Source organism: Clostridium sp. D53t1_180928_C8, assembly GCF_015667795.1.
Classification (GTDB): domain Bacteria; phylum Bacillota; class Clostridia; order Clostridiales; family Clostridiaceae; genus Clostridium.
The window spans coordinates 77,522-135,192 of record NZ_JADPEL010000003.1 but is presented as its reverse complement, the minus strand read 5'-3'; the positions used below and the strand labels follow the sequence as shown (position 1 = coordinate 135,192).

General features: G+C 28.5%; 54 protein-coding genes, 5 tRNA genes, 3 riboswitches and 1 other annotated feature (1 of these 63 cut by a window edge). Of the genes, 52 read left to right on the top strand and 7 right to left on the bottom strand.

The window, feature by feature from the left end; genetic code table 11:
* The 17 genes from glmM to I4V51_RS03270 form a co-directional block, all read left to right on the top strand.
* Positions 1 to 470, top strand: partial view of a phosphoglucosamine mutase gene (gene glmM, locus I4V51_RS03350; protein WP_195986920.1) — the 3' end only. The gene continues 874 nt to the left of window position 1, outside the view; 470 of the gene's 1,344 nt are visible here — the last part of the coding sequence; the start codon falls outside the window, past its left edge; it ends in the stop codon at positions 468 to 470.
* 594 nt (positions 471 to 1,064) lie between these two features.
* Complete coding sequence (ilvN, locus tag I4V51_RS03345) at positions 1,065 to 1,577, top strand: acetolactate synthase small subunit (protein WP_195986919.1); 513 nt, start codon at positions 1,065 to 1,067, stop codon at positions 1,575 to 1,577.
* A 64-nt stretch (positions 1,578 to 1,641) separates the two neighbouring features.
* Positions 1,642 to 3,234, top strand: coding sequence for a citramalate synthase (gene cimA / locus I4V51_RS03340; protein ID WP_195986918.1), 1,593 nt, complete (start codon positions 1,642 to 1,644; stop codon positions 3,232 to 3,234).
* A gap of 14 nt (positions 3,235 to 3,248) precedes the next feature.
* Entirely contained in the window at positions 3,249 to 4,508 is a 1,260-nt protein-coding gene (leuC, locus tag I4V51_RS03335; RefSeq protein ID WP_195986917.1) for a 3-isopropylmalate dehydratase large subunit, read from the top strand.
* 14 nt (positions 4,509 to 4,522) lie between these two features.
* Positions 4,523 to 5,011 (top strand): 3-isopropylmalate dehydratase small subunit, encoded by a 489-nt coding sequence (gene leuD, locus I4V51_RS03330; RefSeq protein WP_195986916.1) that lies wholly within the window; start codon positions 4,523 to 4,525, stop codon positions 5,009 to 5,011.
* A gap of 104 nt (positions 5,012 to 5,115) precedes the next feature.
* Positions 5,116 to 6,186, top strand: coding sequence for a 3-isopropylmalate dehydrogenase (leuB, locus tag I4V51_RS03325; RefSeq protein ID WP_195986915.1), 1,071 nt, complete (start codon positions 5,116 to 5,118; stop codon positions 6,184 to 6,186).
* Positions 6,187 to 6,248: 62 nt separating this feature from the next.
* Positions 6,249 to 7,907, top strand: coding sequence for a dihydroxy-acid dehydratase (gene ilvD, locus I4V51_RS03320; RefSeq protein WP_195986914.1), 1,659 nt, complete (start codon positions 6,249 to 6,251; stop codon positions 7,905 to 7,907).
* A 31-nt stretch (positions 7,908 to 7,938) separates the two neighbouring features.
* Positions 7,939 to 9,621: a biosynthetic-type acetolactate synthase large subunit gene (ilvB, locus tag I4V51_RS03315; RefSeq protein WP_195986913.1), complete on the top strand. Its 1,683-nt coding sequence runs from the start codon at positions 7,939 to 7,941 to the stop codon at positions 9,619 to 9,621.
* A 75-nt stretch (positions 9,622 to 9,696) separates the two neighbouring features.
* Entirely contained in the window at positions 9,697 to 10,701 is a 1,005-nt protein-coding gene (gene ilvC / locus I4V51_RS03310; RefSeq protein ID WP_195986912.1) for a ketol-acid reductoisomerase, read from the top strand.
* 164 nt (positions 10,702 to 10,865) lie between these two features.
* On the top strand, positions 10,866 to 11,789 hold the full coding sequence (locus tag I4V51_RS03305) for a type II CAAX endopeptidase family protein (RefSeq protein WP_195986911.1): 924 nt from the start codon (positions 10,866 to 10,868) through the stop codon (positions 11,787 to 11,789).
* 161 nt (positions 11,790 to 11,950) lie between these two features.
* Positions 11,951 to 12,265 carry a heavy metal-binding domain-containing protein gene (locus tag I4V51_RS03300; protein ID WP_195986910.1) on the top strand — a complete coding sequence of 105 codons (315 nt, stop codon included), beginning with the start codon at positions 11,951 to 11,953 and terminating at the stop codon, positions 12,263 to 12,265.
* Between the two features lie 11 nt (positions 12,266 to 12,276).
* Positions 12,277 to 12,426: a hypothetical protein gene (locus I4V51_RS03295; RefSeq protein ID WP_195987031.1), complete on the top strand. Its 150-nt coding sequence runs from the start codon at positions 12,277 to 12,279 to the stop codon at positions 12,424 to 12,426.
* A gap of 156 nt (positions 12,427 to 12,582) precedes the next feature.
* Positions 12,583 to 12,684, top strand: a riboswitch (purine riboswitch).
* Positions 12,685 to 12,817: 133 nt separating this feature from the next.
* The gene (locus I4V51_RS03290; protein ID WP_207745894.1) at positions 12,818 to 14,125 is read left to right on the top strand and encodes an NCS2 family permease; all 1,308 of its coding nucleotides are present in this window, start codon (positions 12,818 to 12,820) and stop codon (positions 14,123 to 14,125) included.
* A gap of 443 nt (positions 14,126 to 14,568) precedes the next feature.
* Positions 14,569 to 16,230 carry a glutamate--tRNA ligase gene (gltX, locus tag I4V51_RS03285; protein ID WP_195986909.1) on the top strand — a complete coding sequence of 554 codons (1,662 nt, stop codon included), beginning with the start codon at positions 14,569 to 14,571 and terminating at the stop codon, positions 16,228 to 16,230.
* 124 nt (positions 16,231 to 16,354) lie between these two features.
* Positions 16,355 to 16,567 carry a hypothetical protein gene (locus I4V51_RS03280; RefSeq protein WP_195986908.1) on the top strand — a complete coding sequence of 71 codons (213 nt, stop codon included), beginning with the start codon at positions 16,355 to 16,357 and terminating at the stop codon, positions 16,565 to 16,567.
* Between the two features lie 271 nt (positions 16,568 to 16,838).
* Positions 16,839 to 17,015, top strand: coding sequence for a hypothetical protein (locus I4V51_RS03275; protein ID WP_195986907.1), 177 nt, complete (start codon positions 16,839 to 16,841; stop codon positions 17,013 to 17,015).
* An 88-nt stretch (positions 17,016 to 17,103) separates the two neighbouring features.
* On the top strand, positions 17,104 to 17,289 hold the full coding sequence (locus I4V51_RS03270; protein WP_195986906.1) for a hypothetical protein: 186 nt from the start codon (positions 17,104 to 17,106) through the stop codon (positions 17,287 to 17,289).
* A 111-nt stretch (positions 17,290 to 17,400) separates the two neighbouring features.
* Here the strand turns inward: I4V51_RS03270 and I4V51_RS03265 are convergent, their stop codons facing one another.
* The gene (locus tag I4V51_RS03265; protein ID WP_195986905.1) at positions 17,401 to 19,062 is read right to left on the bottom strand and encodes a glutamine--tRNA ligase/YqeY domain fusion protein; all 1,662 of its coding nucleotides are present in this window, start codon (positions 19,060 to 19,062) and stop codon (positions 17,401 to 17,403) included.
* A 306-nt stretch (positions 19,063 to 19,368) separates the two neighbouring features.
* On the opposite strand from I4V51_RS03265, the gene I4V51_RS03260 reads away from it, so the two are divergent.
* The 4 genes from I4V51_RS03260 to I4V51_RS03245 all read left to right on the top strand — a co-directional run bounded on the left by I4V51_RS03260 (position 19,369) and on the right by I4V51_RS03245 (position 23,147).
* On the top strand, positions 19,369 to 19,689 hold the full coding sequence (locus I4V51_RS03260) for a DUF1540 domain-containing protein (protein ID WP_195986904.1): 321 nt from the start codon (positions 19,369 to 19,371) through the stop codon (positions 19,687 to 19,689).
* 105 nt (positions 19,690 to 19,794) lie between these two features.
* Positions 19,795 to 20,676, top strand: a complete 882-nt coding sequence (locus tag I4V51_RS03255; protein ID WP_195986903.1) for a CPBP family intramembrane glutamic endopeptidase — start codon at positions 19,795 to 19,797, stop codon at positions 20,674 to 20,676.
* Between the two features lie 87 nt (positions 20,677 to 20,763).
* A complete protein-coding gene (locus tag I4V51_RS03250; protein ID WP_195986902.1) occupies positions 20,764 to 21,783 on the top strand; it encodes a homoserine dehydrogenase in 1,020 nt (339 codons plus the stop codon).
* Between the two features lie 170 nt (positions 21,784 to 21,953).
* Positions 21,954 to 23,147, top strand: a complete 1,194-nt coding sequence (locus I4V51_RS03245) for a PucR family transcriptional regulator (protein WP_195986901.1) — start codon at positions 21,954 to 21,956, stop codon at positions 23,145 to 23,147.
* A gap of 36 nt (positions 23,148 to 23,183) precedes the next feature.
* On the opposite strand, the gene I4V51_RS03240 is transcribed toward I4V51_RS03245, so the two are convergent.
* Together I4V51_RS03240 and I4V51_RS03235 are read right to left on the bottom strand one after the other, a co-directional pair.
* A complete protein-coding gene (locus tag I4V51_RS03240; RefSeq protein WP_195986900.1) occupies positions 23,184 to 24,101 on the bottom strand; it encodes a DMT family transporter in 918 nt (305 codons plus the stop codon).
* Positions 24,102 to 24,128: 27 nt separating this feature from the next.
* Positions 24,129 to 24,884 (bottom strand): creatininase, encoded by a 756-nt coding sequence (locus tag I4V51_RS03235; RefSeq protein ID WP_195986899.1) that lies wholly within the window; start codon positions 24,882 to 24,884, stop codon positions 24,129 to 24,131.
* Between the two features lie 278 nt (positions 24,885 to 25,162).
* Here I4V51_RS03235 and codA point away from each other — a divergent pair, with 278 nt between their 5' ends.
* The 6 genes from codA to rpsD all read left to right on the top strand — a co-directional run bounded on the left by codA (position 25,163) and on the right by rpsD (position 32,786).
* Positions 25,163 to 26,425 carry a cytosine deaminase gene (gene codA / locus I4V51_RS03230; protein ID WP_195986898.1) on the top strand — a complete coding sequence of 421 codons (1,263 nt, stop codon included), beginning with the start codon at positions 25,163 to 25,165 and terminating at the stop codon, positions 26,423 to 26,425.
* A gap of 226 nt (positions 26,426 to 26,651) precedes the next feature.
* Positions 26,652 to 28,355, top strand: coding sequence for an ABC transporter ATP-binding protein (locus I4V51_RS03225; protein WP_195986897.1), 1,704 nt, complete (start codon positions 26,652 to 26,654; stop codon positions 28,353 to 28,355).
* A gap of 44 nt (positions 28,356 to 28,399) precedes the next feature.
* Complete coding sequence (locus tag I4V51_RS03220; protein ID WP_195986896.1) at positions 28,400 to 28,972, top strand: 5-formyltetrahydrofolate cyclo-ligase; 573 nt, start codon at positions 28,400 to 28,402, stop codon at positions 28,970 to 28,972.
* Between the two features lie 64 nt (positions 28,973 to 29,036).
* Positions 29,037 to 29,257: riboswitch (SAM riboswitch) on the top strand.
* A gap of 236 nt (positions 29,258 to 29,493) precedes the next feature.
* Entirely contained in the window at positions 29,494 to 30,771 is a 1,278-nt protein-coding gene (locus I4V51_RS03215) for an O-acetylhomoserine aminocarboxypropyltransferase/cysteine synthase family protein (protein ID WP_195986895.1), read from the top strand.
* Positions 30,772 to 30,793: 22 nt separating this feature from the next.
* Positions 30,794 to 32,014 carry a homoserine dehydrogenase gene (locus tag I4V51_RS03210; RefSeq protein ID WP_195986894.1) on the top strand — a complete coding sequence of 407 codons (1,221 nt, stop codon included), beginning with the start codon at positions 30,794 to 30,796 and terminating at the stop codon, positions 32,012 to 32,014.
* A 175-nt stretch (positions 32,015 to 32,189) separates the two neighbouring features.
* Entirely contained in the window at positions 32,190 to 32,786 is a 597-nt protein-coding gene (gene rpsD, locus I4V51_RS03205) for a 30S ribosomal protein S4 (protein WP_195986893.1), read from the top strand.
* Between the two features lie 181 nt (positions 32,787 to 32,967).
* Here the strand turns inward: rpsD and I4V51_RS03200 are convergent, their stop codons facing one another.
* Positions 32,968 to 33,894, bottom strand: coding sequence for a M48 family metallopeptidase (locus tag I4V51_RS03200; RefSeq protein WP_195986892.1), 927 nt, complete (start codon positions 33,892 to 33,894; stop codon positions 32,968 to 32,970).
* A 185-nt stretch (positions 33,895 to 34,079) separates the two neighbouring features.
* Here I4V51_RS03200 and I4V51_RS03195 point away from each other — a divergent pair, with 185 nt between their 5' ends.
* The 3 genes from I4V51_RS03195 to I4V51_RS03185 are packed head-to-tail and all read left to right on the top strand — an operon-like array spanning position 34,080 to position 37,322.
* Positions 34,080 to 34,784 (top strand): response regulator transcription factor, encoded by a 705-nt coding sequence (locus I4V51_RS03195; protein WP_195986891.1) that lies wholly within the window; start codon positions 34,080 to 34,082, stop codon positions 34,782 to 34,784.
* The gene (locus I4V51_RS03190) at positions 34,768 to 36,216 is read left to right on the top strand and encodes a HAMP domain-containing sensor histidine kinase (protein WP_195986890.1); all 1,449 of its coding nucleotides are present in this window, start codon (positions 34,768 to 34,770) and stop codon (positions 36,214 to 36,216) included. Before I4V51_RS03195 ends, I4V51_RS03190 begins: the two co-directional genes overlap by 17 nt.
* Before the next feature lie 59 nt (positions 36,217 to 36,275).
* Positions 36,276 to 37,322 carry a tetratricopeptide repeat protein gene (locus I4V51_RS03185; RefSeq protein WP_195986889.1) on the top strand — a complete coding sequence of 349 codons (1,047 nt, stop codon included), beginning with the start codon at positions 36,276 to 36,278 and terminating at the stop codon, positions 37,320 to 37,322.
* A gap of 73 nt (positions 37,323 to 37,395) precedes the next feature.
* Here I4V51_RS03185 and thrS read toward each other — a convergent pair whose 3' ends face one another.
* The gene (gene thrS, locus I4V51_RS03180) at positions 37,396 to 39,327 is read right to left on the bottom strand and encodes a threonine--tRNA ligase (protein ID WP_195986888.1); all 1,932 of its coding nucleotides are present in this window, start codon (positions 39,325 to 39,327) and stop codon (positions 37,396 to 37,398) included.
* Between the two features lie 161 nt (positions 39,328 to 39,488).
* Positions 39,489 to 39,697 (bottom strand) — a binding site (T-box leader).
* A gap of 146 nt (positions 39,698 to 39,843) precedes the next feature.
* Between thrS and I4V51_RS03175 the strand changes: the two genes are divergently transcribed.
* From I4V51_RS03175 to I4V51_RS03160, 4 genes are all read left to right on the top strand, one after another.
* On the top strand, positions 39,844 to 40,080 hold the full coding sequence (locus I4V51_RS03175; protein ID WP_195986887.1) for a hypothetical protein: 237 nt from the start codon (positions 39,844 to 39,846) through the stop codon (positions 40,078 to 40,080).
* A 68-nt stretch (positions 40,081 to 40,148) separates the two neighbouring features.
* Positions 40,149 to 40,232, top strand: a tRNA-Leu gene (locus tag I4V51_RS03170).
* A 10-nt stretch (positions 40,233 to 40,242) separates the two neighbouring features.
* Positions 40,243 to 40,314 (top strand) — tRNA-Gly (locus tag I4V51_RS03165).
* Between the two features lie 64 nt (positions 40,315 to 40,378).
* Positions 40,379 to 40,452: transfer RNA gene (locus tag I4V51_RS03160), tRNA-Gly, on the top strand.
* Between the two features lie 101 nt (positions 40,453 to 40,553).
* On the opposite strand, the gene I4V51_RS03155 is transcribed toward I4V51_RS03160, so the two are convergent.
* Entirely contained in the window at positions 40,554 to 40,955 is a 402-nt protein-coding gene (locus I4V51_RS03155) for an HNH endonuclease signature motif containing protein (protein ID WP_195986886.1), read from the bottom strand.
* Between the two features lie 160 nt (positions 40,956 to 41,115).
* Here I4V51_RS03155 and I4V51_RS03150 point away from each other — a divergent pair, with 160 nt between their 5' ends.
* The 4 genes from I4V51_RS03150 to I4V51_RS03135 all read left to right on the top strand — a co-directional run bounded on the left by I4V51_RS03150 (position 41,116) and on the right by I4V51_RS03135 (position 43,808).
* A complete protein-coding gene (locus tag I4V51_RS03150; protein WP_195986885.1) occupies positions 41,116 to 41,790 on the top strand; it encodes a hypothetical protein in 675 nt (224 codons plus the stop codon).
* Positions 41,791 to 41,843: 53 nt separating this feature from the next.
* Positions 41,844 to 41,917: transfer RNA gene (locus tag I4V51_RS03145), tRNA-Gly, on the top strand.
* Positions 41,918 to 41,934: 17 nt separating this feature from the next.
* Positions 41,935 to 42,010: transfer RNA gene (locus I4V51_RS03140), tRNA-Lys, on the top strand.
* Positions 42,011 to 42,236: 226 nt separating this feature from the next.
* A riboswitch (SAM riboswitch) is annotated at positions 42,237 to 42,424 on the top strand.
* Positions 42,425 to 42,509: 85 nt separating this feature from the next.
* Positions 42,510 to 43,808 (top strand): Na+/H+ antiporter NhaC family protein, encoded by a 1,299-nt coding sequence (locus I4V51_RS03135; RefSeq protein WP_195986884.1) that lies wholly within the window; start codon positions 42,510 to 42,512, stop codon positions 43,806 to 43,808.
* Positions 43,809 to 43,909: 101 nt separating this feature from the next.
* On the opposite strand, the gene ispF is transcribed toward I4V51_RS03135, so the two are convergent.
* Entirely contained in the window at positions 43,910 to 44,380 is a 471-nt protein-coding gene (gene ispF, locus I4V51_RS03130; protein ID WP_195986883.1) for a 2-C-methyl-D-erythritol 2,4-cyclodiphosphate synthase, read from the bottom strand.
* A 395-nt stretch (positions 44,381 to 44,775) separates the two neighbouring features.
* Between ispF and I4V51_RS21475 the strand changes: the two genes are divergently transcribed.
* The 14 genes from I4V51_RS21475 to I4V51_RS03060 all read left to right on the top strand — a co-directional run bounded on the left by I4V51_RS21475 (position 44,776) and on the right by I4V51_RS03060 (position 57,657).
* On the top strand, positions 44,776 to 45,366 hold the full coding sequence (locus tag I4V51_RS21475; protein WP_195986882.1) for a class D sortase: 591 nt from the start codon (positions 44,776 to 44,778) through the stop codon (positions 45,364 to 45,366).
* A 15-nt stretch (positions 45,367 to 45,381) separates the two neighbouring features.
* Positions 45,382 to 46,374, top strand: a complete 993-nt coding sequence (locus I4V51_RS03120; protein WP_195986881.1) for an anti-sigma factor domain-containing protein — start codon at positions 45,382 to 45,384, stop codon at positions 46,372 to 46,374.
* A gap of 60 nt (positions 46,375 to 46,434) precedes the next feature.
* Positions 46,435 to 47,232 carry a 23S rRNA pseudouridine(2604) synthase RluF gene (gene rluF, locus I4V51_RS03115; RefSeq protein ID WP_195986880.1) on the top strand — a complete coding sequence of 266 codons (798 nt, stop codon included), beginning with the start codon at positions 46,435 to 46,437 and terminating at the stop codon, positions 47,230 to 47,232.
* Positions 47,233 to 47,547: 315 nt separating this feature from the next.
* Positions 47,548 to 48,276: a DUF3298 and DUF4163 domain-containing protein gene (locus tag I4V51_RS03110; RefSeq protein WP_195986879.1), complete on the top strand. Its 729-nt coding sequence runs from the start codon at positions 47,548 to 47,550 to the stop codon at positions 48,274 to 48,276.
* Between the two features lie 30 nt (positions 48,277 to 48,306).
* Positions 48,307 to 49,683, top strand: a complete 1,377-nt coding sequence (locus I4V51_RS03105) for an aldehyde dehydrogenase (RefSeq protein WP_195986878.1) — start codon at positions 48,307 to 48,309, stop codon at positions 49,681 to 49,683.
* A 69-nt stretch (positions 49,684 to 49,752) separates the two neighbouring features.
* Positions 49,753 to 50,823: a mannose-1-phosphate guanylyltransferase gene (locus I4V51_RS03100; protein WP_195986877.1), complete on the top strand. Its 1,071-nt coding sequence runs from the start codon at positions 49,753 to 49,755 to the stop codon at positions 50,821 to 50,823.
* A 207-nt stretch (positions 50,824 to 51,030) separates the two neighbouring features.
* Positions 51,031 to 51,867, top strand: a complete 837-nt coding sequence (locus I4V51_RS03095; protein WP_195986876.1) for a MurR/RpiR family transcriptional regulator — start codon at positions 51,031 to 51,033, stop codon at positions 51,865 to 51,867.
* 233 nt (positions 51,868 to 52,100) lie between these two features.
* Positions 52,101 to 53,009 carry an N-acetylmuramic acid 6-phosphate etherase gene (gene murQ / locus I4V51_RS03090; protein ID WP_195986875.1) on the top strand — a complete coding sequence of 303 codons (909 nt, stop codon included), beginning with the start codon at positions 52,101 to 52,103 and terminating at the stop codon, positions 53,007 to 53,009.
* A gap of 12 nt (positions 53,010 to 53,021) precedes the next feature.
* Positions 53,022 to 53,351: a PTS lactose/cellobiose transporter subunit IIA gene (locus tag I4V51_RS03085; protein ID WP_195986874.1), complete on the top strand. Its 330-nt coding sequence runs from the start codon at positions 53,022 to 53,024 to the stop codon at positions 53,349 to 53,351.
* A gap of 98 nt (positions 53,352 to 53,449) precedes the next feature.
* Complete coding sequence (gene anmK / locus I4V51_RS03080) at positions 53,450 to 54,601, top strand: anhydro-N-acetylmuramic acid kinase AnmK (protein WP_195986873.1); 1,152 nt, start codon at positions 53,450 to 53,452, stop codon at positions 54,599 to 54,601.
* 1 nt (position 54,602) lies between these two features.
* Entirely contained in the window at positions 54,603 to 54,986 is a 384-nt protein-coding gene (locus I4V51_RS03075) for a hypothetical protein (protein ID WP_195986872.1), read from the top strand.
* A gap of 140 nt (positions 54,987 to 55,126) precedes the next feature.
* Positions 55,127 to 56,404 carry a PTS sugar transporter subunit IIC gene (locus I4V51_RS03070; RefSeq protein ID WP_195986871.1) on the top strand — a complete coding sequence of 426 codons (1,278 nt, stop codon included), beginning with the start codon at positions 55,127 to 55,129 and terminating at the stop codon, positions 56,402 to 56,404.
* Positions 56,405 to 56,499: 95 nt separating this feature from the next.
* On the top strand, positions 56,500 to 57,201 hold the full coding sequence (locus tag I4V51_RS03065; protein ID WP_195986870.1) for an alpha/beta hydrolase-fold protein: 702 nt from the start codon (positions 56,500 to 56,502) through the stop codon (positions 57,199 to 57,201).
* A gap of 147 nt (positions 57,202 to 57,348) precedes the next feature.
* The gene (locus I4V51_RS03060; RefSeq protein WP_195986869.1) at positions 57,349 to 57,657 is read left to right on the top strand and encodes a PTS sugar transporter subunit IIB; all 309 of its coding nucleotides are present in this window, start codon (positions 57,349 to 57,351) and stop codon (positions 57,655 to 57,657) included.
* Positions 57,658 to 57,671 lie beyond the last annotated feature (14 nt).

Below are 57,671 nucleotides of genomic sequence, written 5' to 3'. Positions count from 1 at the left end.
TTGCAGCTAAAAGAGAAGGTATTAACTTAGTTAAAACTAAGGTTGGAGATAGATATGTACTTGAAGAAATGCTTAAAGACAATTATATCTTAGGCGGAGAACAATCAGGTCATATAATATTCTTAGATCATAATACTACTGGAGATGGATTAGTTACAGCACTTCAAATTGCAGCTATATTAAAAGAAAGTGGAAAAACTTTCAGTGAATTAGCCGGAGTTATGAAGGAATTACCACAAGTATTAGTTAATGCTAAGGTTCCAAATGAAAAGAAGAATATTTATTTAGAAGACCAAGAAATAATTGATGCTATAAACAAAGTTGAAGCTAAGCTTAATGGTGTTGGGAGAGTTCTTATAAGACCATCAGGAACAGAACCTTTAGTAAGAGTTATGCTTGAAGGTGAAAATCAAGAAGAAATAAATGAAATGGCAAATAGCTTAGTAGAATTAATATTAAGCAAAATATAATAAAAAAATAATGCTCTTATGGGCATTATTTTTTTATATAAATTATAAATAAATGAGTGATTTCTTAATTAATATGTTATAGGTATAAATATTATTAATAAATCATCAATTATTAAAAAGAAATATTAATATGATAATAAAAGTGGCAAAATATTAACTTAATATCAAAAACAAATAATAAAAGTTAAAAAATAAAATGAATTTATTAAAAATAAAAACACTGTATTGACAGAGTATTAAAAGAGAGAGTAATATATTAACAATAGAATATTTTGGAAGTTCTTTTGAGAAATAAAAGCTATGATAGAGATATTTATTTGGAGAAAAAGTTTCAGAGAGTCCATGGTTGCTGTGAATGGATACTTTAACTAAATAATGATCACTCTTGAGCTGTATCCTGAACACTATTTTATGGTAAGTAAGGGGGTACCGGTAAGCACCGTTAAATGCAAGGGTTTGTTTGAACCTAGTGATATTAATGATGAGGAATTTTATCCCGCCGTTATGATTTTATCATTAAGGGTGGGATTTTTTTAACCTAATTTAGAACCATTTTGTTCAATAATTACAAATTATTTCATTGGGGGTATTAAAATGGAAAGACATGTTTTATCTGTCTTAGTTAGGAATTCTTCAGGAGTACTAACAAGAGTTTCAGGGCTATTTGCAAGAAGAGGGTTTAATATTGATAGTTTAACTGTTGGGAGAACTGAAAATCCGGAAATTTCACGAATGACTATTACTTTAAATGGTAATGAAGATGTTTTAGAACAGTTTACTAAACAACTAAATAAATTAGAGGATGTTTTAAGAGTATTAAAATTAAAATCTGATAATTCAGTGTACAGAGAGCTAGTACTTATAAAGGTTAAGGCTGATGCTGAAAAAAGAGCATCAGTAAATGAAGTAGTAAAAATATTTAGAAGTAAAATAATAGATATTTCTCCAGAAACATTGACTATCGAATTAACTGGAGATGAAAGTAAAATAAGTGCTCTTATAAAGCTTTTAGAAGAGTATGAAATAAAAGAATTAGTAAGGACAGGCGTTTGTGCATTAGAAAGGGGCGCTAATGATATAACAGACTACTGTGAAATATTCAATTAGTTAGAGGTTAGAAGTTTAATCATTAACTAAAAACTACTAACTATCAAAAAGGGGGCTTTAAAATTTGGATAGAAATATAGAAATTTTTGATTCTACCTTGCGAGATGGTGCGCAAGGGCAAGGTATATCATTCTCACTAGAAGATAAGTTGAAAATAGTTAAGGCTTTAGATGAGATAGGAATTGATTATATTGAAGCTGGAAATCCAGGATCAAATCCAAAAGATATGGAATTTTTTAATGTAATTAAAGATATAAAATTAAATAATTCTAAATTAGTAGCTTTTGGTTCAACACGTAAGCCGGATATAAAGATTGAAGATGATTTAAATATAAAAAGCTTAATAAGGGCAAAAACAGAATTTGTATCAATATTTGGAAAAGCTTCAGCTTTTCAGGTTACAGATATATTAAAAACAGCTTTAGAAGAAAATCTAAAAATGATAGAGGACACTATAAAATATTTTAAAGAAAATAATAAACAAGTGATATTTGATGCAGAACATTTTTTTGATGGATATAAGGAAAATAGTAAATATGCACTTTCAACATTAAAAGTAGCAAAAGATGCTGGGGCAAGAACTTTAGTTTTATGTGATACTAACGGTGGAACTTTACCAAATGAAATAAGAGATATAACTGCTGAGGTTGAAAGTTTATTTGGAAACATGATAGGAATACACTGTCATAATGATATCGGAATGGCAGTTGCCAATTCAATAATATCAATAGAGTCGGGAGTATCACATATTCAAGGAACTTTTGTTGGAGTAGGTGAGCGTTGTGGAAATACTAATTTAAGCACAGTAATTCCAACAATAGCTTTAAAAATGAATTATGGCATAAGATCAAAAAAATATTTACAGGATTTAACGGCAAAGGCTAGATATATTTCTGAGATATCTAATATTCAGTTAGAAGATTGTACTCCATACATAGGAAAAGCGGCATTTGCTCATAAGGGTGGAATGCATATAGATGCTATTTGTAAGACACCACAATCTTATGAGCATATAAAACCAGAGGTGGTTGGAAATAAAAGGAGATTTTTGTTATCAGAGGTAAGTGGTAAAAGTACAGTTTTACAAGAAATACACAAAATTTTCCCGAATGTAAAAAAAGATGGTGAAGAAGTTAAAAATGTAACTAAGCGATTAAAAGAATTAGAATATGAGGGATATCAATTTGAAGGTGCTGAAGGTACAGTGGAATTATTAATAAGAAAAACTATAGGAAAGTACAAACCATTCTTTAAATTAAATCACTTTAAAACTATAGGAGAAAATCCTTGGAATAATGGTGAATTTAGTTCAACTGCATTAATTAATATAACTGTAGATGGAAAAACCGAAATGACAGCAGCAGAAGGTGATGGTCCAGTAAATGCTTTAGATAAGGCTCTTAGAAAAGCGTTAGAAGTATTTTATCCAGAATTAAAAGAAGTAAAATTAGTTGATTATAAAGTTAGAGTTTTAGATTCTGAAAGCACTACAGGTGCAAAGGTTAGAGTATTAATAGAAAGTACAGATAGCAATGAAAGCTGGAGTACAGTTGGGGTATCTAAAGATGTAATTCAAGCAAGTTGGATTGCATTAGTTGATTCAATAGAGTATAAGCTAATAAAAGATATTGAAAGAAAAGCAAAAGCATATTTTTAAAGGGGGAAACACTTATGGCAATGACAATGACACAAAAAATATTAGCAGCACATGCAGGATTAGAAAATGTAAAAGCAGGACAATTAATAGAAGCAAATTTAGATTTAGTATTAGGAAATGATATTACTTCACCAGTTGCAGTAAAGGAGTTTGAAAAGTTTGGAGTAAAAAAAGTATTTGATAAAGAAAAAATAGCAATAGTTCCAGATCATTTTACTCCTAATAAAGATATAAAGGCTGCAGAACAATGTAAATTTATAAGAGAATTTTCAAGAGAAAAAGGTATAACTAATTTCTTTGAAATAGGGGAAATGGGAATAGAACATTGTTTATTACCAGAAAAGGGATTAGTAGTTGCAGGAGATGTAGTTATTGGGGCAGATTCTCATACTTGTACCTATGGAGCTTTAGGAGCTTTTTCAACTGGAATTGGTTCAACTGATATGGCTGCTGGAATGGCTACAGGAAAATGTTGGTTTAAGGTTCCTTCAGCATTAAAGTTTGTTTTAAAAGGAAAACCGTCAAAATGGGTTAGTGGTAAAGATGTAATTCTTCATATCATTGGAATGATAGGTGTTGATGGAGCATTATATAAATCAATGGAGTTTTTTGGTGATGGCTTAGAGTATTTATCAATGGATGATAGATTTACAATGGCAAATATGGCTATTGAAGCAGGTGGGAAAAATGGAATATTCCCAGTAGATGAAAAGACAGTTGAATATTTAAAGGAACATGGAAAGAAAGAATGGACAGTATATGAAGCGGATGAAGATGCTGAATATGATGAAGTCTATGAAATAGATTTAACTACTTTAAGACCAACAGTTTCCTTCCCGCATTTACCTGATAATACGAGAACTATTGATGAAGTTGGTAATATAGAAATTGATCAAGCAGTAATAGGTTCTTGTACAAATGGAAGAATTTCAGATTTAAGAGTTGCAAGAGATATATTAAAAGGTAAAAAGGTAAATAAAAGAGTTAGATGTATAGTCTTTCCTGGAACTCAAAAAATTTATTTACAAGCCTTAGAAGAAGGTATAATAAAGGATTTAGTAGAAGCAGGAGCGGTGGTTTCAACACCAACATGTGGGCCATGTCTAGGAGGTCATATGGGTATACTAGCTAAAGGTGAAAGAGCGATTTCAACTACCAATAGAAACTTTGTAGGTAGAATGGGACATGTTGAATCAGAAGTTTACTTATCAAGTCCGGCAGTTGCAGCAGCTTCAGCAATAACGGGAAAAATAACTAATCCAGAAACACTTTAAGGGGGTAAATAAATATGAAAGCAACAGGAAGAGTTTTTAAATATGGGGATAATGTAGATACAGATGTAATTATACCAGCAAGGTACTTAAATACATCAGATCCAAAGGAATTAGCAGCACATTGTATGGAGGATATAGATTTAGATTTTGCTAAAAATGTACAACAAGGAGATATAATGGTTGCAAAGAAAAATTTTGGATGTGGTTCATCTAGAGAACATGCACCTATAGCAATAAAGGAAAGTGGAGTTAGCTGTGTTATAGCATCAACTTTTGCAAGAATTTTTTATAGGAATTCTATTAATATAGGATTACCGATACTAGAGTGTGATAAAGCAGTTAAAAGTATAGAAGCTGGAGATGAATTAGAAGTTAATTTTGATACTGGAGTCATTAAAAATATAACTAAAAATGAAGAATATCAAGGTGAAGCATTCCCAGAGTTTATGCAAAAAATAATAAATAGTAATGGGCTTATAGGATATATTAAAAACTCTAAGTAAATATAAGAAATACTAATTGAAATACTATATTAAGCAATAAATAAAAGTTAAGTGCAATATTATTATGTTTACTTAACTCAAAATGGAATTAAGGGGGAGCAACTATGAATTTTAATATAGCAGTTATACCAGGAGACGGAATAGGACCAGAAGTTATAGATGAGTCAATAAAGGTATTAAATAAGATTGGGGAAAAATATAATCATACTTTTGAATTTGAATTTTTACAAGCAGGTGGATGTGCAATAGATACTTTAGGAACACCATTGCCAGATAAAACTTTGGAAGTATGTAAAAAAAGTGATGCAGTACTTTTAGGAGCTGTTGGAGGACCAAAATGGGATGATCCTAATTCAAAAGTAAGACCGGAACAAGCATTGTTAGGGTTAAGAGGGGGATTAAATTTATATTGTAATTTGAGACCGGCACTTTTGTATAAAGCATTAAAAGAAGCATCTCCACTAAAAGATAGCATAATAGGTGATGGAATAGATATTTGTGTTGTAAGAGAACTTACTGGAGGAATTTACTTTGGTGAGAGAGGTAGAGAAGTTGTTGATGGTATAGTTTCAGCATATGATACTGAAAGATATAACATTGAAGAGATTGAAAGAATAGTAAGAATAGGCTTTGATACGGCAATGAAGAGAAATAAAAAATTAACAAGTGTTGATAAGGCTAATATATTAGAGAGTTCTAGATTATGGAGAGGCGTAGTAGAGCAAATGTCTAAAGATTATCCAGAAGTAGAGGTTAATCATTTATATATTGATAATGCTTCTATGCAGTTAGTTAAGGATCCTAAACAATTTGATGTTATTGTTACTTCAAATATGTTTGGAGATATATTATCAGATGAAGCATCTATGATTACAGGATCAATAGGGATGTTACCTTCAGCATCTTTAGGAGAAGGAACTTTAGGAATGTATGAGCCGATACATGGTTCTGCACCTGATATTGCAGGGAAGGGAATTGCAAATCCATTAGCAACAATTCTTTCTACAGCTATGATGTTAAGATATAGCTTTAATTTAGAGAATGAAGCAAAGGATATAGAAGATTCAGTAGTTAAGGTTTTAGAAGATGGGTATAGAACTGGAGATATTAATAGTGAAGGTACTAAGCTTATTGGAACTAAGGAAATGGGAGCGCTTGTTTTAGAGAAAATTTAATATAGTTAGTAGTTAGATAGCGACAATCTTGAAGCTTGAAACTAATTTTAGGGGTGATGTAAATGAGAAGTGATGTAGTAAAAAAGGGAGTAACAAAAGCTCCACATAGATCTTTATTTAAAGCATCAGGATTAACTGATGAAGAAATAAATAAGCCTTTAATAGGGATTGTTACATCTCAAAATGATATAATTCCGGGTCATGTGAACTTAGATAAAATAGTTGAGGGGGTAAAAAAAGGCGTATTGATGTCTGGTGGAACACCATTAGTATTTCCTACTATAGGAGTATGTGATGGTATTGCGATGGGACATGAGGGAATGAAGTATTCTTTAGCTACAAGAGAGCTTATAGCTGATTCTATTGAATGTATGGCAAAGGCTCATGCATTTGATGCACTAGTATTTATACCAAATTGCGATAAGATAGTTCCGGGAATGGTTATGGCTTCTTTAAGAGTAAATATACCATCAGTAGTTGTTAGTGGTGGACCAATGTTAGCAGGTAAATTTAAAGATAAAGAAGTTTCATTATCAACGATGTTTGAAGCAGTAGGAGCTGTGGAAAGTGGATTAATGTTAGAATCTGATTTAGAAGAATTAGAAGAAAAAGCATGTCCTACATGTGGATCATGTTCAGGTATGTTTACTGCAAATTCTATGAATTGTTTATGTGAAGTTTTAGGATTAGCGCTACCTGGTAATGGAACTATACCAGCTGTTTATTCAGAAAGAATAAGATTAGCAAAATATGCTGGTATGGCTATAATGAATCTTCTGAAAAAGGATATAAAGCCAAGAGATATAGTGAATGAAGAAGCTATAAAGAATGCATTAACAGTAGATATGGCACTTGGATGTTCAACAAACAGTGTTTTACATTTAACTGCTATTTCAAATGAAGCAAAAATACCTATAAATTTAGATATTATAAATGCAATGTCAGCTAAAGTTCCTAATCTTTGTAAATTAGCACCGGCATCTGACACTCATATAGAAGATTTATATGCATCAGGCGGGATAAGAGCTGTAATGAGTGAATTAAATAAAAAGAATTTATTAAATTTAAAATGTATTACAGCAACAGGAAAAACTGTTGGGGAAAATATAGAAAATGCTAAGGTATTAGATTACTCAGTAATAAGACATATTGAAGAACCATATAGTGAAACTGGTGGAATTGCAGTTTTAAAGGGGAATTTAGCTTTAGATGGTGCTGTAGTTAAAAGGTCAGCAGTACTTAAAGAGATGTTAAAACATCAAGGACCAGCAAAGGTTTTTAACTCTGAAGAGGAAGCAATAGAAGCTATATTAGGTAAAAAAATAGTTGAAGGTGATGTTGTAGTAATAAGATATGAGGGTCCAAAGGGTGGGCCTGGAATGAGAGAAATGTTATCACCAACATCAGCAATTTGTGGAATGGGTCTAGATAAATCAGTAGCACTTATTACAGATGGTAGATTCAGTGGGGCAACAAAAGGAGCAGCAATAGGACATGTATCACCAGAAGCAGCTGAAGGTGGAAATATTGCATTAGTTCAAGATGGGGATATTATTGCTATAGATATATTAAATGGAAATTTAGACTTACTTGTAAGTGATGAAGAGTTAACTAAGCGTAAGGAAGTGTTAAAACCAGTAGAACCAAAAGTTAAAGAAGGTTATTTATCAAGATATGCTAAGTTAGTAAGTTCAGCAAGTACAGGAGCAGTGTATAAATAGTTAGAATTAACTAAAATAAGGGGGGCTTTTAATGTTATTAACAGGGGCAGAAATTCTTGTTAAGTCTTTACTAGACGAGGGTGTTGATATTGTTTTTGGATATCCTGGAGGATCTGTATTAAATATCTACGATTATTTATATAAATATAAAGATAAAATAAAACATTATTTATCCTGTCATGAGCAAAGTGCAGCACATGCTGCAGATGGATATGCAAGATCAACTGGACGAGTTGGTGTTTGTATAGCAACATCAGGACCAGGGGCAACAAATCTTGTTACAGGAATAGCAACAGCATATATGGATTCAGTTCCTTTAGTTGCTATAACAGGTAATGTTCCAAAGGATTTACTTGGAAAGGATAGCTTTCAAGAGGTTGATATAACAGGTATAACAATGCCAATAACAAAGCATAATTTCATAGTTAAGGATATTAATAATTTACAAGAAACAATTAGAAAAGCATTTTTTATTGCAAGAGAAGGAAGACCAGGACCTGTTTTAATTGATATACCAAAAGATATAACAGTTGATAAAACTGAGTATAAGGATTTAAAACCATTAGAAGTTAATCCTAAAACTAAACATATAACAGAAGGTGCTTTAAATGAAGTTGCAAAATATATAAATGAATCATCAAAACCTCTTATTTATGCAGGGGGAGGAGTTATTAATTCGGACTCTACAGAAGAGTTAATAAATTTTGCTGAAAAATTAAATGCACCAGTGGCAACAACATTAATGTGTAGAGGAGCAATTCCTTCTGAGCATAGATTAAATACAGGGATGATAGGTATGCATGGAAGTAATGCATCTAATATTTTAGCAACGAAATGTGATTTGATAATTGCTTTAGGGGCAAGGTTTAGTGACAGAGTAATAAGTGATAGAGAGTTTATTAATAATGCTAAGGTGATACAAATAGATGTTGATCCTGCTGAAGTAAATAAAAATGTAAAAGTTGATTCATTTATTATTGGAGACATAAAAGTTGCATTACAAAATCTAATACCTTTATTAAATGAAAAGAAAAATAAAGAATGGTTAAATACTGTAGAAGAATTAAAATTGTTAGCAGTAACTAAGAGTAATAGTGATGATGGAGAAGAATTAACACCAAGATTTCTATTTGAAAAGCTTAGTGATATGGATAAAGGAGATTTTATTATAACAACAGAAGTTGGACAACATCAAATGTGGACAGCTCAGTATTTTAATTTTAAAACTCCTAGAACTTTAATATCATCAGGTGGGCTTGGAACAATGGGCTTTGGTTTAGGTGCTTCAATAGGGGTTAAAGTTGCTAATCCAGATAAAACTGTATTTAATATTGCTGGCGATGGTAGCTTTGGTATGAATTGCAATGAGTTTGCTACTGCGGTTAAATATAATATTCCTATTAAAGTTATTGTAATGAATAATAATGCGTTAGGAATGGTTAGGCAATGGCAAAGCTTATTTTATGAAGCGAGATATTCACAAACAACTTTAGATAGGGCAACTGATTTTGTAAAATTAGCAGAAGCCTTTGGTGGTGTTGGATTTAGGGTTGAAAAAAGGGAAGAATTAGATAGCGTATTAAAAGAGGCTTTAGCAGTTAATAAGCCTGTAATAATTGATTATAGAATAGATAGTGATAAAAAGGTATTTCCTATGGTTGCCCCAGGGGCTCCAATTCATCAAATAATAAATGAAGAAGACTTAGAATGTTAGTCTAAATTTCTATCATAGGAATAATGGTAGCAATTTTTAATAAATAAAAATAATAAATAAATCGGGGGTATAAAGATGGCAAAAATGTTTTATGAAAAGGACACAAATTTAGATTTATTAAAAGGAAAAAGAGTTGCAGTAATTGGTTATGGTAGCCAAGGACATGCACATGCATTAAATCTTCATGAAAGTGGAATAGATGTAGTAGTAGGATTATATGAAGGAAGCAAATCGGCTGATAGAGCGAGAGAAGCAGGACTACAAGTTTCTACTGTTGCTAAAGCGACAAAAATGTCAGATGTTGTTATGGTATTACTACCAGACGAAAAAGCAGCTAAGGTTTATAAAGAGGAAATAGCTGCAAATTTAGAGGAAGGAAATGCTTTAGCATTTGCTCATGGATTTAATATTCATTATGGACAAATAGTTCCACCTTCAAATATTGATGTATTTATGGTTGCTCCAAAGGGACCAGGACATATGGTAAGAAGGACTTATACTGAAGGATCAGGAGTTCCTTGTTTAATAGCAGTACAACAAGACTATACAGGACATGCAAAAGATTTAGCTTTAGCTTATTCAAATGGAATTGGTGGGGCAAGAGCTGGAGTATTAGAAACTACATTCAAAGATGAAACTGAAACAGACTTATTTGGAGAACAAGCAGTTCTTTGTGGTGGTTGTACAGCGCTTATTAAGGCTGGATTTGAAACTTTAGTTGAAGCAGGATATGCTCCAGAAAATGCTTACTTTGAATGTTTACATGAAATGAAGCTTATAGTTGATTTAATGTATCAAGGTGGTATGGCTGCTATGAGATATTCAATTTCTGATACTGCTGAATATGGTGATTACATGATTGGTAACAGAATTGTTACTGATGAAACTAAAAAGGAGATGAAGAAAGTATTAACTGAAATTCAGGATGGTACTTTTGCTAGAAATTGGTTAATGGAAAACCAAGTTGGTAGACCACAGTTTAATGCAGTAAGAAGAATGGAAGCAGAACATCCAATTGAAAAAGTTGGTAAAGAATTAAGAGAAATGATGTCTTGGATTGATACTAAGAAATTAGATTAATAAATTAGGGTTATATTAAAGAGGGAATTACATTTATAGTATAAAAATGTAATTCCTTTTTTGTATTAAAATACAAAGTTATCTTAAAAATGTTTATAAAATAATACATAAATGGTAAAATGAAGAATATATAATGAAAATATATATTATAAGGAGATGGGTATATGGAATTACAAACTAAGGTAAATCATAAAAAGGTATTTAGCAAAATAGGACTTGCTGTTTTTACATCAATGGTATTAGTTAATATTATACAAGGAGTATTTTTTGGAATTATTAGCGTAGTTAACCAAGAGGTATTAACAGCTCCTTGGATAAGTTATGTAGGAATTGCAGTAAGCTTTTATTTAATTGGATTCCCTGTATTTTATTTTATGGTAAAAAAATTACCGGAATCTGCTAAAAGAGAAAGTAAGACATTAGAAATTACTAAAATTATAAAATTATTTTTTATGTCGTATAGTATGGTATATATAATTAATCTTTTAACTAATCTTATTATGATGTTAATAGCAGTCATTAAAGGTAGTGAAGTAGTAAATCCCTTAGTGGGAGTTATTGAAGGAAGCAATTGGATTTGGTCATTAATTTTTGTTGGAATATTATCACCTATAATTGAAGAAATAATGTTTAGAGGGGTAATGCTTAATAAGCTAAGAGGGTATGGGGACAAAATTGCAATAATAACAACTGCGGTTTTATTCGGGTTCTTTCATGCAAACTTTTCACAATTTTTTTATGCAGTAGCATTAGGATTAATATTCGCATATGTAACATTAAAAACAGGAACAATAAAATATTCAATAATCCTTCATATAGCTGTAAATATAATGGGAAGTGTTATTTTACCAGCTTTAATTGGAGATGGATCTAACATAGCTCTTGTAGGTGGAGTTGGTACTGTATTATTAGTTATTGTAATTATAGGATTAGTATTACTAATAAAAAATAGAAAAAGTATAGTTTTATTAGATGGTGAAATTAAATTAGAAAAAGGAACTGAATTTAATATAACTTGGATAAATTTGGGAATGGTATTATATGTAGCTATTTGTCTAGTTTCTATGATAGCTATATTATTTAGGTAAATTAAAATTAAATATATAATTTAATTTAAAAAATTTATATGCAAGGATTGTCAAATAGAAAAAAGATAAAGTATAATTTATTATAAGGTAATTGATAACTTATTTTGTGATAATGAATTTAATATAATAAGAATTTAAATGTTTACAAAGGAGATATTATTATGCTAATTTTAACTATTGAAAATGTTCCAGGAAAAGAAATTAAAGAAATAAAGGGATTGGTAAAAGGAAGCACAGTTAGGTGCAAAAATATAGGTAGAGATATTACGGCTAGCTTTAAAAATTTAGTTGGTGGAGAAATGTCAGGCTATAATGAAATGTTAATTGAAGCAAGGCAAATTGCTATTGGAAGAATGGTAGATGAAGCGGAAGCTATGGGTGCTAATGCAATAATAGGAATGAAACTTATGTCTTCAGCAGTTGCAGCTGGAGCGGCAGAAATGGTTGCATATGGAACAGCTGTAGTTGTAGAATAGGTGGAAAGTAAATGGATGTTATGATAATACCAGTACTTATATTGGTGATTTATGTAATAATAATTATAGGTTCTATAGGATTAGTAATATGGGCTATAACAACAAGAATAAGAGAAAAGAAAAAAGAAAAAGATAAATTAGAAAAGTATAAAAAATATTAATATAAGTATTTTAAAAAGAATGTATTCTACTTTTGTAAAATGCATTCTTTTTTTAAAACACGAACATTATATAGAAAAATGCGAAGTAAATTATGGAATTTTGGCGAAATATATGGACAAACCACGAACTTTATATTAATATTATTCTTATAATTGTATAAAAGTAATCGTGTTTATCGTATAAAGTTGGAAATAGGGTCCAACAGTTTCTACCAAGTCACCATAAATGATTTGACTACGATATGTCTTATATAAAATGATTTTGATAAGAAATCTTAATTCTTATATTAAGCATATAAATAAAAATTAAATAATCTTACATATTAACCTTTATACTCAACATGCGATAAATATTGCGATTACCTAAATAAATGCATGGAGGAGTAAACAGATGGTAAATTTCATATCTAATTACTTTAATTTTCAAGATAAAAAAACTAATTTAAAAACAGAAACAATAGCAGGAATAACAACATTTTTAACAATGGCATATGCATTGTTTTTAATTCCTAGCGTTTTAGCTGATGCTGGAATGCCAGAAAAAAGTGTGTTTGTTGCAACAGCTGTAGCTGCAGCAATTGGAACATTAATAATGGGGATATTTGCAAAATTTCCAATGGGACTAGCTCCTGGAGTTGGATTAAATGCTTTCTTTACATATAGTGTTTGTATAGGAATGGATATTTCATGGCAAACTGCATTATCAGGTGTACTTGCATCAGGAATTATATTCTTAATAATATCAGCAACAGGTTTAAGAGAGTTAGTTATTAAAGCAATACCAACAAACTTAAAATTTGCGGTAAGCGCAGGGATTGGATTATTTATAGCGTTTATTGGATTAAAAAATGCAGGAATAGTTGTAGCAAATCAAGCAACTTTTGTAGGACTTGGAGATTTAACAAATCCAACAGTATTACTTTCAATATTTGGACTTATAGTAATGGCAATATTAATGGTTAGAGGGTCTAATATAGCGATATTCATAGGAATGGCAGCAACAGTAGTTGTTGGAATGATATTTGGATTAATTGATCTTCCAACTTCAATAATATCTATGCCACCATCAATGGCACCTACATTTGGGGTTGCACTTAAAAATATAGGAAATATATTTAATCCACAAATGATATTAGTTATATTTACGTTCTTATTTATGGATTTCTTTGATACAGCTGGTACATTAGTTGCAGTTGGTTCAAAGGTTGGATTACTTAAAAAAGATGGTTCAGTTGAAGGTGGTTCTAAGGCATTACTTGCAGATTCAATTGCAACTTGTATAGGATCAATATTTGGAACTACTAATACTACTTCGTATGTTGAATCATTATCGGGTGTAGCAGTAGGGGCTAAAACAGGATTTTCTAGTGTTGTAGTAGGAATTTTATTTTTAATTTCACTATTTTTCTCACCATTATTAACAGTAATTACTTCAGCAGTAACAGCACCAGCACTTATTATAGTTGGTTCATTAATGTGTAGTAATCTTAGAGAAATTGAATGGGATAAACCAGAAGTTTCGATTTCAGCATTTTTTACTGTAATATTGATGCCTTTAACTTATAGTATAGGTGAAGGTATAGCATGTGGATTCTTATCATATGTAGTTCTTATGATATTTAAAGGAAAAGCTAAAAAAGTTCATCCAGTTATGTATTTTTTAGCAGGATTATTTATAATATATTTTGCTGTAAGATAATTGGGTTACAGGGATCCAGTAAATTTCTAAAGACAATCAATATATGAAATTAAATATTGATTGTCTTTTTAGACTACGAATAGAAAGCTATTAAGTATTAATACTTTACAATAATAATTTCAATCTGTATAATTAATCTGTAATTTGTAAATAACAGTTATAATAATTGTGTTGAAGAGGAGCAGTAAATAGATTTTTATTTTAAAGCGATTTAGGAGTGGTGTGAGCCTAAAACTTAAAACTATTGAAGGAAACCTTGGAGCAATAAAAATGAATATATAATTTGAGTGGGCTAATTTATATTAGTCAATTTAGGTGGTAACGCGGAAATATAGTCTTTCGTCCTAATTTAATTGGATGAAAGGCTTTTTTTATTGGAGATAAATATATGCGTCCCAGCGACGAAATTATTTATTTACATTATATATAAAGGAGAGAATAGTATGGCATTTGAAAAGTTAGCTGAGATAATATTCCCTAATGTTGAACATGATAGAGAATATTATATAGCAAAATATCCAAAAAGAAACTTAAAAGAAGGTGCTAGGGTAACTAGATATGCACCATCACCAACAGGATTCCAACATATAGGTGGAGTTTTCGCTGCATTAATCAATGAAAGATTAGCAAGTCAAAGTGAAGGGATTTTCTATTTAAGAATAGAAGATACAGATCAAAAGAGAGAAGTTGAAGGGGCAATAGAAGATACAATTGCAACTATGCATAACTTCGGAATGGACTTTAGTGAAGGTATGACTGGGCAAGAAACATCAAAAGGTGAATATGGCCCATATAGACAAAGCGAAAGGGCTGAAATTTACAGAACTTTTGCTAAGGATTTATTATTAAAAGGATTAGCTTACCCAGATTTCTGTACTCCAGAAGAATTAGCGGCTTTAAGAGAAGAGCAAATAGCTAATAAAATCACTCCAGGATACTATGGAGAATATGCTAAATACAGAAATATTACTGAAGAAGAAGCTATAGCAAGAATAAACAATGGTGAAACTTATATCTTAAGATTAAAATCACCAGGAAATATAGAAAATAGAGTAGAATTCCATGATTTAATAAAGGGAGATATATCATTCCCAGAAAATAATCAAGATGTAGTTTTAATAAAGGGTGATGGACTTCCTACATATCACTTTGCACATGCAATTGATGATTACCTAATGAGAACTACAGATGTAATAAGAGGAGAGGAGTGGTTATCATCACTTCCAATACACGTTCAATTATTTGAGGTGTTAGGATTTGAAAGACCAAACTATGCTCATATCCCAACTATAATGAAACAAGAAGGAGGATCTAAGAGAAAGCTTTCTAAGAGAAAAGATGCTGAAGCAGCAGTTTCTTACTATAATGAAGTTGGATATCCAGTAGTATGTGTTATAGAATACTTATTAAATATAGTAAACTCTAGCTATGAAGAATGGAGAGCAGAAAATCCAACATCTGCTTATTATGAATTCCATGTTGCTTTAGAAAAAATGAGTAAGAGTGGAGCATTATTTGATTTAGTTAAGTTAAATGACGTTTCTAAAGATGTTATAGCTAGAATGCCAGCTGATAAAGTATATGAACAATATACAACATGGGCAAAGAAATATGATGAAGAAATGTACAACTTAGTAACTTCAAATGAAGCTATGTCTAGAGAAATATTTAATATAGATAAAGAAGGTCCAAAACCAAGAAAAGACTTTGCTAAATGGGATGAAGTTAAAGATAAAATATTCTACTTCTTTGATGAATTATTCTATAATGAAACAGCAGAAAATGTTGAGTTACCAAAAACTTTATCATTAGAAAATGCTAAAGCTGTAATTAAAGAATATGCTAAGAAGTTTACTTTCAATATAGGAAGCCAAGAAAACTGGTTTGAAGAATTAAAAGTAATTGGAGCAGAGCTTGGATATTGTGCAAATAGAAAAGAATACAAGGCTAATCCAGATGCATACAAAGGAATGATTTCTGACGTTGCTGGAGCTGTTAGAGCTGCATTATCACATAGGGCAAATACTCCTGATCTTTATACTATAATGCAAATTATGGGAGAAGAAAAAGTTAGAGAAAGATTTAATAAATTTTTAGAAATATAACATATAAGAGTTAAGGATTTTATCCTTAACTCTTATTTATTATATTTTTAAGAAATTATTGCCATGTATTATATAAAGTAAAATTCATAAAATAATACCGAAAAATATATTTGGAGGTATTATTATGAATAAACAAAATCAAACTAATTCAGCTATGAATAGTAATGCTCAACAAAGCATGAATAACAATTCACAACAACAACAACAAAATAGTATGCAAAGTAGCTATAATAACCAAAATGCTATGCAAAATGGAATGAGTAGTGCTCAAATTGATTCTAACATTGATGCATACAAAAAAGCTCAACAAAATTCAAATCAAAACTCTATGCAATAAAATATATTTTAAATTAAAAACTCTCTATAAAAATAGAGAGTTTTTAATTTTGCAAAAATATTAAGATATATACTAAAATTAATTTATATTGGATAAAAAATAAATTAATTTAGATTATAGGAAAAATTGAGATTACTCTGCTAATGAGAACAATTAATACATAGTATCAAAGAAGGAGAAATGTACAAACTATTATTGTAGTGGTGGTAGAACTAAGTTTAGACTTGGCTGTATCAGGACTAAATTTAATAGGACATTGGAGGGAAATGCAATGAATAAACATTCAGAATGTGGATGTCATAAGGACGGTAGTGAAAAATGCACTTCAAGTTGCAGTTGTGGATGTAGTGGAGCAGTAAAATCTGCCGGAAATAATCAATGGGCATCACCTGCAAGTGCGACATCAACTGTTACTGATAAATGTAAATGTGAAAATAAAGGAAAGTAGTTTTAAATTTTATTATTAGTCTAAAAAATTAAATACATTCTTACAAATAACTTCTAGTATTAATTTATTAATATAGTGCAAACTAATATTGATAAGAGTGTTAGGAGGACAGACCAATGGGATAAATGATAATAAAAAATATTCTTATACCGATAAAATTCAAAATAATTATTTAACTCCAGAATATTGGGATGTAGATTGTGATTGTAATTTATTAAATGATTTAACTGGTGATTATGGATTTCAAGAAGATAGAGGAACCATAAAAAAATAATTATATAAGTAACGACTTGTGTGTACCTGATTATAAAAATTACTGTGTATGAAACCTCAAAGACACTCACTATACCTAATTAAAATAAGAGAAAGGCAAAATGCCTTTCTCTTATTTTAATTTAAATGAAGATTTTAAAGAAACTATTCTGTTAAATACTAATTTTTCTGATGTAGTATACTTAGTATCTACATTAAAAAATCCATTTCTAACCATTTGGAATTTATCTTGAGGTTTAGCATTTTCTATAGCTGTTGGCTCAATAAATCCTTGTAAAATTTCCATAGAGTTTGGATTTATTTGTTCTAAGAAATGTTTACCTTCATTTTCAGGTGCATCATCTAAGATTAATGGTTCATATAATCTGAATTCAGCAGGAACACAGTTATTAGCATCTACCCAATGAATTGTTCCTTTAACTTTTCTTCCTGTAAATCCAGAACCACTCTTAGTTTCAGGATCGTAAGTACAGTGAATTTCAGTTACATTACCATTTTCATCTTTAATTACTTCGTTACATTTAACAAAGTAAGCTCCCATTAATCTAACTTCATTACCAGGGAATAATCTGAAATATTTCTTTACTGGAACTTCCATAAAGTCTTCTTGCTCAACATATAATTCTCTTGAGAATGGAATAAGTCTCTTACCGAAAGATTCATCTTTTGCATTATTACTGACTTCAAGCATTTCAGTTTGACCTTCTGGGTAGTTAGTGATAACTAATTTTAATGGTCTTAAAACTGCCATTGCATTAGGAGCTTTTGTTTGTAAGTCCTCTCTTATGAAGTAGTCAAGCATTTGAGAATCTACAGTAGAGTTAGCCTTAGCAACACCTATAGCTGCACAGAAATTCTTTAAACTTTCAGGAGTACATCCTCTTCTTCTTAAACCAGAGATAGTAGGCATTCTTGGGTCATCCCATCCATCAACAATACCTTCATCAACTAATTGTTTAAGTTTTCTTTTACTCATAACTGTATTGGTCATGTTTAATCTAGCAAATTCAATTTGTCTAGGTTGAGCTTCCATTTCACATTCTTTAACAACCCAATCATATAAGGGTCTATGATCTTCGAATTCTAAAGTACAAATAGAGTGAGTTACATTTTCTATAGCATCTTCTAATGGATGAGCAAAGTCATACATAGGATAAATACACCACTTATCTCCTGTGTTATGATGCGTTGCATGGGCAATTCTATAGATAATAGGATCTCTCATATTCATATTAGGAGAAGTCATATCAATTTTAGCTCTTAAGACCTTTTCTCCATCTTTAAATTCACCATTTTTCATTCTTTCAAATAGATCTAAATTTTCTTCTACAGTTCTACTTCTATAAGGACTTTCTTTACCAGGTTGAGTTAAAGTTCCTCTATATTCTTTAGCTTCTTCTGGAGTTAAATCACAAACATAAGCTAGCCCTTTTTTTATTAAAAGAATAGCTTTGTTATACATTGTATCAAAATAATCTGATGCAAAGTAAAGTTCATCCCAATTGCCTCCAAGCCATTTAACATCTTCTTTAATTGATTCAACATATTCAGTATCTTCTTTTACTGGATTAGTGTCATCAAATCTAAGGTGAGTTTTACCGCTGAATTCTTCAGCTAAACCAAAGTTTAAAAGAATTGATTTTGCATGACCTATATGAAGGTATCCGTTTGGTTCTGGTGGGAAACGTGTTATTATTTCTTTGTGTTTTCCGTTTTCTAAATCATCTACTATTATATTTCTTATAAAATTAGAAGAATTAATTTCAGTTGACATATCTTACCTCTCCTATTAACGCTTAATTTAAGTTAAAAATATTTACATAAGAATTTAAAATTATTCTATAAAAAATAATTATCTCCTAAACATAGAACATTTATAACATATATTTTGACTATTACTAATAATTTTAATCTAATATAAGTAAAAAATAAAGTGGGTTAGAGAAAAAGTTAACTAATTACTAAATATAAAGCACTAAATATATCATTTATAAATTAGTTTAGCTTTATGCAAAGTATAAAAAATGAGTATTAATAAAATAATATTATCTGAAATATTATTTTATTGGAGGATTAGAAAATGAATAATTTAATGTGTAGCGTTAATACATGTACTCATAATCAAAATAACTTATGTTGTAGAGAAGCTATTAGGGTTGCAGGTAAAAATACTATTACTGCAAACTTTACAAGCTGTGAAAACTTTAGAAGAAAAGAAGGTGGACTTACTAACAATACACAAACACCTAAAAATTCATTAAATATAGTATGTGAAGCTGAAAATTGTATATACAATAATAATCAAAAATGTGAGGCTAATAACATAAGTATAGAAGGTGCATATGCTTTGTCAGAAATACAAACTGAATGTGCTACTTTTGAATCAAGGATAGATAAGTAAAATTAAAAAGCTAGTTAATCTAGCTTTTTAATTTTTATAATAATGTTTACATTAAATGGAGAATAAAATAAAATAAAGATATTAATGTAAAAGGAAAAGGATTTTATGAGTATAAATTATTTTAAGTATCTGAATAAAGAAAGAATCGAAATAAAAGCAATTAATTTTTGGCAGGCATTAGGTTTATCATTTTTATTTGATATAGTAGTTATGTTTTTAAATACTCCAACAGACGCATTTTATATGGTATTAAGCAACTTTGGAATTAATACTTATAGTGATTTTTGGTATACTATATCAACCTTATTATCTTGTATTTATCAATTTGGAGCTATTTTGGTAATTATTGTATTTATAAATAACAAATTTGTTTTACAAAATGAAATTACTAATAACTTTAAAGTAAGAAAATTAGATTATTTAATTGGATCATTATTAATTATTTCATATATATTAATAACCTATGGATGGTTTGATTATATATTGTTTTCAATTCCTACTGGGGAAATGTTTGAGTCAGCGATGGAATATTTTGATTCATTACCAATGGTAATTCTTTTAATAGAAAGTTGTATAATAGCACCTATTTTTGAGGAGATATTATATAGAGGAATATTATTAAAAGGATTAATAAATAAATATAATAGTAAAAAAGCTATTGTTTATTCAGCTTTAATCTTTGGAATAGCACATTTAAATATACCACAAGGTATTAATGCGTTTTTATTAGGTTTAATAATAGGAACTGTATTTTATTATACTAGATCAATTTATTTATGTATGATAATGCATTTTACTAATAATCTTTTAGTTAATTTTGTTTATTATCCAACAACTGAAATGTGGACAAATATATTGTTTATTGCACTTCCATTGATAGGAATAATAATGATGATTACTTGTTTTAAGATTTTTAATCTTAAGGAAAGGCGAAAACAAGCTAAGAGATATATTTTAAATAGTGATACAAATGGATATAATCAATAGAAATTGGTATAATTAATATATAATGTTAAGTAACGAGCATTTACCTTAAGGGGTAAGTGCTTTTATTATAAAATTTTGGGGTGAATTATGAATATAGGGTTAATAGGATTTGGTGGAGTAGGACAAGCACTAATAAAACTACTTACAGATAAAAAGGATTATATTTTAGAAAAGTATGAGTTAGATATAAAAATAAAATACATAATAAAAAGTGATGGTGGATTATACGATCAAAAAGGAATTAATTTAGATGAAGTTGTTGAGTTTATTGAAGATAATAGAAATATTAAAGAGCATTTATTATGGAAGTCTAATTTAAATATTAAAGATATTATTAACAATAATGATATAGATACTTTAATAGAATTAACATCAACCAATATAGAGACAGGAGAACCAGGATTAACTCATATAAAAAAAGCTTTAGAAAATAAAATAAATGTAGTTACAGGAAATAAAGGACCTATAATATTAAAGTATAATGAGTTAAAAGAAATTGCTCATAAAAATTCAGTAGAGCTTAAAGTTGGTTGTACAACAGGTGGAGCATTACCTTCAATTAATGGAGGAATATATGATATCGCAGGAAGTGAAATTAAGTCTATCGAAGGTATATTAAATGGAACAACAAATTATATATTAAGTAAAATGATGAACAATGATATTACTTATGAAGAAGCTTTAAAAGATGCACAGGAGTGTGGTATTGCAGAGGCAAATCCATGTTTAGATGTATTAGGATATGATACTGCTTGTAAAATAATAATATTATCTAATGTGATTAAGGAAACTAATATAAGCTTAAAGGATATAGAAGTTGAAGGAATTACAGAAGTAAAACTAGAGGACTTAAGAATACTTAAAAAGAAAAATAAAAAAATAAAATTAGTTGGTAAAGTGGAGAGTTTAAATGATGAAATAACCGCTTATGTAAAATTAATTGAAATTGATGAAAATCATCCTCTTTATTTTGTTGATTATAAAAATAAAGGAATTTATTTCAAAACAGATACATTAGGCGATATAAGTATAATTGGAGGGGCTTCTGGTACAAAAAATGCAGCTGCATCAATATTAAGAGACATAATATTAATTAAAATTTTATAATTATATGTAATAAACCATATCACTTATTTGTGATATGGTTTATTACATATAATTTGAAAAAAATTAGGGCGTTAGTATTAAATAGTAAAATATAATAAATTGTACCAATTTGAAATTTGTAATATAATTAGAAAATAATTATTTTTTATGAAGAAAGAAGGAATGCTTTTATGGCTCTTTGTTGCAGAGATTTACTTCAGCTTAAAAATTTTTCAAGAGCAAAAGTGCTGGCTGGTGAAAATGGATTAAATCGTGAAATTTCTTGGCCTTATGTAAGAATGACAGAATCAATTTCACAGTGGCTTTATGGGGGAGAATTAATATTTGTTATTTACACAGATATAAGAAAAGATGATAATAGTTTTTTATTATTGATAGAAGAATGTATTCATAAAAAGCTTTCTGGAATTGTAATTTTGATTGAGGACAAGCATATAAATAGTATACCTAAAAATGTAATAGATAAGGCAAATGAAGAGAATTTTCCTATTTTCATAATGCCTTGGGATGTTAAATTAATAGATATTACACAAGAAATTCTGTTTAAATCAGAACAAAATCAAGAAGAAAATAAGAATGGAAAGCGTTTTTTAGAATCAATTATTTTTTCTCAAGATAATTCGCAAGAAAATATACAAGCTCTAGCAGAATTTTATAATATAAAATTAAGGCCTTTCCACTATGTATGTATATTTAAAATACAAAATTTATCTAATACTTCATATGACTTAGAAGAAATAAGTAAGTATATAATGCATTCATTAGAAGAAGCATTAAATATAGAAAATGAAACGTTAATTCCTATGGAATATGCAAATAGTTTAATGTTTTTAATATTTTCTAATAATTATAATGAAGCGGAAAAGTCATTAGATACTGTTGAGGCTGTATTTAATCTTGTAAGTCCTAGATATTCAGAAGCAAAAATTAGTTTGAGTTTTAGTCGTATAAGAGAGTCAAAATCTGATATAAAAATAAGTTATAAAGAGGCTTTTAAAGCTTTATCTATGATTGATATATGTCATAGGGATTCAAAAATTATTAAATATAAAGAGCTAGGAATTATTAGATGGTTAGTAGAGGTTGCTGATATTAAGGAAATTAAACAATATTGTTATGAAAACTTGGGTCCTATTTTAGAACATGATAAAAATCATGGGATGGATTTGATGGGAACTTTAAAATGTTATTTTCAAAATAATAGACATTTATTAAAAACATCACAAGAACTTTTTATTCATAGAAATACATTGATTTATAGACTATCAACAATTAAGGATCTTTTGAAAATAGATTTAGACGATGCGATGATAGATTTAGAACTTTTTAATAGCATATTAATTTATGAATTTATTAATTTATAAATTAGAAGCCCCTATGATAATACATAGGGGCTTATTTTAAACTTCTAATTCCTGTTTAATCTCTGATTTCTTATCTTTGGCAAAAGATAATATTAAGACTCCTGCAAAAATTAATATACAGGCAACAATTTTTAGTGGTGTTATACTTTCATTTAATAATAATATTCCAAATATTACGCTTGTTATAGGTTCAAAAGTACTTATAACGGCTGCTTCACTTGCTCCAATATATTTTATACCAACTTGTAGCAAGGATAGGGCAACAACTGTACATAGAAATGCAAATATTGCAGATATAATCCATGATTTAGTTGTTAAAGAATATAAAACAAGTTGTTTGGTAGAAATACCATATAAAAACATACCTATACTTGAAGCTATTGCTACATAGAATGTTATTTTAAATGGAGATTCGCTTTTTAAACCACTTTTGTCCATAAATATAATATAGAATGCATAGAATGCTCCTGAAGCTACTGCTAAGATTAATCCAAGTAATGTAGATGAACTAAAAGAAGCAGAATTTAATGATTCAATAAAGAAACATCCTATACCACACATAGCTATAATTAAAGCTATAATTTTTTGTTTGCTTAGTTTTTCGTGGAAGAATAGTACACATCCAAGTGTTACAAATATAGGATAAGTAAAGTGAATTGGAGTTACTATTCCAACATCTATATGAGCAAAAGCTATATTAAGCATTAATGTTGTTATTGCATTACCTATAAATCCTAATATTACTAAGTTTTTAAGTTGTTTTTTTGTTATTCTTAAATCAATTTTCAAAAATAAAACTATTAGTAATAAAAAGGGTAAACTTAAAAAGTTTCTTAAAAAAGTTAATGTTACAGGATTACTTCCTCCAGCACCATAGGTCATAGGCCCTAATGTAAAGGCAAAACCAAATGTAATAGAAGATAGCATTGTTAGAACTATTCCTTTTAATTTCATAAATTTACCTATTTCTTTCTAAAATATTTATTTGAATGCTTCCTCAACTATTTTTAGTATGTTTGGAATAACGTCGTCTACAATTATTTTTCCTCTTGCAGCTGAAGATGATTTAGCTGATGCAAGTGTTCCATTTTCAGGAACTATACCCTTTTCTATAGGATATCTAAAGTAAGTTGCTGGACTAGCGTTTTCTGTATCTAATATTTTATCTTCTCTAACAAGCTCAGGTGCAAAATACATCATTAATGATGTTTCTGTAACAGCAGCATGTTCTAAAGCCCATCCTGGGAATGGAACTTCATCAAAAACTTTATCAATTACGTCTGGTGACATTGGATCCCACCAGTTAGTAAGAAGAATTTTTACTTTGTCTCCGTATTTTGCAGAACATAGATCCATAGCTTCTACAATAAATGCTTCATTTTCAAAGTGAGCACTTAAAATGAATATTTTTGTAAATCCATCACGAACAAATTCATCAATTATATCCATTACTAAAGCTTGTAATGTAGCTCCGTTTAAATCAATAGTTCCTGGGAATAATGGACCACCGCCACTTAATGGTTTTGATTTATATCCATATGAAAGAGTTGGAGCAACTACACCATTAATTTTTTCTGCTATACGATAAGCAAATTCTTCTGCTAATACAGCATCTACGCAAGTTGGTAGATGAGGGCCATGTTGCTCTGTAGCACCTACTGGTAATATAATTACATCATCCTTTTTCTTAGCAAATTCTTGCCATGTCATGTTCTTCATTTTAAAATTTTCGTACATAATAACATCCCCTTTTAAGTTAAAAAAATTTAATTAAGTATTTTACACAATCAGTTTCTATTTTTTTGAATCTGTAGTGCACTATTAGTATATACTTGGAAAATATTACATTACAATGTACAAAAAATACAAATAAATCCATAAAAATATGTTCTTTATGTGCACAGTCATAGTAAATGATTATTGTATGGTTTGTACAATGACTAGCGCATTCTTTCATGGTAAACTTTGGATGTTGCTAATGAATAGCTAAAAACAATATGAGGGGGATTATTAGAATGAAAGTAATACTGTTTAAAAATGCAAGGCTAAAAGGAAATGAAAAATTAGTTGATTTACTTGTTGAAAATGGAGTATATAAAGAAATAGGTCCAGATCTTTCAGAAAAATATAAAGATGTAGAGACTTATAATTTAGAGGGGAATTTAGTTGTTCCACCTTATGTTGATCCACATATCCATTTAGATTATGTGTATACAGCTCGTATGGCTGGTGCAAATAATGGAACTGGGACTCTTTTCGAAGGAATTCAAAGATGGTCTGAGACAAAATCAAATATGACAATAGATGAAATAAAAGACAGAGCTAGAATTGCACTAAAAAAAGAAATTTTATATGGAACTCAATATCTTAGAACACATGTAGATGTAACAGACCCAAAGCTTACTTGTTTAAAAGCAATTATGGAGTTAAAAGAGGAAGTAAAAGATGTAGTTGATATACAAATTATAGCGTTTCCACAAGAAGGAATGTATTCATATAAAGATGGAGATAAATTAGTAGAAGAAGCGTTAAAAATGGGTGCTGATGTAGTAGGTGCAATACCTCATTTCGAATTTACAAGAGAAATGGGAGAAAAGTCTGTTAAGAAAGCTGTAGAACTTGCTATTAAATATAACAAGTTAATTGATATTCACTGTGATGAAACAGATGATGAACAATCAAGATTTCTTGAACTATTAGCTGCTGAATCTTACATGAATGGGATAGGAGAACTTACAACAGCAAGCCATACTTGTGCTATGGGTTCTTATAATAATGCATATACTTTTAAACTATTTAAACTTTTAGCATTATCAAAACTTAATTTTATATCATGTCCAACTGAAAATATTCATTTACAAGGAAGATATGATACATATCCAAAAAGAAGGGGTCTTACAAGAGTTAAAGAGTTAAATGATGCAGGTATTAATGTTTGTTTTGCACAAGATTCAATTTCAGATCCATGGTATCCATTAGGAAATGGAAACTTAATGAATATTCTTGATGCAGGAATTCATATTTGTCATATGATGTCATTTGAAGAAATTAAAAATGCCTTAGATTTAATTACAATAAACGGTGCAAAAACTCTTCATATAGAAGATAAATATGGTATATCAGAAGGTAAGGACGCTAACTTTATAGTATTAAATGCAAAAAATGAATTTGATGCAATATTAGAAAGAGTTGGAATTAATTGTTCTGTTAGAAAAGGGGAATTCTTATTTAAAAGAGAGCCAGAAGTAATTGATACAAAAATTTCACTATTAAAATAATCGTTATATAAAAAAGAGTTAAGTTAAATTTGACTTAATTCTTTTTTGTATATTTTAAATAAGTTTAAATGGTTTAATGATTATACATTTTAATAAAAAATATTAACCTCTTATAATCTTATATTAACCTTTTACAGTAATTGGGTTTATAAAAAAAATTAAGCTGATATAATGGCAATATAGGAAAAAATAAATATTTAATTATATTATAAGGGGTAGAAAATTTATGAGAGATTATATTTTAAAGTATAAGGGATGGCTTGTAACAACAGTGCTTTTTAGAACTTTTGGAGCTATTATGCAGGTATTAGTTGCAATTTTAATTCAGCAGATAGTAGATAGGGCTATGAATAAGGATGTAAGTGGGTTTATTAATATATTAATATTTTCAGTTATATTTTTTGTTGTTGAAGGTATAAATGATTATTTGAATAAAACAACTCAATTTATTTATATTAAGAAAACTTTAACTGATTTTAAAGAAGATATATTTAGAGGAATATTAAGAAAAAATTATAAAGATTTTAATAGTGAAAATACAGCAGAATATATATCGCAATTAACTAATGATATTAATATGGTGGAAACTAAATATTTAGTTCCATATCTTGAGATGATTGGAGATATAGTAATTTTTGTTGGTACTACAGCACTTCTTTTATGGATTAATCCATGGATAACATTAGTTGTATGTGCTACTTCAGCATTATTATTTTTAGTTCCAGCAATATTAGGAGCACCAACGTCTAAAAGGCAAGATAATGTTAGTAAGCAAAATAGTATATTTACTACTAAAATTAAAGATATATTTTCAGGATATGAAGTAATTAAATCATATAATATTGTTGATAATATGACAGAAGAGTTTCTTGATGCAAATAGTACAGTAGAAAACTTAAAGTTTAAAGCTAATCATATACAAGGAATATCACAAGCTTTATCAATGTTTTTAGGAATAATGTCTCAAGTTTCAACTATAGCTTTAGGTGGATATTTCTTAATTAAAGGACAATTAACAGTAGGCACTTTATTTGCTGTAGTTCAATTAGCTAATGGAATTTGCTGGCCAATAACTTGGATAGTAAGCAAAGTTACCTTAGTAAAAGGAATGAAAGATGTAAATATAAAACTCTTAGATATAATTAATGAATATAAAGATAGTAAAGATAATGTAAAACTTGAAAGTTTTAATAAGAATATTGAATTAAAAGATATTACTTTTGCTTATAATGAAGATAGAAATGTATTAGATGGATTGTCTGTAAAGTTTGAAAAAGATAAAAAATATGCTATTGTTGGACGCAGTGGTAGTGGGAAATCAACTTTATTAAAATTATTATTAGGTTATTATGAAGACTTTAAGGGTGAAATAGCCTTTGATGGTTATGAGTATAATAATTTAGATAAAAATTCAATTAATAATCAAATGTCTATTATTCATCAAAATGTATATATGTTTGATAAAACTTTAAAAGAAAATATTATTCTAGGAAAAAACTTTAGTGAAGATGTTTTAGAAAAAGCTATAGAAAATAGTGGTGTTAGTGAGTTCCTAGATATTTTACCTAAAGGAATGGATTCTGAAATAGGTGAAAATGGTAATAATTTATCTGGTGGGCAAAAACAAAGAGTAGCCATAGCAAGATCATTAATTCAAAATACACCAATACTTTTGCTTGATGAAGGTACGTCAGCTCTTGACAGCAAAACAGCTTTTGAGATTGAAGATACATTATTAAAAATAGACAACTTAACAGTAATTACTGTAACTCACAAGTTAATAGATAGTGTTTTAAATAGATATGATGAGATTATAGTTATGGATGAGGGAAATATTGCTGAAAGAGGGAAGTTTGATGAACTTATAAAGAAAAAAGGTAAATTTTATAGTTTATATACTTTAGAAGGAGAAAAGGAAGTAGCTAGTTAGACTTTAAATTTCGAATAAATAGCTATATTTAAGGGGAATTAACTATGGAAAAGACAAAGATAAGAAAAGAAATAATAAAAAAGAGAAATTGTTTATCTTTAGAAATAAAAGAAAACTATGATGAATTAATATTTAAACAGTTAATAAATAGCGATATTTATAATAAGTCAAAAAAAATATTTACTTATGTAAGTTTTGGATCTGAAGTAGATACTAAAAAGTTTATAAAATATGCTTTAAATGATAATAAGGAAATTTATGTACCAAAAACTGATAAAGTTAATAAAGAAATGATAGCAATAAAGATTAATAGTTTAAATAACATGAGTGTGGATAACTGGGGTATACTTGAACCTAAAAGTGTGGGAAAAAATAAAATAGGGAGAGAGTTTGATTTAATAATAATGCCAGGTGTAGCATTTGATAGAGTTGGTAATAGGATAGGTTATGGTGGAGGATATTATGATAAATATGTTTCACAAATTAAGGACATAAGTAATAGAATATCATTAGCATATGATTTTCAATTAGTGAAAAGTATTGAAAGTGAAAGTCATGATATTAAAGTTAATGGAATAATAACCAATGATGAATTTATAATGATTAAAACAAAATAAAAAATAAAACACTTGAAAAAATATTCCAAATGTGTATAATAAAGATAACAATTAAATAAAAAATCTTTTATTAAGAATGGTGGAGGGACTGGCCCTGAGAAACCTAGCAACCTGTTGATAGTTATAAGTTAACAGTTAGAAGTTAGTAGTTAGTATAAAAATTATTTTAATTTTTATATTTTAGAAATTCGGTAGAATTTGATCAATAACTAGTAATTAATAACTAAAATTAAAAATTATTAATGCTGGTGCTAAATCCTGCAGGTTTAACCTGAGAAATGAGAGTATATATTAATAAATAAGCTTATTTAGCTATTTCTCATTATCTATAAAGGATAATAAGAAATAGCTTTTTTTTGTACACAAAATTAAAACATTTAGAATAAAGGCTAATATTTTTTCCATTATAAATTAATAAAAGAGCAATAAGTATTAAAAATAAAACTTAAAAGACAGTAGGAGTAAGTTTTAATTTAACTAAAAACTACTAACTCCTAGCTATTAAAAAGGGGGATTTATTTATGGCAATTAATTTAGGTAAAGGAACAGTAGGAATTCATGGAGGATATCAACCAAAATCAGGGGATCCAAGGGTTTTACCAATTTATCAAAGTGCAACTTATAAGTATGATGATCCAGATACATTAGCAGCTTTATTTGATTTAAAGGCTGAAGGTCATTTATATAGCAGAATTTCTAATCCAACAGTTGGGGCGTTGGAAGAGAAATATGCAAAGCTGGAAGGTGGAGTTGGAGCTGTAGCAACAGCTTCAGGACAATCAGCAATTTTATATGCAATTTTAAATGTTTGTAAAGCAGGAGATCATGTAATTTCAGTATCATCTTTATATGGTGGAACAGTTAATTTATTTACCGTACATCTTAAAAATCTAGGAATAGAAGTTACTTTTGTAGATCCAGATGCATCAGAAAAAGAAATTTTATCTAAAGCTAAAGAAAATACTAAGGTTGTTTATGGAGAAACAATAGGTAACCCAGGTTTAAATGTTTTAGATTTTGATAAGTTTTCATCAGTGGCTAAAAAGCTTCAAGTACCATTTATAGTGGATAATACGGTTGCTACACCATATCATTGCAATCCATTTGAGCATGGAGTTAATGTTGTTGTACATTCAACAACAAAATACTCAGAGGGGCATGCTCAGACTATTGGTGGAATAGTTGTAGATGGAGGAAACTTTGATTGGACAAATGGTAAATTTGATGATTTAGTTTTACCAGATCCAAGTTACCATGGAGTAAAGTATGTTGAAACATTTGGTGATGCTGCATATATAGTTAAGTTAAGAGTAACATTACTTAGGGATTTAGGAGCATGCATGAGTCCATTTAATGCATACTTAACTAATTTAGGATTAGAAACTTTACATTTAAGAATGGAGAGACACTCTAAAAATGCTTTAGAAATTGCACAGTGGTTAACAATACAAGAAAAGGTATCATGGGTTAATTATCCATTGCTTGAAGGAAGTAAATCTTATGACTTAGCTAAAAAATATCTTAAAAATGGAGGAAGTGGACTTTTAACATTTGGAGTTAAGGGTGGAATTGAAGAAGCTAAAAAATTTAGTAGGGCATTAAATTTAATAGCTTTAGCTGTAACTTTAGGAGATGCAAGGAGTTGTCTTTTACATCCAGCTACTACTACTCATAGTCAATTAGGAGAGGATGAACAAAGGTCAAGTGGAGTTACTCCTGATATGCTTAGACTTTCCGTTGGAATAGAGGACACAAAAGATTTAATTAACGACATTAATGATGCATTAAAAGCAATATAATAATTGAGTGGAGGAAATAATAATGACTAAAGTAGCTATTATGGGATATGGAGTAGTAGGTAGTGGGCTTATTGAATTAATAGATAAAAATAGGGAAAACAATGGTGAAAATGAAATAATTATTACAAGTATTTTAGTGAGAGATAAAGAAAAGCATATTAGTTCAAGTCATAGTGATGTTATTACTACTAATGTAGAAGAATTTTTTTCAATAGAAAATGATGTTGTAATAGAAGTAATGGGCGGACTTCATCCAGCTTATGATTATGTAAAAAAAGCATTATCATTAAAGAAACATGTAATTACAGCAAATAAGGATTTAATAGCTACATTTGGGCATGAATTATTTCAATTAGCTAAAGAGAATAATGTTTCATTAAAATTTGAAGCGGCAGTGGCTGGTGGAATTCCTATAATAAAACCATTAACTGAAAGTCTTTATGGAAATGGTATAAACAGTATAAAAGCAATATTGAATGGAACAACAAATTTTATATTGACTAAAATGGATGGAGAAAGTTTATCTTATGAAGAAGCACTAAAAGAGGCACAAGAGCTTGGTTTTGCAGAAGCTAATCCAGAATCAGATGTTATGGGATATGATGCTGCTAGAAAGCTTGCAATATTATCAAGTTTAGCTTTTGATAAAAAATTTGAATGGAATGATATATCAGTAGAAGGAATTACTGATATTGATGAGGCTGATTTTAAATATGCAAATAAGTTAAACTGTAAAATTAAACTTGTTGCAGAGGCTTTTAAATGTAAAAGTGGAATATATACTTCAGTAAAACCTATATTGGTAGATGAGGAAAGTATATTAGCTAAAATAAATAATGAAGTTAATGCAGTTATTTTAAATGGGGATGAAATAGGAGAATTATTATTTGTAGGTAAGGGTGCAGGGAAATTACCTACAGGAAGTGCTGTTTATAGTGATTTAAATGATATTATTAATAGTAGATTTACTGATGTTGATAGTTTTAATAAAGAAGAGGCAAATGTAATTAAATTTGCTAGTAAGACATGTAATTGTATTTTAAGAATAAATACTTTAGATAGGGAAGAAGTTATAAATAGGTGTAGAGAGACTTTTAATAATATAAAAATTATAGATAAGACTATAGATGGAGAAGTAGCTATTTATATTGAATGTACTTCTGAAGCTTATGTAGAAAAGTTTATTGAAAAATTGCAAAATGAGAATTATTATAAGAATGCCAAGAAGCTAATTGTTGCTTAAATAAGGTAATAAACAATAAAGTATTAATATTTTATTGTTTATTACCTTGTTTTATTTTGCACGGGAATGACATATATAAAATAAAATTCAATAATGATAATGATTATCATTTACAAAGGTGAATTTATATGATATATTATATTTAGGCTTAAGAATAATTTAAGGAGATGATTGTATGGCAAAGATGATGGGCCCGAGATTTAAGCAGTGCAGAAGATTAGGCTTAAATGTTTGTGGACACCCAAAGGCAATGAAAAGATCTGCCAAAGGTACAGCAAGAAATGATAAAAAACTTTCTGACTATGGTACTCAATTACTAGAAAAGCAAAGATTAAGAGCTTATTATGGAGTAATGGAAAAGCAATTCGCTAATTACTTTGAAAAAGCATCTAAGTCAAAAGAATTAACAGGGCATGCTTTAATTAATTTATTAGAATGCAGATTAGATAATATAGTTTATAGATTAGGATTTGCAAATTCTATAAGACAGGCAAGACAAATGGTTGTGCATGGTCATATTTTAGTTAATAGTAAAAAGGTAGATATTCCATCATTCAAGGTTTCAGTTGGAGATGAAATAAAGCTAAGAGAAAAGTCTCAAAAAAATGCTATGTTCAAAGAAAACTTTGAGTCAAATATACTTAATGTATTACCATACTTAAGTAAAAATGAAGCTGATTTTTCTGGAGTTTTAGAAAGACTACCTCAAAGAAGTGAAGTTCCGATAGAAATTAATGAAGTTTTAGTTGTAGAGTATTATTCTAAAAACTAGGTAAAATCATCTTTCCTTTAAGGATTAAACTTTCTATAAAAATTATATCTTGTATTATTTATAAGCCACTGTTGAATTTAAAAAGTTGTGTGAAAAGAAAAAAGGTTAATGTAATGTGCAGATTACATTAACCTTTTTTTCTTATGTAATTTTAGTTCTATTTTCCATTTGAGATTTTCTACTAGTATAGCTCTCCACTATCTTCACTATTTATTAAAGCTCTAATTCTTTTTGGTAATATAGGATGAGAACTTATTAAATTATTACACCATACAAAAAAGCCATTTATATCATTACTATTATTTATATAATCATAAACATCAATTCTTTTATAAAGATGTTTACCTGCAAATAAGGAAAATATGGCCTCTACACCAGTATTACCTGTAATCTTTTGGGCTAATCTATCACAACTATATTCTCTAGCTCTTGAAGCAGTACTACCTATTATAGGAATTATAGTAGAAAACATAATAAATAAGTTATAGTAAAAAGTAGCATGTTTATATTTAATGTGAGCTAATTCATGAGCAATTATAAAATTAATAGATTCTAAATCATTATATTCTCTATAAGCAATTTCAAATAAATCACTATCAATTTCAATATATTGTTTACGGATTATAAATGCTGAAAATGCATTCATTACACCATTTTGTTGAATTAAAAGTGCTTCAGGAACTTTTTTTAAATCTATTTTATGAGAAAATTTGGCTATATTGTTATAAACTTCTGGAAAATTGTTTTCGGTAATTTTTATTGCCCTTGATCTATATTTGGCATAATAAAGATTTATTCCAAAAGGAAAAGCAATTATTGCAACAATTCCTGTCAATAAAAGTTGTAATTCAGTTGGAAAGTTATTTAAAGCAGAACTAGGAGACATTATTATATCTGCATATGAAGAAGGATTTAAAAATGATTCTATTATGGTATTAGGCAAAGTATTATAGCTGGATATATTAATTATACAAAAAATTATAACTGCAATTATTATAGAAAAATTAATAAATAATAATATTCCATACCACTTTTTTTCAGATTTATGCCTGCAGCTTTCAATTTCTTTTTTAGTTAAATTTATATTATTATTTTCACTTCTATTCAAAATTTATCAATCCTTTTTTATTTGATATTTTACACATATATATAATACTATACAAATTAATAATTTTTATGTTAATTATAACTGAAAATAAAAATTAAATAATGTTTAAGATTAAAAACTAAAGTTTAAATTTTATTATAATTTGGTATAATAGGTATTAATTAGAAACAATGGAGGGTAATACGTTGCATAATAAAATTTTAGTAATTGAAGATGATGAAAGTATAAATGATATTCTTATAAACTCTTTAAGAGTAGAAGGATATATAGTAAAAAGTGCATTTAATGGGAAAGAGGGTAGAGGACTATTAAGTACTTTTTTACCTGATTTAACATTACTTGATATAAACTTGCCGGATGAAAGTGGATTTGATTTATGCAAATTTATTAATAGTGATTATGGTATTCCTATAATAATGCTTACTGCTAGAAATGATGTTTTTGACAAAGTGTTGGGATTAGAGTTAGGAGCAGATGATTATATAACAAAGCCATTTCATATTAAAGAAGTATTAACTAGAGTAAAGATAGCCTTAAGAAGAGTAGAAAAATATAGTGAGCAATCAAAAACAATTTTTGTGAGTTTAACTTCAGATATAAAAATTAATTATGAGAGTAGAACTGTTATGAAAAACTCTAAAGAGGTTATTTTAAAACCTAAGGAATATCAGTTGTTAGAATTTTTATCTCAAAATAGAGATAGAGTATTTTCAAGAGAAGAGCTATTAGATAATGTATGGGAATTTACATATGATGGAGATTTAAGAACTATAGATATTCATGTTAGAAGATTAAGAAGTAAATTAGATGAAGGAAATTCTAAATCTATAATAGAAACTGTATTTGGTATTGGATATGTTATGAGGAGATATAATGAAAATAAAGTATAAGATAATAGTTGGAATTTTAACTATTCTTATAGTGTTAGGAGTAGTTATGAATTTTTCTATATCTACAATTTTAAAAAAAGATATGGAAAGCAATATAATAAATTCTTTAGAAGAAATAATGAAGAGTACTAGGGAGGCCATAAAATACAGATTAACTATTGATCCATCATTAGATAAAAAGATGTTATTATTACAAGAATCTGAGTATTTAAATAATTATATATCCTTAAATTATGAAAGTAATTCTAAGATTATAGGACTAGATAATAATGTATACATAAGTAATATAAAAAAGGATATTGATAGTATGGATACTTTATATTTAAAGGCGTTAGAGGGTGAGGTAATTGCTAATTTAAAATATACTAATAAAGGAATTGATGGATATTTAACATACTTAATATTTATAAATGGACAAAGTTTAGGTGTATTACATTTAGAAAAAAACTTTGATGATACATACTCACAATACAATAAAACAATTATGTTTATTAGATTAGTAGTTGTAATAATATTTCTGTTAATATTAATATTGTCGTACTTTATAGCTAGTAGAGTTACACAACCTATAACAATACTTACTAAAGCAATAAAGGAAGTTGGAGATGGGAATTATGGCATGTCTATTTCGTATAAAGGTAATGATGAGATTGCAATAGTATCAAAAGAATTTAATAGTATGAATAGCAAAATAAAACAGCAAATTAATACAATAAAAAAGGAAAAAGAAAAAGTAGAAACCCTTGAAAAAAGTAGAAAGCAATTTTTTGATAATGTAACACATGAAATAAAAACGCCTTTAACAGCAATAATAGGTTACTCTGAAATGATTAAGGATAATATTGTAGATAGTGAGGAATTTAAGAAAAAATCTATAGAAAGAATATATTCTGAAAGTCAAAGATTAAATTTACTAGTTTTGGATTTGATAAAGATATCAAAAGGTGTATCAACAATAGATGAAAATATAGTAAATGTAGATATATATGAAGTTATTAATCAAATTTGTGATGATATGCAAATAAAAGCAAATAAATATGGAATCAAAATAAAGAGAAATATAAATAGAGGAATGATTAATGGAAGGGTAAATAAAATTAGAGAGTTAATTATTAATTTATTGGATAATGCTATAAAATATACTGTTAATTCGAATACGGTTTATGTAAATTCTTATGTAAATGATGATTATTATTATATAGAAGTTATAAATAATGGAAATGTTATACCAAGAGAAATTTATAATTCTATATTTGATCCTTTTGTTAGAAATGATAATTATAAAGATGAAGATAGTAGGGGATTAGGATTATATCTATGTAGTGAAATAGTTAAGGATCATGATGGAGAAATTACTATAACTAATGGAGAAAAAATTATTGTTAATATAAAGATTCCTTGTTTTAGAAATAAGTTGGAAACAACATTGTAAAATTTAGAAATTTTTACTTTATATAATGTAAATATAAAGAACAAGGAGGAATAAATAAAATGAAAAAAAGAGCAATTATACAAGTTATATCAGTAATTTTATTAGGTTATTTAGCTATTGGATCTTTAGAAGAAGTAATTCCAACAGCGAAGGAAGTGGTCATATCTGAAAATGTTAGAGAGGATATAAAAGCAGAAGAAGAGGAAGTATATGTTTTAAAAAGAAAGGCAAATGAATATTTAGAGCAAAATAGCTTTGATGATGCAAAAAGCTTATATGAAAAAGCAATACTAATGGACAAGGGTAATAAAGATTTATATATAGAAATAAAGGATGAATATATTAAGTATAATAGATTAGATGATGCTTATAATATAGTAAAAATGGCTATAGATAATAAGGTTGATATAGATAATATGAATACAATTATTACGGATATAAAGAATAAGTTTGAAAAGATTCAGTATAACTATACAGTAGTACAAGGAGATAAATATGAATTACCAGTTGAAGGTATAATAAATGTAAATGGTAAAGATATTAGTGTTCCAATATTTTGGAGTGAAAAAGAGGTTAACACTAATAACACTGGTAGTTTTATTTATGAAGGTGTAAATGAACAATATGGTAGAAGTTTTATTGTTAACTTAAGTGTTGAATATAGACAACTTACAGAGAAAGAGATAAGAGAGCTTTCATTGAGAGCTAAGAATGCAGTTGATAGTGTAATTGATAGTATAAATTTAGATTTAGACAATATTATAGTAGAGGGAGAAAGAAATTTTGCACCTTCATATAAGTATAAAACAAGACAACAAAGTATTGAAGATTTATCTGAATATTGTACGAATGATACGATTTATGATTTGATAGAGAATCATACTATTGAGAAAGAAGGGCAATTATATATAGTATGTGGAAATTTTGGATGTTGTAGCCAAATATCATTAGAATATGATGATATAAAAATAGAACAAACTGAAACAACATTAAAAGCAGTTTATAGTAAACAGATAAATGCTAGTGATGATATATGTATTCAAACTTATAATTTTATAAAATATAATGATTCATGGCTTTTAACTGATTTTTATGTATATAAATAAAAGTTAAGATAAATAAGGAACTATCACTTATGGATTTAATCCAATAATACGATAGTCCCTTATTTTATTTTAATTATCTTTCTTTGTTAGCTATTTCAGTAGTTATTCTAGAAACAAAAGCATCTAAAGCCATTGCGCCCTCATCATCATTTTTTCTACTTCTTACAGAAACTTCATTATTTGCTGTTTCTTTTTCTCCAACAACTAGAATATAAGGAACTCTTTCAAGTCTAGCCTCTCTAATTTTATAACCAATTTTTTCTGTTCTGTGGTCAGCTTCAACTCTTACACCATTTTTTCTTAAAGCTTCAACTACTTCATCAGCATAGACAGCATACTTATCAGAAAGGGGAAGAACCTTAGCTTGAACTGGAGACATCCAAGTTGGGAATGCACCAGCATATTTTTCGATTAAAGTAGCGATAGTTCTTTCATAACATCCAATTGATGATCTATGAATAACGAACGGTATTTTCTTTTCGCCATCTTTATCGATATAAGTCATACCAAGTCTTTCACCTAAAGCAAAGTCAATTTGAACAGTGATTATTGTATCTTCTTTTCCGTGAACGTTCTTAGATTGGATATCTAATTTTGGCCCATAGAATGCAGCTTCACCTTCAGCCTCAACATAATCTATATTTAAATGATCTAATATAGTTCTCATTTGATTTTGAGTAGCTTCCCAAGCTTCTGGATTGTTGATATATTTTTCAGTATTTGTTGGATCCCATTTAGAGAATCTGTAAGAAATATCTTCAGATATTCCTAAAGTTTCCATAACGTAATTTATTAAATCAACAACACTCTTAAATTCTTCTTCTAATTGTTCAGGAGTACAGATAATATGACCTTCTGATAAAGTAAATTGTCTAACTCTAGTTAAACCATGCATTTCTCCAGATGATTCTTTTCTAAATAGAGTAGAAGTTTCAGCATATCTTATAGGAAGATCTCTATAACTATGTTGCTCTGCATTGTAAACTGTGAATTGGAATGGGCAAGTCATTGGTCTTAATGCCATAACTTCAGTATCCTTTTCTTCATCACCTAATACAAACATACCATCTTTATAGTGGCTCCAGTGACCAGAAGCAACAAATAGGTCATTTTTAGACATAAATGGAGTCTTAGTTAAAACATAACCTCTTCTTTCTTCTTCATCTTCAATCCATCTTTGAAGAGTTTGGAATAATTTAGCTCCTTTAGGCATGAATAGTGGAAGACCTTGACCTACTTTTTCATCAGTAGTAAATATTCCAAGTTCTCTACCTAATTTGTTATGGTCTCTTTTTTTAGCTTCTTCTAAAGCTTCTAAATAAGCATCTAAATCAGCTTTCTTTAAGAATGCAGTTCCGTATATTCTAGAAAGCATCTTATTTTTTTCGTCACCTTTCCAGTAAGCACCAGCAGTTCTTATAAGCTTAATTGCTTTGATGTTCTTTAATGATAATACGTGAGGACCACAGCAAAGATCTGTGAAATCACCTATTTTGTAGAAAGAAATAATTTCATCTTCAGGTAAATCATTTATTAATTCTACCTTGTATGGTTCATCTTTCATAAGCTCTAAAGCTTCGTTTCTTGGAAGTTCAAATCTTTCGATTTGAGGATTTTCCTTTATTATTTTTTTCATTTCAGCTTCAATTTTATCTAAGTCTTCAGAAGTAAATGCTTTTTCTACGTCAAAATCATAGTAGAATCCATTTTCAATAGATGGTCCTATAGCAATTTTAGCTTCTGGATATAATCTTTTAACTGCAGCAGCAAGAACGTGAGATACACTGTGTCTTACAGCATTTTTTCCTTCTTGAGAATCAAAAGTACAAATTTCTAATTCGCAATCTTCATTTAATGTTGTTCTTAAATCAACAACATTTCCATTAACTATTCCACATTGAGCAACTCTTGCTAACCCTTCGCTTATTGCTTTTGCAACATCTAAAACTGATGAGCCATTTTCAACTTCTTTAATTGAGCCATCTTTTAAAGTGATTTTTATCATAATTTATATCTCCCTTCGTTTATAATTAAGAATTAATCAATAAGAGTTAAAGTGTTGTGTAGCTATTTTTAACTCAAACAATTAGTCTTAAAATTAAAAGTATAATAATTTACTGTATAAAAAAAGCCCTTCGTCGCTTTTCTTATACAAATATAGTATAGAAAAGGGACGAGAGCATTATATTCCCGCGGTTCCACCCTTAATTGTCTAAAATAGACCACTTAAGTAAACATCGTAACGTGATGCAACGGACTGGATTAGAGTCTCTCAGAGGTAGTCTTCAATTAATTTCATTTAAAAATACTTTCAGCTACTGTATTTTCTCTCTGAAAATGAAGGTTTAATTTACTCGTCTCGTCATCGAATTAAAATAATTAGAATTTTACTTAACAATAATTATAATTATGTAGCTTTCTAATGTCAATAAAATGTAATATAAAATATTTTAATTAACAGGTTATATTATTAAGTAAAGTAGCATATCATTGTATAAATTAGATTTAAGGGGTGAATCTTATGCATGATTATGATGGGGTTGAATTTTCTTCTTATGATTGGCTTCAATACTTCTCCAGTAAGTCTAATCATTGGGTTTTGAGATATTGGAGAAATAATAAAGAAGGATTTTTTAATAGATTTACAATAATAAGTGATAGAAGATTATTAATAATAGGTGATAAGGAAAGGTGTAATACTTACGAATTTAGAAAACCTTTAGGAGAGTCTTTTGTACAACTTAATATGGAATTATAAATAAAAAGAGTTAATTATAATTGAAATTTAATGTAAAATATGGTAAAATTTAAATAAAGTTATTAATTGCAGATATGGCGGAATTGGCAGACGCACTAGACTTAGGATCTAGCGCCAATGGCGTAAGGGTTCGACTCCCTTTATCTGCACCATTTTTATTTTGCGAAAGTGGCTCAATGGTAGAGCGTCACCTTCCCAAGGTGGATATTGCGGGTTCGAGCCCCGTCTTTCGCTTATAAATTTTTTAAAAGAATATATTGACAATATTAAATATTGATTTTATAATAAAAATGTACTTGCGGGTATCGTATATCGGTAATACTCCAGCCTTCCAAGCTGGAAAGGTGGGTTCGATTCCCACTACCCGCTCCAATTTTAAGCTGTGTATTACACAGCTTTTTTTATTTTATTATAAAAAAAGTAGTAGAATAAGATAACTTATTACATACTACTATAATTTCAAAAATTTAATCTTAAAGAACATCTATTAACAAATCTAGAGCAAGTTCTTCTAAAGTATCTACAGTATATCTGACACAACCCATTAAAGTAAAAATTATATCCTCTTTTTTATAACCTTCTTTATATCTTTTTAGGTTTTTTAATAATCTCTTTAAAGAGTTATTATGAATACCTAAAAGTTGTGATATTTCTTTTGGAGAATAATACTCTTTTGGCAGAATGCTGTACAATTTAGTTTGCATATCAATTTTATATTGAAGATCAACAAATTGATTCTGATGCGGACCGTTTTTACCTCTATGATGTAAAGCACATAAATACTTGTAGTTTACCTCAATGTCAAAACCGCCTTCACTTCTATGAACTATATGATGAATATCCGCCTTATCGCCACATATCTCACAATTGTACAATGGATTGCCCCCTTTAATCCTTTTATTATATTATAATCTAAATTGTGTGAAATATCAAACTTACATAACTTTAAGCCCTTACTATTGATTAGTTTTGCTATAAAGTGTTAGTATTAATATATAGTATATTATATTAAAAATTATGAAGAAAGGTGATAATGTGAGGCAAAATTATAATTCCCTTGATTATTGGAAAGAACTAATTAGTGAAAATAGAACTATTAGAGGACATATGCTTATGAATAAAATGCCGACAGATAAAAGCCTTTATATTCACACATTAATTTTTTGCAAAGAAAATGGATTAAGTAATATTTGGGGGTATTTACCAGATATTAGAGCTCTAATAGGTTATATTCAATATTCTTTTTTACCAGAAGCTTTTTATATATGGATTAACTCTAAAGAAGGATCAATTCAATCGATTCCTATAAAATCTGTAGAACAAATAATAAGTGATGGTGAAAGAAATAAAAAAATTACTAAAGAAGAAGCTGAAAACATGAGAAAGCATGTTGATATGATTAAAAAATGTTGGGATTTACCTAAGAATAAATTAATGAGAGAAATAAAAAAATTTGCAAGAGACTTTAATAGAACTTGGTATGGAGATAGTAGGGAATTCTTATATTTAAAGATATTTGAAAAACCTGATGAGTTAGGAAAGTTTGTAATTGAATCAAACTATATGTCAAGTAGCGAAGATGAGTTTAAGAAGAAAACTAATGAAGACATGGAAACATGGTTACACATATGTAAGCATGCAACAACTAATAAAAAAGCTGGTGAGATTTTTAGAAAAATATTACAAAAAAGTCTTACGGAAGTAATATAAAATGCCTTGACAGTATTATTACTATTTATTATAATTAATACTGTCGAGAATATGCGGGTATCGTATATCGGTAATACTCCAGCCTTCCAAGCTGGAAAGGTGGGTTCGATTCCCACTACCCGCTCCATTTATTTGATTTTTTATGCGCTATTAGCTCAGTTGGTAGAGCACCTGACTCTTAATCAGGGTGTCCCCGGTTCGAACCCGTGATGGCGCACCATAAAAGGAAGTAATTTAATTACTTCCTTTTATTTTTTATAAATAAATTTTAAATATATATGTAATTAATAAAAGATAAAATTTATAGGTAAAATTTTATGGAAAAAACTTTTTTGTTGACATAAAATTATTAATTTGTTAACATGTAATATATAATCATCTTCTTTTAAATGGGAGATGTAAGTTTGACTAACCAAATTTAAAATTTGGAGTTTTACTTAAAAGAATACTTATCAAGAGTGGTGGAGGGACTGGCCCTATGAAGCCCGGCAACCTATTAACAGTTACTAATTAGAAGTTAATAGTGGGTAGTTAAAGTGAAGGAAATTTTTTAGAATTTCATTCATGGACTACTAACTAAAAATTACTAATTGATGGCTGTATTAATGTGGTGCTAAATCCTGATAGATGAGAGAAATATATGTAGTTTAGAATTTTATGCTTCTGAGTTTCTCAGGAGCTTTTTTTTATTGAAAAAAATAATTTAGGAGGAATTAATAATGAACAAAAGAGGGAATGGATGGGCATTATTACCGCTGCTTGTATTTATAATTGTTTATGTAGCATCAGCTTTATTAGCTAAGGATTTTTATGCTGTGTCAGTAATAGTGCCATTTTTAGCAGCAACATTAGTTGCATTACTTATGAATAGAAAAGTAAAATTTGAAGATAAAGTAGAAATATTCTGTAAGGGTGCAGGAAATACTAATATTATTTTAATGGTGTTAATTTTTATACTTGCAGGAGCATTTGCACAAGTTGCAAAGTCAATGGGAGCAGTTGATTCAACGGTAAATTTAGGTTTATCAATACTTCCAAGTAATATAATGATTGCAGGAATATTTATAATTGCTTGTTTCATATCGTTGTCAGTTGGAACATCGATGGGAACAATAGTTGCATTAGTACCAATTGCAGTTGGAGTTGCAGAAAAAACAGGAATAATTACAGCAGTTGCAGTTGCATCAGTAGTTTGTGGAGCGATGTTTGGTGATAATTTATCTATGATTTCAGATACAACAATTGCAGCGACTAGAACTCAAGGTTGTGAAATGAAGGACAAGTTTAAAATGAACTTCAAAATAGTATTACCAGCTGCAATTATTACAGCACTTATATTTGTATTAATAACAAAAGATGCCTCAATAACTACTGTTGAAGCATTAGATTATAGTTTAATTAAGATAGTACCTTATATCGCAGTTATAATAGGAGCATTAGCAGGATTAAATGTTATTGTTGTTTTATTGGGGGGAATAGTAATAGCAGGAGTTATAGGATTTGTTAGTGGAAGTTTTGATTTATTAGGCTTCTTTGGAGCAATAGCTGATGGTATTGGTGGAATGAGTGAACTTATAATAATATCACTTTTAATTGCAGGTACTATAGAGATTATAAAATATAATGGTGGAATTGATTTTATAATAAATAAAGGATTAAGAGGGTTTAAGAGCAAAATGGGGGCTGAATTTGGAATTGCAGCTTTAGTAAGTTTAGTTGATATCTGCACAGCTAATAATACTGTTGCTATAGTTACAGTAGGACCTATAGCTAAAGATATATCTGATGAAGTAGGACTTGAACCTAAGAGAGTAGCTGGAATTATGGATATGTTTTCATGTGTATTTCAAGGGGTTATACCTTACGGAGCGCAGCTTATATCAGCAGCAGGACTTGCAGCGCTTTCACCTTTTGCAATAATGAAATACTTATTTTATCCATATTTAATGGGAATTTCGGCTATTATAGCGATAGTTTGGTATCATAGAAAAAAGAATAATAATGTTAAGAGTAATTGAAAAAAAGCTGTTTAACAATAAATTAACTAAAAAAATAAGAGTTACTAAATGTAACTCTTATTTTTTAGAACAATAGAAGTAATATTTAAAAGCTTAACTCTTTAATTAAAAAGTAGGCAAATGGATTGAGAAGAGATTCCTAGCCCTTCTCCTGTGAATCCAAGGCCTTCTTCGGTTGTTGCTTTAACATTTATTTGATCTATTGATATATTTAATGCAGATGCAATGTTTTCTCTCATTATAGGTATATGAGGAGCCATTTTAGGCTTTTGAGCAATTATTGTTGCATCTATATTTCCAATTTTATAGTTATGTTCATTTAATAATTTTCCGACATGTTTTAATAACTCTATACTAGATATGCCTTTATATTTAGGATCGGTATCGGGAAAATGCTTGCCAATATCACCTAATGCAGAAGCGCCAAGTAAAGAATCCATTATTGCATGTAGCAAAACATCGGCATCAGAATGTCCCAATAATCCAAGTTCATAAGGTATATTAACCCCTCCAAGAATTAAATTTCTATTTTCAACTAACTTATGTACGTCATATCCCATTCCTATTCTCATTAAATCACCTCATTAATTTTTTTAAATATATTTTAACATAAAGATGAAAAATGGATATAACAAAAATGGGATATTTATAATTAATAGTTTGAAGTCTTTCTATTGTTATATGAAGTTGTCTTCTTTTTTCGGGATAGTGTTAGTCCATTTGGTAATATTGTTATAAACCTTGAGTAAAGCTTATAGAAAAATAAAAATGCTTTAGAAGTAATTTTTTTTCTTTTGAATATGAAATCGATGTAAATCACATTATCTTTATTATATTTCATAAACTCCCCCATATAATTTACATTAAAATGTATTAATGTTTTTTTAATGCTTTATGTTATAATATATGTAGAAAAAAATATATATGTACAAATTTAAAAAAATAATATTAATTAGGGGTGGATTCAGTGGGAAAATTCAGGAGAGTAGTTGGAGTTATATTAATACTTATAGGAGTAGGAATAATTGGTAATGTAGCTTATAAAAAGATAGTTACATCTAATAAGCAAAATGAATTGTTAGAAGTGTTTGAAAGTCAACTTGCAGAAGCTAAAAATCCAGATAGTAGTGAACCAGTAAGCTTAGAACCGATAAACGGATATACGCCAGTAGCTATTATGGAAATACCATCAATTAAATTAAAACAACCAATAGTTGATGGGATTACAGAAGATGTAATTAAGTATTTTTTAGGTAGATTTCCAGAGTCAGCAATGCCAGGACAAGTAGGTAACTTTGCAGTAGCAGGACATAGAGTGTCAGATTTTACAGATGCTTTTATAAATTTATATAAGGTTAAGTCTGGTGATGAGGTAATCGTTACTACTAAAGATGGAAGATATACCTATGAAGTAGATAATAGCTTTATAGTAGAGCCAGACCAAGTTGAAGTTTTAGAAGCTGCAGATTATGAAAAAATGACTTTAGTAACATGTACTATAGGATCTAAAAGAAGAGTAATAGTAACAGGAAAATTAATAGGAAAAGAAGACTTGTAAGGGTTGGAGGATTAAATGGACAAGTTTCATAATAATAAATACAGATTTTCTTCAATAAAACCATTAATATTGATCAGTGATGAGATAATAGAATCAAGAAAACAACAAATAACAACACTTGCTTCAGAATTATTAAAATATAAAGTTTTAATAAGAGATTTAGTTAAGGATAACGTAAGTTATTCAACTAGAAATGAGTTATTAAATATAGCAATGTTTATAACTAGTAATATTGAATTATATGATGATTTTATAAATAAAGAAGATATTCCAGTTGATACTTTACATATATTAACTAGAGTTGACAAAAAATATCTTGAAAAGTATAGAGAATATATAATTGCATATACATTAATATTTGGTAATCCAAATTATAAAAATTTACAAGAGTATATTCAAATAGTTGAAAATACTGACGAAGATTTAGGAAAAGATATAATTGAATATGAAGAGAAAATAGGGGTTAGTGGAGTTGTTTTAGAAAGCAATAAGAAAAATGCTATTGTTATTACTTCTCTTGGTGAGTTTAAAAAGTTAAAAATAAAAGAGTGTTATTCTAACGGTGAAGAAATAAAAGCACTAGAAAAAAAGAGTTTAAAAGATTATAAATTATATATATCTATTATATCTGTTTTTACATTAATTTTTATTTTATCTGTAGTATATAAATATAATAATGTGGTTAGCACTGTGGTAGTAGAAACCACTTCACAGATTAGATTAGAAATAAACGGATTTAATAGAGTCTTAAATATTAGCGCATCTACTGAAAAGGGAAAAATATTAATTGAAGAAACTAGTATTTTAGATAATAATGTTGATAAAGCTATATGCAAAATTATAGAGTATGCTAATGAAAATGAAATGATAAAGAGTTCAGGAATAGTTGTAACAATTACTGGGAAAGCTTTAAAACATAATAGTCTTGATGAAACAGCAGATCTTATTTATAAAAAAGATTTAAAAGTGAGATTTAATAATTCAGGATCTGAACATAAATTAGATTAAGTTAAGAGTAGTAAAATAAATAATTAAATTTAAAGTTAAACTAAACAAAGGAAGGTAAATATGAAACAAAAGTCGATAAAAAATAAAAATGTAATTGTTCATAATGATAGAGGAGATACGGTTAGATTAAATAAGTATATAAGTGAATCAGGCTTTTGTTCAAGAAGAGAGGCAGATAAGTTAATAGAAAATGGAGTAGTAACTATTGATGGTGTTAAAGCTACTATGGGAACTAAAGTATCAAAGGGTCAAATAGTTAAAGTAAATGGTAAGTTAATTTCTAAAGAAGAAGATTTAGTTTATATAGTATTAAACAAGCCAGTGGGAATTACTTGTACAACAGAGCATAAAGTTAAAGGAAATATAGTTGATTTTGTAAATCATAAAAAAAGGATATTTCCAATAGGAAGACTAGATAAGGACTCTCAAGGGTTAATATTAATGACTAATGATGGCGATATAGTTAATAAGATATTACGAGCTGGGAATAATCATGAAAAAGAATATATAGTAACTGTAAATAAACCTATAAATGAAGAATTTGTAAGAAGAATGAGTAATGGAATTAAAATTTTAGGGCAAGTTACTAAGAAGTGTTATGTTAAAAAAGAAGGTAATAATACTTTTAGAATAATATTAACACAAGGTTTAAATAGACAGATAAGAAGAATGTGTGAAGCGTTAGGGTATGAAGTTGTAAAGCTAAAAAGAGTTAGAATTATGAATATAAATCTAGGCGAATTAAGAATGGGTGAATGGAGAGATTTAACTTATAAAGAGTTAAAGGGATTAAATAATCTAATATCAACATCAGGAAAAACCAAAGATGTTGATGAAGAAGAACAATTAAATAAATAGTCAATTGAAACCATAATACAATGATAAAAATAAATTTACTATTGTGTTATGGTTTATTTTTATATTTAGGGTTTAGATTATAGAGATTTTATTAATACTATATATAGGCTGTGGATAAAATCAATATGAAATAAAATATAAATATGAAATATATTTATAAAATTAACAAAAAATAGAGGTTACACACATAATCCACAGGCACCTGTGGATAACTTGTTAAAAAAATGTTGATAGGTAAGTTAATAATTATTACCTTTATTGTAGATAATAATAAAATAAATGTAAATTTTAGCGAATATAGAGGAGGGATATTTTATGAAGTGGCTAAAAATGTGGTTTTTAGTAGTATTAGTATTGTTGATAAGTAGTTTAAGTTATCCACAGGCTATGTTGAAAACTAGTGAATTAAATGAAGATAAAACTAATATTCAAATTGTGGATAAAGTATATAAGTCTAAAAATAACTATTTAGATATTAATGTAGTTATTCCACAAATAAATGGTGTGGAAAATGAAAAGCAACAAGAGGTAATTAATAATAAGATTGTAAAGTGGACAGAAAATTGGATTAATGAAGTTAAAGAAATTGCAGATGAATACTTTAAAGATACCCCTGCACCATTAATATCATATCAATTATATGCTAGATATAAAGTTACCAATAATTCAGATATAATTAGCTTTTATATAGATTACTATCAGTTTTCAGGAGGAGCTCATGGTATAACAAATAGAATTTCTTATAACATAGAAAAGGTAAGTGGCAAAGAGTTGCAGCTAAAAGATATTTTTAAAGAAGATTTCAATTATAAAGATGTAATTAACAATGAAATAAGAAGACAGATAAGTAAGGATCCAGATAGATATTTTACAGGGAAGGATGGATTTAATGGGATAAATGATAATCAAAATTTCTATATAAAAAATAATACTCTTGTAGTTTATTTTGGATTATATGAAATAGCACCATATGCATCAGGTATATCAGAATTTATTATTTCTAATAAGCTTCTTGAAGGAAATTTTAATTATGGTAAAATATAATATAAATTTTCAAAATAAGAGGTTTAGAATATGAATGATATAAAGTCAGTATTTAATAAGCAAAAGGAATTTTTTTATTTAGGAAAAACAAATGATATTAATTTTAGAATAGATAATTTAAGAAAATTAAAAGAAGTAATAAAGGTAAATGAAAATAAAATTTTAGAAGCGTTGAATAAAGATTTAGGAAAATCTAATTTTGAAAGTTATGCAACTGAAATTGGCATTGTATATGACGAAATTAATGTGCATATAAAAAATATTAAAAAGTGGGCAAGGATAGAAAGAAAAAAATCATCAATAATATATTATCCTTCTAAAAGTTATATATATAAGGAACCTTATGGTGTAACTTTAATTATAGGTCCGTTTAACTATCCCTTCCAATTAGTAATAGCTCCATTAATTGGAGCTATTTCTGCTGGTAATACAGCCATAATAAAGCCATCAGAAAACACAAAAAATATATCAATATTATTGGAAGAAATAATTAATGAGAATTTTGAAGAAGAGTATTTAAAGGTAGTTAGTCCTTTAGAAGGAAAAGAAGCAGTTTCGTATTTGTTAGAATTACCATTTGATTATATATTCTTTACTGGGAGTGTTAGAGTTGGAAAAATAATTATGGAAAAAGCAGCTAAAAACTTAACACCTATAACACTTGAGCTGGGTGGGAAAAGTCCATGTATAGTAGATAACGATGCAAAACTTGAACTTGCGGCTAAAAGAATAGTTTGGGGAAAGTTTTTAAATGCAGGTCAGACTTGTGTCGCTCCTGATTATTTATGCGTTCATAAAAATATTAAAGAAAAGTTATTAAAATTAATTATTAATGAAATACATAAACAATTTGGGGAAGAAGTAAAAAATAGTCCAGATTACCCACGTATAGTTAATAACAACTCATTGAATAGATTAAGTAATTATATTAAAGATAGTGAAGTATATTATGGTGGTAGCTTTGATAATTTAGAGTTATATATGGAACCTACAATATTAGTTAATACTGATGTTAATTCAGCTGTAATGACTGAAGAAATATTTGGTCCTATATTACCAGTTATAGAATTTGATAATATAGAAAACATAATAGATTTTATTAATAGAAGAGAAAAACCATTAGCTCTATATTATTTTTCAGAAAATAAGAAAAATATTAATTATATTTTAAGAGCTACCACTTCAGGGGGGGTAACTATAAATGATACTATAATTCATGTTGCTAATGGAAATTTACCATTTGGGGGGGTTGGAAATAGTGGTATTGGAAACTATCATGGTAAAGCGAGTTTTGATACTTTTACCCATAAAAGGTCAGTAATGAAAAGGGGGACATTTGTAGAATTTAATATAAGATTTGCGCCTTATAAGGAAAAAATAAATATCTTAAAGAAGGTAATGAAATAATATTATGATTTCACAATTGGCAAAAGGCACTCATATAATAAATCATAGTACTACGTGGAGTGGAATTTTGTGATATACGCGCTAATTTTAGCTGGAGGAAAAGGTACAAGGCTATATCCTTTATCAAGGGCAAATCAACCTAAACAATTTTTAAAGGTTATTAATAATAAAAGCTTTTTAGTAAATACAGTTGAAAGAATTACTCCTTTAATTAAGAAGGATAATATTTATGTGGTAACTAACAAGGATTATTTAGAAAAAATAAGAGGTGAGTTATCAGACGTTAATTCTGAAAATATATTTACTGAACCAGCGAATAAAGAAACTGCTACTTGTATAGGGCTATCAGCTATTAAGTTATTAAAAAAAGATAATGATGCTGTAATGGTGGTTTTACCTTCTGATCATCATATTGAAGGTCAAAAGGATTATTTAGATACACTATCAGAAGCTATTGAAATAGCTAATAGACGTAGAGGAATAGTTACAATAGGAATTACTCCAACTAGGCCTGAGACTGGTTATGGATATATTGAGATGGGGGAAAGAATAGCATCTGCATCTCAAGCATATAGAATTGCAAGATTTACGGAAAAACCTAATATTGAAGTAGCTAAGGATTTTTTATTAAAAGGAACTTATCTATGGAATTCAGGTATGTTTGTTTTTAGAGCAGATGTTATATTAAGAGAAATCGAAAAATATTTACCTAAGATGTATAAGTCATTAATGAATATATATCAGCATTTAGGTGAAGAAGATGAAGAGGAAGTAACTATTGAAGAATACGAAAAAATAGACGGTATTTCTATAGATTTTGGAGTAATGCAAAGAACTAGAAAGGCATATGTAATTAAAGGAACTTTTAAGTGGGATGATATTGGAAGTTTTAGTGCTTTAAGCAGATATTTAAATGAATATAGAAATAATAAGATAAGTAATAACGTTTATATCCAAGACTGTGAGAATTGCTCCATATTTGGAGGAGATGAGAAGCTTATTATTGGTTTTGGAGTTAAGGATATAGTAGTTGTTGATGCAGGAGATGTTATCCTAGTTATGGATAAAGACAAGGATCAAGAAATTAAGCATTTGCTTAATGATATTAATGATAGTCCTGAATTTGGAGCGTTTATTTAATGTTAATTTAAAAGTGATAAATTGGGTTTTAATAGTAAATTCAATTTATCACTTTTTTATTTGGATAAAAATATATATAAATATTGCAGAAAATAGCTTTAAAAGATAATATTTAAATATAAAGTTTATAATAGGGGGAAGAATTAAAGTATAATTAGATAGCATTATAAGATATAAATATAAATAAAACTAATGAAAGGTGATTTTATGAGTTGCATATTTAAGATTAAAGAAGGGTTTAATAGTTTTACAAATACGGAAAGAAAATTAGCAGAGTACATTCTTAAAAATAAAGATGAGGTTATAGGTTTATCAGCTCAGGATTTATCTGATAAAGCTGACATTTCACCAGCAGCAGTTGTTAGGTTTTCAAAAACTCTTGGATATAAGGGTTTTACTGCGTTAAAGGTAGATTTAGCGAAAGATAGAGATGAGAAGGAAAATGATACTAGTGTAATTATAAATGAAGATGATACTATAAAAGATATAATAAGAAAAGTTAAGGTTTCTAATATATCAAGTATTGAAGAAACTATGGAACTAATGAATACTGATACTATAAAAAATGCTATAGAAGCTATGACTAAATCTAAAAGAATTTATTTGTTTGGAATAGGTGCTTCAGGATTAGTTGCAATGGATTTACAACAAAAGCTTCTTAGAATAAATAAAAGTACTTTATATCAAATGGATCCACATACCCAAATATCATCTGCTGTGCATATTGAAAAGGGTGATATAGCAATAGGAATAAGTTATAGTGGAGAAACAAAAGAAGTTAATCTTCCTTTAAAGTTAGCAAAAGAAAATGGGGCGGAAACTATAGCTATTACTAGATATAATAAAAATTCACTATCTAAAATTGCAGATTATACTATATATTTACCAAATTATGAAAAAGAATTAAGGGTTGGTGCTATAACTTCAAGAATAGATGCATTAACAATAATTGATATATTATACTTAGGAGTTGCTAAAAATGATTTTGGTAAGACTAAAGAGTATATTAAAACAACAAGAGATATTGTACATAGTATCAAATAACTTAAAATAAAAAATATATTACTAAAAGGCTATATTAAATCATATCTATATTTATAGATAATTTAATATAGCCTTTTATTTGGTATTAGTTTTTATAACTTTATATAAAATATGGACAAAAACAGTTTTAGAATATGTTTACAGAAATAAAATTTCTAAAAAAAATAAAAAATATTGAAATTTTATTTGAAACCATATATAATAAGATTAACATAAAAGTGGGGGTGACAGTAATGAAAATAAATTTACAAGGGTTGGATACAGAACAAGTAAATGAGAATACTAAGAATATTGATAGTTTATCTACTATAGATATGATTACTACTATAAATAATGAAGATAAAAAAGTAGCATTAGCTGTTGAAAAAGTTATTCCTGACATAGCTAGGGCTGTGGATGAAACTTTTAATAGAATAAAGAACGGTGGAAGATTAATTTATATAGGTGCTGGAACATCAGGAAGGTTAGGGGTTTTAGATGCTTCAGAATGTCCTCCAACTTATGGAGTCGATTTTGGGTTAGTTCAAGGAATAATGGCTGGTGGAAGAGAGGCTATGTTTAAAGCTAAAGAAGGTGCAGAAGATTCTAAAGAATTAGCAGTTGAAGATTTAAAAGATATAAATTTAACTGAAAAAGATATGGTTATAGGTTTAGCTGCATCAGGAAGAACGCCATATGTTATTGGTGGACTTGAATATGCTAAATTAGTAGGTGCTGGAACAGGAGCAGTTTCTTGTGTAAATGGTTCGGAAATTTCGAAATGTGCAGAGTATCCTATTGAAGTAGTAGTAGGTGCAGAGGTAGTAACAGGATCAACAAGAATGAAATCTGGAACAGCTCAAAAAATGGTTCTTAATATGATTTCAACAGGAGTAATGATTAAATTAGGGAAAGTTTATGGAAATCTTATGATAGATGTAAAAGCAACAAATGAAAAACTTGTTGAAAGAGCTAAGGGAATAATAATGAAATGTACAGGTTGTACAAGAGATGTTGCAGAAGAATATATGAATATTACTGAAGATGACGTTCGTCTTTCAATATTTATGATATTATCAAATTTAAATAAAAAACAAAGTATAGATGCTTTAAATAAAAACGATAACAATATAAGAAAAGCTTTAGAAAGTGTTAATGCATAGGAGGAAGTTAAAATGACAGAACAAATGGAATTAATAATTTTTGAAATAATCAGTACAGGTGGAACAGCTAAAGGGTTAGCATATGAAGCTTTAGAAGCAGCAGAAAAGGGCAATTTTGAAGAAGCAGAAAGATTATTAAAGGAGTCAGATGAAGCTTTAAATCAAGCCCATAAAGTTCAAACAGATATAATTCAAGCAGAGGCTAGAGGAGAACACACAGAGGTTTCAGTTCTTTTCGTACACGCTCAAGATCACTTAATGACAGCTATTGAAGCTAGAAACTTAATCGAAAAAATGATTAAAATGTATAAAATAATAGATACTAAATTAGCTAAGCTATAATAAATTTAAAGGGGGTTGTTTTAAACAATCCTTTTTATATACATAAAATCTATAATATTTATGTAAAATTTGGATATTAAAATTAAATGGAGGGTGTTATGTACGCAGTAGGATTAATGTCAGGGACATCTTTAGATGGAATAGATGCAGCTTTAGTTAAAATTAATGGAGTTGGGAAGAATACTAAGCTTGAATTAATTAAATTTATAACTATATCAATACCTTCGGATATAAAAGATGAAATTAAGAAGGCTTGTTCAGAGCAAGATTCATCAGTAGATTTAATATGTAGTTTAAATTTTAAACTAGGATATTTATTTGCTGAAGCTACTAAAAAAGTATGTGATAATGCTCATATAGACTTGGAAAGATTAGCGTTTATAGCATCTCATGGTCAGACAATATATCATTTACCTAAAAATAGGGATAGTTTTATATCATCAACATTACAAATAGGAGAACCAGCAGTTATAGCTTATGAAACAGGTATAAAGGTTATATCTAATTTTAGGGTTATGGATATGGCATCAGGTGGAGAAGGGGCTCCATTAGTTCCATATAGTGAATATATTCTTTATGGAAGTGAAAAAGAAAATGTAGCACTTCAAAACATTGGAGGAATAGGAAACGTTACTGTTATCCCTAAAGATGGAGATATTAATAGTATATTTGCGTTTGATACAGGACCAGGAAATATGATAATCGATGAGTTATGTCAAAGATTATTTAAATTGAACTATGATAATGATGGAAAGATTGCAGCTACAGGTGAGATTCAAAATGATATGTTAGATAATCTAATGTCTCATTCATATATTAAATTACTTCCACCTAAAACTACAGGAAGAGAAGATTTTGGACAGCAGTTTGTAGAGGAATTATTAAAAAAATATAAAAATAAAAAGCCGGAAGATATTTTAGCTACAGTAACTATGTTCACAGCAAAGTCTATTGCTGAAAATTATAAAAATTTCGTAATGGATAAAATTCAATTAGATAAAATCATTATTGGTGGTGGAGGTGCACATAATAAAACTTTATTAGAATATTTAAGATATGAATTGCCTAATATAAATATAGTTACTCAAGATGAAATTGGTTTATCTTCAGATGCAAAGGAAGCTATTGCTTTTGTTATATTAGGAAATGAAACTTTACATAATAATTTTTCTAATGTACCAAGTGCAACTGGCGCACGGGAGAAGGTTATATTAGGTAATATCACACCAAGTCCAATTAGGAGCGTGTAAAATGAGTGCAAATAAATTAACAAATGAAAAGAAAAATTTAAAAAACAATCAACAAGGCTTTAAAATGCCTGTGGGAGATATGAGAAGAACTAAAACAGATTATGACATACCTACATTTGGATTTAAAAGTGCTTTATTAATAGTAGGTGCAGCGGTTATAGCTACTTTAATTATACCTATGATTTTACAATTTGTTGGATTAAGCTTTGAGGTTACTGCTATAATAGCAAACACCTTAATTACAAGTTATGCTGTAGCATATTCAAGATATTTTATTGAAAGTAAAATAGGTTATTGTAAAAAGTTTTGGTATACATATTTAATTTTTTCAGTATCTTTTTGCATAATAGGATTCTTATGGTTAATTATGAGTGTATATGTGTAATAAAAGAATCGGGAAATAATATTTCAAAAAAATAATAAATATTTCAAAAAAATATTGCAAACAATTTCGCGAGATGATAAAATGAAATTGTAAACAGAAGAAAACCATTTCATAAATGTAAGAAACGAGGGGGAAACAAAATGTTAGAAAAGTTAAGTACGTTTTTAGATGAAAAACTTTCTACACCTATGGCTAAATTAGCTGAGCAGCGTCACTTAAGAGCAGTAAGAGACGGTATAATTTCAACTTTACCGCTTATAATAGTTGGAAGTTTATTTTTAATAATAGCTTTATTCCCATTCCCAGAGGGAACGGCAATAAAAACATGGTTAAGTGAACATTCAGGAACAATACTTTTACCATATAGAATGACAATGTATATAATGTCTTTATATGCAGCTTGGGGAATAGGATATAGCTTAGCTAAATCTTATAACCTTGATGGAGTTACTGGAGGAACTTTAGCAGCTACATCATTTTTATTAACATTAGTACCACAAACAGTTGAAGGTATGGGATGGGCAATGCCTATGGCAAACCTTGGTGGTGGCGGAATGTTCGTTGCAATTTTAACATCTATATTTGCAGTTGAAGTATTAAGATTTACTAAAACTAAAAATATAGTTATAAAAATGCCAGATCAAGTTCCACCATCAGTATCAAGAAGCTTTGAAGCATTAACACCAGCAGCAATTATAATTACATTCTTTGCAATATTTACATACTTCTTAGGAATTGACTGGCATGGAATAATTGGTAAAGTAGTATCTCCATTAGTAAGTGCTACAGATACATTACCATCAGCAATATTAATTTCTACTTTAATAGGATTTTTCTGGTCATTTGGTATCCATGGAATGAGTATTATAGGATCATTAGCAAGACCTTTATGGTTAACATTATTAGATGGTAATTCAGCAGCAGTTGCAGCAGGACAAGCGGCACCACATATATTCCCAGAACAATTCTTCCAAGGATTTGTTATGATAGGGGGAGCAGGTGCAACTTTAGGTCTAGCAATACTTTTAGCACTAAGAGCTAAATCAAAGTATGGAAAGATGTTAGGAAAAACTACGGTAATACCAGCAATATTTAATATTAATGAACCAATTATGTTCGGAGCTCCAATAGTATTAAATCCAATACTTATAATACCATTTATTCTTGCTCCAATAGTAAATATAATAATAGCTTGGGCAGCAACAGTTTCAGGATTTGTTCCAGCTATGTATATAGCTGCTCCATGGACATTACCTGCACCAATATTTGCATTTATGGCTACAGGTGGTAGTTGGACAGCAGCGTTATTAGGTGTAATTTTAACAATAGTTTCAATTGTAATTTATTATCCATTCTTTAAAATGTATGACAATAAGCTATTAGCTGAAGAATTAGGAGAAGAAGAACAAGCGGCTTAAATTTAGATAGAAAGAAGACTTTATGAGTCTTCTTTTTTTATAAAGTAGAATATTTCAAGGAGAACAATAAAAGTTAAGTGTACAGGAGTAAAAATATGATTACAACTAATTTTATATATTCAGCAGAACTAGAAATGGATTGGTGCTTTACAGCATATTATCCAGATAATTATTTAAAAAATAAAGAATATGATGTGGTAATATTACTACACGGTACTAATGGAAATAATAGAACCTTAGTTGATAGAGTTCCACTTAATGAAATAATGGAAAAGTATAAAGATAAAATAGTTATATTACCAAATGGTTTTAACTCTTATTATTTAGGTAAGGTAGAAAAAGCAATAATAAATGATTTACTTCCATTTTTAACAGAGTGTATTAATATAAAAACACTTACATTAGGAGGAGTCTCAATGGGTGCATTTGGAGCTTTAAGATTATCATTAAAGTATCCAGATTTATTTGAAAATATAATATTAATTTCACCAGCAATATGGAACCCAATTCCACCAGTAGAAGCTAGTGTTAGAAAAATGTGTGCTTTTGGAAAGCCTTTTGATGAAGAGAAATGGATTAATAATAGCTGGTTTAGAAATGTAGAAAATTTAAATAAAAATAATTATATATTAATTCATGGCTTACAAGATGAGATAGTAGATATTTCTAATTGCTATAAGTTTGTAGACTATTGCGAAGAAAATAATATTCACATTAAGAAATATTATATTGATGGAAATCATGATAGTAAAGTCGTGACACAAGGAATTAAAAAAGCTTTTAAAATAGTATTTTAAATAAAATGAGATATCACTTAGTGAAATAAAATTTCGTTAAAATAGTTAAAAAAATAAAAAAATATATTGCAAAAGTTTTAAAAAGGTATTATAATTTAAGTAAGTTGAAAATGATTTCAAAAGAGCTTAATTTTAGGAGGACTAGAGATGAAAGTATTATTTGTTTGTTCACAAGGAATGTCAAGTGCAATAGCAGTAAATGCATTAAAAAAGGAAGCTGAAAAGAATGGCGTTGAAATGGAAGTTCTTGCAGTAAGTACTCAAGAATTTGAACAAGAAGTTAAAAATGGATGGGATGTATCAATGGTTGCTCCACAAATCAGACATAGATTTGAGATATTAAAGGAAGCAGCTAGTAGTGCTGGAGTTCCATGTGCTTTAATTCAACCACAAGCTTATAGCCCATTAGGTGGACCAAAATTATTTAAGCAAGTTAATGAATTATTAGGAAAGTAATAAATAGTAAACAT

Excerpts from the sequence above, each read along its gene's own strand:
- murQ (WP_195986875.1), top strand. The coding sequence starts at position 52,101 with ATGAAAATAAATTTACAAGGGTTGGATACAGAACAAGTAAATGAGAAT.
- leuD (WP_195986916.1), top strand. The coding sequence starts at position 4,523 with ATGAAAGCAACAGGAAGAGTTTTTAAATATGGGGATAATGTAGATACA.
- I4V51_RS03085 (WP_195986874.1), top strand. The coding sequence starts at position 53,022 with ATGACAGAACAAATGGAATTAATAATTTTTGAAATAATCAGTACAGGT.
- thrS (WP_195986888.1), bottom strand. The coding sequence starts at position 39,327 with ATGATAAAAATCACTTTAAAAGATGGCTCAATTAAAGAAGTTGAAAAT.
- gltX (WP_195986909.1), top strand. The coding sequence starts at position 14,569 with ATGGCATTTGAAAAGTTAGCTGAGATAATATTCCCTAATGTTGAACAT.
- I4V51_RS03280 (WP_195986908.1), top strand. The coding sequence starts at position 16,355 with ATGAATAAACAAAATCAAACTAATTCAGCTATGAATAGTAATGCTCAA.
- ilvC (WP_195986912.1), top strand. The coding sequence starts at position 9,697 with ATGGCAAAAATGTTTTATGAAAAGGACACAAATTTAGATTTATTAAAA.
- I4V51_RS03175 (WP_195986887.1), top strand. The coding sequence starts at position 39,844 with ATGCATGATTATGATGGGGTTGAATTTTCTTCTTATGATTGGCTTCAA.
- ilvN (WP_195986919.1), top strand. The coding sequence starts at position 1,065 with ATGGAAAGACATGTTTTATCTGTCTTAGTTAGGAATTCTTCAGGAGTA.
- I4V51_RS03300 (WP_195986910.1), top strand. The coding sequence starts at position 11,951 with ATGCTAATTTTAACTATTGAAAATGTTCCAGGAAAAGAAATTAAAGAA.
- codA (WP_195986898.1), top strand. The coding sequence starts at position 25,163 with ATGAAAGTAATACTGTTTAAAAATGCAAGGCTAAAAGGAAATGAAAAA.
- I4V51_RS03065 (WP_195986870.1), top strand. The coding sequence starts at position 56,500 with ATGATTACAACTAATTTTATATATTCAGCAGAACTAGAAATGGATTGG.
- I4V51_RS03250 (WP_195986902.1), top strand. The coding sequence starts at position 20,764 with ATGAATATAGGGTTAATAGGATTTGGTGGAGTAGGACAAGCACTAATA.
- I4V51_RS03265 (WP_195986905.1), bottom strand. The coding sequence starts at position 19,062 with ATGTCAACTGAAATTAATTCTTCTAATTTTATAAGAAATATAATAGTA.
- I4V51_RS03095 (WP_195986876.1), top strand. The coding sequence starts at position 51,031 with ATGAGTTGCATATTTAAGATTAAAGAAGGGTTTAATAGTTTTACAAAT.
- ilvB (WP_195986913.1), top strand. The coding sequence starts at position 7,939 with ATGTTATTAACAGGGGCAGAAATTCTTGTTAAGTCTTTACTAGACGAG.
- rluF (WP_195986880.1), top strand. The coding sequence starts at position 46,435 with ATGAAACAAAAGTCGATAAAAAATAAAAATGTAATTGTTCATAATGAT.
- I4V51_RS03110 (WP_195986879.1), top strand. The coding sequence starts at position 47,548 with ATGAAGTGGCTAAAAATGTGGTTTTTAGTAGTATTAGTATTGTTGATA.
- I4V51_RS03260 (WP_195986904.1), top strand. The coding sequence starts at position 19,369 with ATGAATAATTTAATGTGTAGCGTTAATACATGTACTCATAATCAAAAT.
- I4V51_RS03215 (WP_195986895.1), top strand. The coding sequence starts at position 29,494 with ATGGCAATTAATTTAGGTAAAGGAACAGTAGGAATTCATGGAGGATAT.
- I4V51_RS03220 (WP_195986896.1), top strand. The coding sequence starts at position 28,400 with ATGGAAAAGACAAAGATAAGAAAAGAAATAATAAAAAAGAGAAATTGT.
- I4V51_RS03105 (WP_195986878.1), top strand. The coding sequence starts at position 48,307 with ATGAATGATATAAAGTCAGTATTTAATAAGCAAAAGGAATTTTTTTAT.
- anmK (WP_195986873.1), top strand. The coding sequence starts at position 53,450 with ATGTACGCAGTAGGATTAATGTCAGGGACATCTTTAGATGGAATAGAT.
- I4V51_RS03305 (WP_195986911.1), top strand. The coding sequence starts at position 10,866 with ATGGAATTACAAACTAAGGTAAATCATAAAAAGGTATTTAGCAAAATA.
- I4V51_RS03185 (WP_195986889.1), top strand. The coding sequence starts at position 36,276 with ATGAAAAAAAGAGCAATTATACAAGTTATATCAGTAATTTTATTAGGT.
- I4V51_RS03245 (WP_195986901.1), top strand. The coding sequence starts at position 21,954 with ATGGCTCTTTGTTGCAGAGATTTACTTCAGCTTAAAAATTTTTCAAGA.
- I4V51_RS03235 (WP_195986899.1), bottom strand. The coding sequence starts at position 24,884 with ATGTACGAAAATTTTAAAATGAAGAACATGACATGGCAAGAATTTGCT.
- rpsD (WP_195986893.1), top strand. The coding sequence starts at position 32,190 with ATGGCAAAGATGATGGGCCCGAGATTTAAGCAGTGCAGAAGATTAGGC.
- I4V51_RS03255 (WP_195986903.1), top strand. The coding sequence starts at position 19,795 with ATGAGTATAAATTATTTTAAGTATCTGAATAAAGAAAGAATCGAAATA.
- leuC (WP_195986917.1), top strand. The coding sequence starts at position 3,249 with ATGGCAATGACAATGACACAAAAAATATTAGCAGCACATGCAGGATTA.
- I4V51_RS03135 (WP_195986884.1), top strand. The coding sequence starts at position 42,510 with ATGAACAAAAGAGGGAATGGATGGGCATTATTACCGCTGCTTGTATTT.
- I4V51_RS03120 (WP_195986881.1), top strand. The coding sequence starts at position 45,382 with ATGGACAAGTTTCATAATAATAAATACAGATTTTCTTCAATAAAACCA.
- I4V51_RS03210 (WP_195986894.1), top strand. The coding sequence starts at position 30,794 with ATGACTAAAGTAGCTATTATGGGATATGGAGTAGTAGGTAGTGGGCTT.
- I4V51_RS03295 (WP_195987031.1), top strand. The coding sequence starts at position 12,277 with ATGGATGTTATGATAATACCAGTACTTATATTGGTGATTTATGTAATA.
- I4V51_RS03075 (WP_195986872.1), top strand. The coding sequence starts at position 54,603 with ATGAGTGCAAATAAATTAACAAATGAAAAGAAAAATTTAAAAAACAAT.
- I4V51_RS03060 (WP_195986869.1), top strand. The coding sequence starts at position 57,349 with ATGAAAGTATTATTTGTTTGTTCACAAGGAATGTCAAGTGCAATAGCA.
- ilvD (WP_195986914.1), top strand. The coding sequence starts at position 6,249 with ATGAGAAGTGATGTAGTAAAAAAGGGAGTAACAAAAGCTCCACATAGA.
- I4V51_RS03290 (WP_207745894.1), top strand. The coding sequence starts at position 12,818 with ATGGTAAATTTCATATCTAATTACTTTAATTTTCAAGATAAAAAAACT.
- I4V51_RS03190 (WP_195986890.1), top strand. The coding sequence starts at position 34,768 with ATGAAAATAAAGTATAAGATAATAGTTGGAATTTTAACTATTCTTATA.
- I4V51_RS03275 (WP_195986907.1), top strand. The coding sequence starts at position 16,839 with ATGAATAAACATTCAGAATGTGGATGTCATAAGGACGGTAGTGAAAAA.
- I4V51_RS03070 (WP_195986871.1), top strand. The coding sequence starts at position 55,127 with ATGTTAGAAAAGTTAAGTACGTTTTTAGATGAAAAACTTTCTACACCT.
- leuB (WP_195986915.1), top strand. The coding sequence starts at position 5,116 with ATGAATTTTAATATAGCAGTTATACCAGGAGACGGAATAGGACCAGAA.
- ispF (WP_195986883.1), bottom strand. The coding sequence starts at position 44,380 with ATGAGAATAGGAATGGGATATGACGTACATAAGTTAGTTGAAAATAGA.
- I4V51_RS03225 (WP_195986897.1), top strand. The coding sequence starts at position 26,652 with ATGAGAGATTATATTTTAAAGTATAAGGGATGGCTTGTAACAACAGTG.
- I4V51_RS03240 (WP_195986900.1), bottom strand. The coding sequence starts at position 24,101 with ATGAAATTAAAAGGAATAGTTCTAACAATGCTATCTTCTATTACATTT.